Source organism: Staphylococcus sp. AtHG25 (assembly GCF_003217445.1).
Lineage (GTDB): Bacteria > Bacillota > Bacilli > Staphylococcales > Staphylococcaceae > Staphylococcus > Staphylococcus haemolyticus.
Window position 1 is genome coordinate 1 of record NZ_QJSN01000002.1, and the last position, 57,671, is coordinate 57,671.

53 protein-coding genes, 1 tRNA gene and 1 pseudogene are annotated in these 57,671 nt (G+C 32.4%); 8 read left to right on the forward strand and 47 right to left on the reverse strand.

Annotated features, from left to right (window positions below):
• Positions 1–197, forward strand: a pseudogene (locus BDW31_RS01580) (IS5/IS1182 family transposase); the annotation flags it as partial.
• Positions 198–274: 77 nt separating this feature from the next.
• Here the strand turns inward: BDW31_RS01580 and BDW31_RS01585 are convergent.
• From BDW31_RS01585 to bshC, 18 genes are all read right to left on the reverse strand, one after another.
• Positions 275–1,765, reverse strand: a complete 1,491-nt coding sequence (locus BDW31_RS01585; protein ID WP_181414817.1) for an NAD(P)H-binding protein — start codon at positions 1,763–1,765, stop codon at positions 275–277.
• A gap of 362 nt (positions 1,766–2,127) precedes the next feature.
• Positions 2,128–4,878: an isoleucine--tRNA ligase gene (gene ileS / locus BDW31_RS01590; protein ID WP_053024660.1), complete on the reverse strand. Its 2,751-nt coding sequence runs from the start codon at positions 4,876–4,878 to the stop codon at positions 2,128–2,130.
• Between the two features lie 225 nt (positions 4,879–5,103).
• Complete coding sequence (locus BDW31_RS01595) at positions 5,104–5,778, reverse strand: DivIVA domain-containing protein (RefSeq protein ID WP_053024659.1); 675 nt, start codon at positions 5,776–5,778, stop codon at positions 5,104–5,106.
• Between the two features lie 42 nt (positions 5,779–5,820).
• Entirely contained in the window at positions 5,821–6,648 is an 828-nt protein-coding gene (locus BDW31_RS01600) for a YlmH family RNA-binding protein (protein WP_110709007.1), read from the reverse strand.
• A 33-nt stretch (positions 6,649–6,681) separates the two neighbouring features.
• Positions 6,682–6,972, reverse strand: coding sequence for a YggT family protein (locus tag BDW31_RS01605; protein WP_037552372.1), 291 nt, complete (start codon positions 6,970–6,972; stop codon positions 6,682–6,684).
• A gap of 12 nt (positions 6,973–6,984) precedes the next feature.
• Positions 6,985–7,578 carry a cell division protein SepF gene (locus BDW31_RS01610; protein WP_037552373.1) on the reverse strand — a complete coding sequence of 198 codons (594 nt, stop codon included), beginning with the start codon at positions 7,576–7,578 and terminating at the stop codon, positions 6,985–6,987.
• Positions 7,579–7,589: 11 nt separating this feature from the next.
• Positions 7,590–8,258 (reverse strand): YggS family pyridoxal phosphate-dependent enzyme, encoded by a 669-nt coding sequence (locus BDW31_RS01615; protein WP_037536278.1) that lies wholly within the window; start codon positions 8,256–8,258, stop codon positions 7,590–7,592.
• A gap of 98 nt (positions 8,259–8,356) precedes the next feature.
• On the reverse strand, positions 8,357–9,148 hold the full coding sequence (pgeF, locus tag BDW31_RS01620; protein ID WP_053024658.1) for a peptidoglycan editing factor PgeF: 792 nt from the start codon (positions 9,146–9,148) through the stop codon (positions 8,357–8,359).
• A gap of 231 nt (positions 9,149–9,379) precedes the next feature.
• The gene (gene ftsZ / locus BDW31_RS01625; RefSeq protein WP_037552375.1) at positions 9,380–10,561 is read right to left on the reverse strand and encodes a cell division protein FtsZ; all 1,182 of its coding nucleotides are present in this window, start codon (positions 10,559–10,561) and stop codon (positions 9,380–9,382) included.
• A 29-nt stretch (positions 10,562–10,590) separates the two neighbouring features.
• Positions 10,591–12,024, reverse strand: a complete 1,434-nt coding sequence (ftsA, locus tag BDW31_RS01630) for a cell division protein FtsA (protein WP_053024657.1) — start codon at positions 12,022–12,024, stop codon at positions 10,591–10,593.
• Positions 12,025–12,127: 103 nt separating this feature from the next.
• A complete protein-coding gene (locus tag BDW31_RS01635; RefSeq protein ID WP_053024656.1) occupies positions 12,128–13,456 on the reverse strand; it encodes a cell division protein FtsQ/DivIB in 1,329 nt (442 codons plus the stop codon).
• A 15-nt stretch (positions 13,457–13,471) separates the two neighbouring features.
• A complete protein-coding gene (gene murD / locus BDW31_RS01640) occupies positions 13,472–14,821 on the reverse strand; it encodes a UDP-N-acetylmuramoyl-L-alanine--D-glutamate ligase (protein WP_037552379.1) in 1,350 nt (449 codons plus the stop codon).
• A 1-nt stretch (position 14,822) separates the two neighbouring features.
• Complete coding sequence (gene mraY / locus BDW31_RS01645; protein WP_011276018.1) at positions 14,823–15,788, reverse strand: phospho-N-acetylmuramoyl-pentapeptide-transferase; 966 nt, start codon at positions 15,786–15,788, stop codon at positions 14,823–14,825.
• 293 nt (positions 15,789–16,081) lie between these two features.
• Complete coding sequence (locus BDW31_RS01650; RefSeq protein WP_110709009.1) at positions 16,082–18,400, reverse strand: penicillin-binding protein; 2,319 nt, start codon at positions 18,398–18,400, stop codon at positions 16,082–16,084.
• Positions 18,381–18,782 carry a cell division protein FtsL gene (gene ftsL, locus BDW31_RS01655; protein WP_037552382.1) on the reverse strand — a complete coding sequence of 134 codons (402 nt, stop codon included), beginning with the start codon at positions 18,780–18,782 and terminating at the stop codon, positions 18,381–18,383. The genes BDW31_RS01650 and ftsL overlap by 20 nt, the downstream gene beginning before the upstream one ends.
• 13 nt (positions 18,783–18,795) lie before the next feature.
• A complete protein-coding gene (gene rsmH / locus BDW31_RS01660) occupies positions 18,796–19,731 on the reverse strand; it encodes a 16S rRNA (cytosine(1402)-N(4))-methyltransferase RsmH (RefSeq protein WP_053024654.1) in 936 nt (311 codons plus the stop codon).
• 14 nt (positions 19,732–19,745) lie between these two features.
• The gene (gene mraZ, locus BDW31_RS01665; protein ID WP_011276022.1) at positions 19,746–20,177 is read right to left on the reverse strand and encodes a division/cell wall cluster transcriptional repressor MraZ; all 432 of its coding nucleotides are present in this window, start codon (positions 20,175–20,177) and stop codon (positions 19,746–19,748) included.
• 140 nt (positions 20,178–20,317) lie between these two features.
• Positions 20,318–21,931, reverse strand: a complete 1,614-nt coding sequence (bshC, locus tag BDW31_RS01670; RefSeq protein WP_053024653.1) for a bacillithiol biosynthesis cysteine-adding enzyme BshC — start codon at positions 21,929–21,931, stop codon at positions 20,318–20,320.
• Between the two features lie 190 nt (positions 21,932–22,121).
• Between bshC and BDW31_RS01675 the strand changes: the two genes are divergently transcribed.
• Positions 22,122–22,565 carry an N-acetyltransferase gene (locus BDW31_RS01675; protein WP_037552384.1) on the forward strand — a complete coding sequence of 148 codons (444 nt, stop codon included), beginning with the start codon at positions 22,122–22,124 and terminating at the stop codon, positions 22,563–22,565.
• A gap of 83 nt (positions 22,566–22,648) precedes the next feature.
• Here BDW31_RS01675 and BDW31_RS01680 read toward each other — a convergent pair whose 3' ends face one another.
• From BDW31_RS01680 to BDW31_RS01695, 4 genes are all read right to left on the reverse strand, one after another.
• Positions 22,649–23,341, reverse strand: a complete 693-nt coding sequence (locus BDW31_RS01680) for a YjjG family noncanonical pyrimidine nucleotidase (protein WP_037552385.1) — start codon at positions 23,339–23,341, stop codon at positions 22,649–22,651.
• Between the two features lie 109 nt (positions 23,342–23,450).
• On the reverse strand, positions 23,451–23,585 hold the full coding sequence (locus BDW31_RS01685; protein WP_037552386.1) for a phenol-soluble modulin PSM-beta-1: 135 nt from the start codon (positions 23,583–23,585) through the stop codon (positions 23,451–23,453).
• Positions 23,586–23,649: 64 nt separating this feature from the next.
• Positions 23,650–23,784 (reverse strand): phenol-soluble modulin PSM-beta-2, encoded by a 135-nt coding sequence (locus BDW31_RS01690; RefSeq protein ID WP_011276027.1) that lies wholly within the window; start codon positions 23,782–23,784, stop codon positions 23,650–23,652.
• A gap of 59 nt (positions 23,785–23,843) precedes the next feature.
• Complete coding sequence (locus BDW31_RS01695; RefSeq protein WP_011276028.1) at positions 23,844–23,978, reverse strand: phenol-soluble modulin PSM-beta-3; 135 nt, start codon at positions 23,976–23,978, stop codon at positions 23,844–23,846.
• Positions 23,979–24,810: 832 nt separating this feature from the next.
• Between BDW31_RS01695 and BDW31_RS01700 the strand changes: the two genes are divergently transcribed.
• Positions 24,811–24,884 (forward strand) — tRNA-Arg (locus BDW31_RS01700).
• Between the two features lie 404 nt (positions 24,885–25,288).
• Here the strand turns inward: BDW31_RS01700 and BDW31_RS01705 are convergent.
• The 12 genes from BDW31_RS01705 to zapA form a co-directional block, all read right to left on the reverse strand.
• On the reverse strand, positions 25,289–25,798 hold the full coding sequence (locus BDW31_RS01705; RefSeq protein ID WP_053024652.1) for a YfcE family phosphodiesterase: 510 nt from the start codon (positions 25,796–25,798) through the stop codon (positions 25,289–25,291).
• On the reverse strand, positions 25,798–26,379 hold the full coding sequence (locus BDW31_RS01710; RefSeq protein ID WP_037549451.1) for an XTP/dITP diphosphatase: 582 nt from the start codon (positions 26,377–26,379) through the stop codon (positions 25,798–25,800). Before BDW31_RS01710 ends, BDW31_RS01705 begins: the two co-directional genes overlap by 1 nt.
• A 16-nt stretch (positions 26,380–26,395) precedes the next feature.
• Positions 26,396–27,196 (reverse strand): glutamate racemase, encoded by an 801-nt coding sequence (gene racE / locus BDW31_RS01715; RefSeq protein ID WP_037549449.1) that lies wholly within the window; start codon positions 27,194–27,196, stop codon positions 26,396–26,398.
• A 177-nt stretch (positions 27,197–27,373) separates the two neighbouring features.
• A complete protein-coding gene (gene sdhB / locus BDW31_RS01720; RefSeq protein WP_037549447.1) occupies positions 27,374–28,222 on the reverse strand; it encodes a succinate dehydrogenase iron-sulfur subunit in 849 nt (282 codons plus the stop codon).
• Complete coding sequence (gene sdhA / locus BDW31_RS01725; protein WP_037549444.1) at positions 28,222–29,988, reverse strand: succinate dehydrogenase flavoprotein subunit; 1,767 nt, start codon at positions 29,986–29,988, stop codon at positions 28,222–28,224. The genes sdhB and sdhA overlap by 1 nt, the downstream gene beginning before the upstream one ends.
• A gap of 123 nt (positions 29,989–30,111) precedes the next feature.
• Positions 30,112–30,726 carry a succinate dehydrogenase cytochrome b558 subunit gene (locus BDW31_RS01730; protein ID WP_011276091.1) on the reverse strand — a complete coding sequence of 205 codons (615 nt, stop codon included), beginning with the start codon at positions 30,724–30,726 and terminating at the stop codon, positions 30,112–30,114.
• A 380-nt stretch (positions 30,727–31,106) separates the two neighbouring features.
• Complete coding sequence (gene uvrC / locus BDW31_RS01735; RefSeq protein WP_053024650.1) at positions 31,107–32,894, reverse strand: excinuclease ABC subunit UvrC; 1,788 nt, start codon at positions 32,892–32,894, stop codon at positions 31,107–31,109.
• A gap of 97 nt (positions 32,895–32,991) precedes the next feature.
• Positions 32,992–33,306 (reverse strand): thioredoxin, encoded by a 315-nt coding sequence (gene trxA, locus BDW31_RS01740; RefSeq protein WP_011276093.1) that lies wholly within the window; start codon positions 33,304–33,306, stop codon positions 32,992–32,994.
• 195 nt (positions 33,307–33,501) lie between these two features.
• Entirely contained in the window at positions 33,502–35,853 is a 2,352-nt protein-coding gene (locus BDW31_RS01745) for an endonuclease MutS2 (RefSeq protein ID WP_053024649.1), read from the reverse strand.
• Between the two features lie 9 nt (positions 35,854–35,862).
• Positions 35,863–37,575 (reverse strand): DNA polymerase/3'-5' exonuclease PolX, encoded by a 1,713-nt coding sequence (gene polX / locus BDW31_RS01750; protein WP_053024648.1) that lies wholly within the window; start codon positions 37,573–37,575, stop codon positions 35,863–35,865.
• Positions 37,576–37,649: 74 nt separating this feature from the next.
• Positions 37,650–38,171, reverse strand: coding sequence for a CvpA family protein (locus tag BDW31_RS01755; RefSeq protein ID WP_053024647.1), 522 nt, complete (start codon positions 38,169–38,171; stop codon positions 37,650–37,652).
• Positions 38,172–38,438, reverse strand: coding sequence for a cell division protein ZapA (gene zapA, locus BDW31_RS01760; protein ID WP_011276097.1), 267 nt, complete (start codon positions 38,436–38,438; stop codon positions 38,172–38,174). It lies immediately after the preceding gene.
• A gap of 284 nt (positions 38,439–38,722) precedes the next feature.
• Between zapA and rnhC the strand changes: the two genes are divergently transcribed.
• On the forward strand, positions 38,723–39,655 hold the full coding sequence (gene rnhC / locus BDW31_RS01765; protein ID WP_037549432.1) for a ribonuclease HIII: 933 nt from the start codon (positions 38,723–38,725) through the stop codon (positions 39,653–39,655).
• A gap of 51 nt (positions 39,656–39,706) precedes the next feature.
• On the opposite strand, the gene pheT is transcribed toward rnhC, so the two are convergent.
• From pheT to BDW31_RS01795, 5 genes are all read right to left on the reverse strand, one after another.
• Entirely contained in the window at positions 39,707–42,109 is a 2,403-nt protein-coding gene (gene pheT, locus BDW31_RS01770) for a phenylalanine--tRNA ligase subunit beta (protein WP_053024646.1), read from the reverse strand.
• Positions 42,109–43,167, reverse strand: a complete 1,059-nt coding sequence (pheS, locus tag BDW31_RS01775) for a phenylalanine--tRNA ligase subunit alpha (RefSeq protein WP_037536224.1) — start codon at positions 43,165–43,167, stop codon at positions 42,109–42,111. Before pheS ends, pheT begins: the two co-directional genes overlap by 1 nt.
• Before the next feature lie 363 nt (positions 43,168–43,530).
• Positions 43,531–44,271: a TrmH family RNA methyltransferase gene (locus tag BDW31_RS01780; protein WP_037549427.1), complete on the reverse strand. Its 741-nt coding sequence runs from the start codon at positions 44,269–44,271 to the stop codon at positions 43,531–43,533.
• Between the two features lie 201 nt (positions 44,272–44,472).
• Positions 44,473–44,646: a 50S ribosomal protein L32 gene (gene rpmF / locus BDW31_RS01785; protein WP_002435373.1), complete on the reverse strand. Its 174-nt coding sequence runs from the start codon at positions 44,644–44,646 to the stop codon at positions 44,473–44,475.
• Positions 44,647–44,728: 82 nt separating this feature from the next.
• Entirely contained in the window at positions 44,729–45,283 is a 555-nt protein-coding gene (locus BDW31_RS01795) for a YceD family protein (protein WP_037549425.1), read from the reverse strand.
• 126 nt (positions 45,284–45,409) lie between these two features.
• Between BDW31_RS01795 and BDW31_RS01800 the strand changes: the two genes are divergently transcribed.
• Positions 45,410–46,552, forward strand: a complete 1,143-nt coding sequence (locus BDW31_RS01800) for a nucleotidyltransferase (RefSeq protein WP_037549422.1) — start codon at positions 45,410–45,412, stop codon at positions 46,550–46,552.
• Between the two features lie 125 nt (positions 46,553–46,677).
• Here BDW31_RS01800 and coaD read toward each other — a convergent pair whose 3' ends face one another.
• Positions 46,678–47,163 (reverse strand): pantetheine-phosphate adenylyltransferase, encoded by a 486-nt coding sequence (coaD, locus tag BDW31_RS01805; protein WP_011276104.1) that lies wholly within the window; start codon positions 47,161–47,163, stop codon positions 46,678–46,680.
• Positions 47,156–47,707 carry a 16S rRNA (guanine(966)-N(2))-methyltransferase RsmD gene (gene rsmD / locus BDW31_RS01810; RefSeq protein ID WP_037549420.1) on the reverse strand — a complete coding sequence of 184 codons (552 nt, stop codon included), beginning with the start codon at positions 47,705–47,707 and terminating at the stop codon, positions 47,156–47,158. Before rsmD ends, coaD begins: the two co-directional genes overlap by 8 nt.
• Before the next feature lie 69 nt (positions 47,708–47,776).
• Here rsmD and BDW31_RS01815 point away from each other — a divergent pair, with 69 nt between their 5' ends.
• A complete protein-coding gene (locus BDW31_RS01815) occupies positions 47,777–48,166 on the forward strand; it encodes a DUF7147 family protein (RefSeq protein WP_037536215.1) in 390 nt (129 codons plus the stop codon).
• Between the two features lie 2 nt (positions 48,167–48,168).
• On the opposite strand, the gene BDW31_RS01820 is transcribed toward BDW31_RS01815, so the two are convergent.
• The gene (locus tag BDW31_RS01820; protein ID WP_037549417.1) at positions 48,169–48,420 is read right to left on the reverse strand and encodes a DUF2129 domain-containing protein; all 252 of its coding nucleotides are present in this window, start codon (positions 48,418–48,420) and stop codon (positions 48,169–48,171) included.
• Positions 48,421–48,587: 167 nt separating this feature from the next.
• Between BDW31_RS01820 and BDW31_RS01825 the strand changes: the two genes are divergently transcribed.
• Positions 48,588–49,517, forward strand: a complete 930-nt coding sequence (locus BDW31_RS01825) for a lysophosphatidylglycerol phospholipase D (protein ID WP_110709013.1) — start codon at positions 48,588–48,590, stop codon at positions 49,515–49,517.
• A gap of 60 nt (positions 49,518–49,577) precedes the next feature.
• Here BDW31_RS01825 and BDW31_RS01830 read toward each other — a convergent pair whose 3' ends face one another.
• The 4 genes from BDW31_RS01830 to cyoE all read right to left on the reverse strand — a co-directional run bounded on the left by BDW31_RS01830 (position 49,578) and on the right by cyoE (position 52,698).
• Positions 49,578–50,015, reverse strand: coding sequence for a YlbF/YmcA family competence regulator (locus BDW31_RS01830; protein WP_037536210.1), 438 nt, complete (start codon positions 50,013–50,015; stop codon positions 49,578–49,580).
• Positions 50,016–50,041: 26 nt separating this feature from the next.
• On the reverse strand, positions 50,042–51,100 hold the full coding sequence (locus BDW31_RS01835; RefSeq protein WP_053024644.1) for a CAP-associated domain-containing protein: 1,059 nt from the start codon (positions 51,098–51,100) through the stop codon (positions 50,042–50,044).
• Positions 51,101–51,295: 195 nt separating this feature from the next.
• Positions 51,296–51,757, reverse strand: a complete 462-nt coding sequence (locus BDW31_RS01840) for a DUF420 domain-containing protein (RefSeq protein WP_011276111.1) — start codon at positions 51,755–51,757, stop codon at positions 51,296–51,298.
• Positions 51,758–51,786: 29 nt separating this feature from the next.
• Positions 51,787–52,698 carry a heme o synthase gene (gene cyoE, locus BDW31_RS01845; protein WP_110709015.1) on the reverse strand — a complete coding sequence of 304 codons (912 nt, stop codon included), beginning with the start codon at positions 52,696–52,698 and terminating at the stop codon, positions 51,787–51,789.
• 247 nt (positions 52,699–52,945) lie between these two features.
• Here cyoE and BDW31_RS01850 point away from each other — a divergent pair, with 247 nt between their 5' ends.
• The gene (locus BDW31_RS01850; protein WP_037549405.1) at positions 52,946–53,860 is read left to right on the forward strand and encodes a COX15/CtaA family protein; all 915 of its coding nucleotides are present in this window, start codon (positions 52,946–52,948) and stop codon (positions 53,858–53,860) included.
• 166 nt (positions 53,861–54,026) lie between these two features.
• Here BDW31_RS01850 and BDW31_RS01855 read toward each other — a convergent pair whose 3' ends face one another.
• Complete coding sequence (locus tag BDW31_RS01855) at positions 54,027–57,476, reverse strand: pyruvate carboxylase (RefSeq protein ID WP_053024642.1); 3,450 nt, start codon at positions 57,474–57,476, stop codon at positions 54,027–54,029.
• Positions 57,477–57,671 lie beyond the last annotated feature (195 nt).

A 57,671-nucleotide genomic window follows, 5' to 3' on the forward strand; every position in this document is an offset into this window, starting at 1 on the left:
CACTCGGATGTCTGTCCGAGGACTCAATAAAGTCAAAAGAGAACTTGGTTTTGTATTAATGGCACTTAATATAAGAAAAGTAGTAGCTCAACGAGCTGAAAATAATCAAAAAATTTATAAAAAAGACAATTTCTATATTATTTCAATAGAAATTGTCTTTTTTTCACTTATCCAAGAACTTTATGTCCCGGACTCTTCTCTCACTAATTATGAAGTTATTAATCGTGGATTATATTCAGCTTAAAATTAATACTAATTTTTCGTCATTTAGGCTTTAATCAAATGATAAATTTTTTGATCCAACATATGCACTTATAACTGCTCCTGCAGTCATCGCGATTGTACTAAACAATTGATCACTTTGTGTTGTTGCTTCTTTATCTTTATCTGCAAGATTATTCATATGATTAACAAATAATTCCATTACAGATTTATGGATATTAGCCTGTGTAAACTTATAAACAGACCAAGGTAACGTCGGTTCATATTCTTGTAGTGCAATAATAGCTTCATTTGAATCCAAGATGCGTCTAAATTCAAATCTAGCATTGCCACCATTATTAGATAATGCTAAATTACCACCTATGATTTTATAAACAATCATATCTTTTGAAGAATCTTGCATGTCACGTTCCATTTTTAAAATAAATTGATTAGTAAATGGCAAACTAATATTAAATTCATTTTTATTTATAGTTCCATTAATTAAATGTAACGTAATATTATTTATAAACTTCGCATATGTTTTTGAGACATCTTCCATTGAATAATTTTCTGGGATTCTAAAGCGTGATATTGCTCTAACATCTTTAATTTGTTCTTTACTATTAGAACTAGACGATTTTTTTGATTTGTTTTGATTTTCATTTTCTTCATCTAGCGCTTGTTGCACACTTTCTTCATACGTCATCTCTCCAATAGAAATATCAGGATGCGTGCGCTCTGGTTGCGGAATCATATCATGAACTAAACTATTCATAAGTGGGTATACCATTTGTTTAGGTATTTGTGAAATGAGTTGTACCCAATATCTACTTACCCAAATAGGTATAATTGGTAAATCAACGATTCGCAAACGCTTATTTAGCATTACTGCTGTACGTTGTATTAATTCTTTATAATTCATAATTTCAGGTCCTGTAATGTCAAAAACCTCATTATGTTGTGATGTTCGCTCTACTAGTAATGCCAGTTTATTAATTACATCATTAATTGAAACTGGTGCTATCATATTGTATGCCCAACTAGGTAATACCATACCAGGCAATCGTTCAACTAAACGTTTTAAAATAGGATAAGAACTTCCCTTAGCCCCAATAATTAATCCAGCTCTTAATGTACTTACAGGTATACCATAAGAACCTAGAATTTTTTCACATTCCAAACGACTACGTAAATAAGCAGATAGTTTATCTTCATTTGGAATTAAACCACTCATAAATACAATATGTTTAACGCCTTGTTTCTTTGCAGCTTTCGCAAAATTATCTGCTAATAAAGCATCCATATCTTCAAAGTTTGCTTGCGTTAACTTGGCGTTTGGCATCATAGAATGGACAAGGTAAATTGCAGTATCTACCCCTTCCATTACTTCTGTTATCTCATCTAAATCAAATAAATCAGCAGCTTTCCAAGTAACATTCTCTTCATTTTCTTTGTTACTAGTATTCCTTGAAATTGCTATAATATCATGATGCATTTTTAATTGATCTTTTAAATGTCCACCAATATAACCAGATGCACCTGTTAATAAGATTTTACTAATGATTTCACCCCTAATTATTAAATAGTCGAATAATCTTGATTTAATGAATATATCCATTTAAATAGCCTTTTATTAAAAAAGTGAAACATTACATATCGTCATTATTTTTACTTATAAATTATAAATGTAAATACAAAAAGGGAGTCGGACTGAATTCTTCTCAAATTCGTTGTCCAACTCCCAACTTGCTTTGCTTGTAGAATTTCTTTATGAAATTTTCTTTGTAGGGGGCCTGCCCTCAAGGATGACTAGAACTGAGAAAATTTTGATTTAAGCGTCTTGTCTATTCAGTCAGCTACAATAAATTGCAAAATAGGATTATTATATTATTTATGTCCCATGTGTTTTCAATAATATATTTATTAAACTAAAGTTTTAACTACTTCTTGGCATCGTGGACATAAGTGTTCTAATTCACCTACTGAACCTAATTCTTCAGTATAGTTCCAACATCTTTCACATTTTTCACCCACTGCATGATCAATTCTAATATCACCATGTTGATAAGCCTCTGCATTGTCTACAGAATCTGAAACTTCAACTTGTGAAACAATGAATAGTTGTTGTAAATCTTCAAATTGTTGTAAGAACTCTGCAGCTTTAAAGTTGTCGTTATTACCAATTACAACTTTAGCTTCAAGAGACTTACCAATAACTTTATTATTACGTGCAACTTCTAACGCACGGTTTACATCATCACGTAATGCCATGAATTGATTCCATTTGTCAAGCAATGCTTGATCAACTTCAACTACCTTAGGCATGTCAGCTAAATGAACACTTTCTTCTTTTACATGTGGTGTGTGTGTCCAAACTTCTTCAGCTGTGTGAACTAAAATAGGTGCTAATAATTTAGTCATATCAACTAAGATTTGGTATAGAACAGTTTGCATACTACGACGTTTATGCGCATTTTTCTCTTCAATATAAAGAATATCTTTACCGTAATCTAAGTAGAAATTACTCAATTCAACATTAATAAAGTTTTGTACTTCTTGATAAATATTTAAATAATCAAAGTTATCATAATGTTCAATTGTGCTAGCAGTAAACTCACGTAAACGATTTAGTAAATAACGATCGACTTCAAGTAATTCTGTTTCAGGAATTGCATCAGTATCAGGATTAAAATCGTTAATATTACCAAGCATAAATCTTAAAGTATTTCTAATTTTACGATATACATCAGAAGTTTGTTTTAAGATTTCATCCGAAATACGAACGTCTGCTAAATAATCAGTACTGCTTACCCATAAACGTGCAATGTCAGCACCTTTTTGTTTTACAACTTGGTCAGGAACAATAACATTACCTAGTGATTTACTCATTTTCTTACCTTCACCGTCCATTACAAAGCCGTGTGATAATAAGAATTTATAAGGCGCTTGACCTCTAGTTGCTACAGCAGTTGTAATTGAAGAATTAAACCAACCACGATATTGGTCACTACCTTCAAAGTATAGATCAGCTGGGAAACTTAATTCTGGACGATTTTCTAATACACCACGATGTGATGAACCAGAGTCAAACCAAACATCCATAATGTCCATTTCTTTTGTAAAGGTACCATTTGGACTACCAGGGTGTGTAAAGCCTTCAGGTAATAAGTCTTTTGCTTCTCTTTCAAACCAAATATTTGAACCATACTCTTCAAACAAATCAGCTACGTGATTAACTGTTTCTTTCGTCATAATGATATCACCATTCTCGGCATAGAATACAGGTAATGGAACTCCCCAAACACGTTGACGAGAAATAACCCATTCTCCACGATCACGGATCATATTGTAAATACGTGTTTTACCCCAATCCACTTTGAAATCTGTTTCTTCAATAGCATCTAAAATATCTTGTCTTACTTTATTAATAGAGGCAAACCATTGTGGTGTAGCACGGAAGATAACTGGTTTCTTAGTACGCCAATCATGAGGGTAACTATGTGTAATAAAGTTTAGTTTTAATAAAGCGTCTTTTTCAGTTAATAAATCAGTAACTGCTTTGTTAGCTTTATCATAAAACATACCTTCAAATTGTCCACCTTCTTCAGTAAACACACCTTTATCATCTAAAGGACTAATAACTGGTAAATCATATTTTTGACCAACGATATAGTCATCTTCACCATGACCAGGAGCGGTATGAACACAACCTGTACCAGCATCAGTTGTAACATGATTACCATTAATTACAAGTGAGATTCTATCTAAGAAAGGATGTTGTGCTTCAACATACTCTAACTCTTTACCTATAAATTCTTTTTCTAATTGAATGGCATCTTTATCCCATTCTAAAGCTTCTGCTACATCTTCAGATAATGCTTGTGCGATAATATATTTCTTGCCATTCACATTATATTGACCATATTTTAAATCAGGATGAACTGTAATCGCTACGTTAGATGGAATAGTCCATGGAGTAGTTGTCCAAATAATGAATTGAGCATCCTCATCTACTACACCTTTATTATCTTTCACGTCAAATGCTACATAGATAGATGCTGAACGCTTATCATGATATTCAATTTCAGCTTCAGCTAAAGATGATTCACTTGACGGTGACCAATAAACTGGTTTCTTACCTTTATAAATTAATCCTTTATCCGCCATCTCACCAAACAAACGAATTTGAGCAGCTTCATATTCAGGTTTAAGCGTGATATAAGGATCATTAAAGTCTCCTCGTACACCAAGACGTTTGAAATCTTTCTTTTGTAATTCGATTTGTTCTAACGCAAATTCCTTACATTTTTCTCTAAATTCAGCAATTGACATTTTTTTGCGATCTACGCCCTTTTTAGTCAAAGCTTGTTCAATTGGTAAGCCATGTGTATCCCAACCTGGAACGTATGGTGCGTAAAAACCTTGCATCGTTTTATAACGTACAATAATATCCTTAATAATTTTGTTTAACGCATGCCCCATATGCAAATTACCATTAGCATACGGTGGTCCATCATGTAAGATGTAAGATTGGTTACCTTTATTTTTTTCTAATGCTTTTTGGTATTGATTGTTAGCTTCCCATTGTTCTTGGATTTGTGGTTCTTTATTTGGCAATCCACCACGCATAGGAAAGTCAGTCTTTGGCATTAATAAAGTATCTTTATAGTTCATAATTGATTTCACTCCTTAAATGTAAAAAGAACTCTAAGTTCAATTAAAAAGGGACGGATTTACCGCGGTACCACCCTTGTTAACTCAACTTAGAGTTCTCTCATATATAATATTACTTTGTAAAAATCAGTGATATAAGAGATAGACTTTTATTAGGCTTTCACCAACCCTAATTCGCTGTAAAAAGTTTATTATCTCCTACTTGTCTGACTCATTTTATAACAATTATTTATTTGATGTTGATTCGCTTTGACTCACGCTTGATTGTGAAGTAACGTTCTCACTTGTACTTAGTGAATCTGTTGTACTGTTATTACTTTCGCTTGCAAGCACACTTTCAGATTGTTGAGATTGAGCGCTAAGTTGCTCTTCAGGTGTAATATCTTGGCTATTTAAATGTTGGAAATTTTCTTGTGTGACTTTTTCTGCATCGATATCATAATTTAATAAATAATCCCAATCATCATTTTTAAGTAAATCTAATTGAGCTTCAACTAGCATGCGGAAACGTGATCTGAATATTTTAGATTGACGTTTCATATCTTCAGTTTGGAATGATAAATGACGTGCTTTTTCGATAGCGTCATTAACAATTAAATCTGCTTGTGCTTGAGCTTTACTGATAACAGCTTCAGCTTCTTTATTAGCAGCCAATTTAATCTCTTCTCCAGCTTGTTGAGCTTGAACAAGGGCATCACTTACTGATTGATGAACTTGTTGATAAGACTTAATATTAGTATCTCTCTCTTCAATTACTTTTTCAAGCTGTTTTTTTTCTTCTTTTAAACGTTCAATTTCATTACTTAATTGATTTAAATAATCACTTACTTCAGCTGGTTCTAAACCATTTTTCACTTTTGTAAATTCTTTATTTTTAATTTCACTAGGTGTAAAAGGCATCCTACATCCTCCTTAAATCAACATTAAATTGACTTATATTTATTACTTAAATAGCGTTCGATAATTTATGTGTATTTTGTCTTTTTTAGTCCTACCACCTATATCAATGATTTGAGCTCTTCCAAATCCTTGAATAGATAATAAATCATTAGTTTTAACTTGAAAATCTGGTGAATCAATAATTGTGTGATTAACTTTCACGCGCTTCTTTTCAATTAATTGTTTCGCTATTGTTCGAGATTTATGAATCATTTCTTTTAAAACGACGTCTAATCTCAATGCACTTACAGTACTACCTTGAATTTTCCAATTCTCTACTGATTGTATCATATCTTTAAATGGAATAGAATTAAGTTTAACTGTAGCACCTTTTATCTTTGTTAATTCCAACATAATATACGATTCTAATTGCTTTGTCAAAACAAATTGAATACTGTCACCGACAATAATATCACCAACTTGTTCCCTCTCTATTCCTAATGACATAAGTGTTCCTAGGACATTTTGATGTTGTATATTAACAAACTTCTCTGGATAGTTGATTTGAATTAATACTTCTTCAAAGTCAGCTTCCCCAGGTTCAAAATAATTAGGAGCAATGATACCTCTTTTTCTCTCTGCGTTATCTCCACCAAAAAAAGTCACTTCCATATCTTCATAACTGCCTGTTATGACTTCAAGTATATATTGTCCTCTCGGATCGAGAAAGTTTGTCAAAATTGGCGCATACTGCTGTTCAACTTGATCACACTTATCTATTAATTGATCTATTAACCCTTGCTCTTCGTCTCTAAAATGCTGATAAATATCGATTATCTTACACCTCTCTGATTCTAAATTAAATGATAAAAGAGGTTGAAACAACCTCATGTATTGTCTCAGCCTCTTAAAAGCCATATATTATTACATTAAATGAACTATTACCATATTAAAGATACTTCTTAACCCAGCTTGGAATAATACAAGTACAAACAAAGCTACAAGTGAAGAAATATCAATCATTCCTATTGGTGGAATAATCTTTCTAAATGGTTCTAAAAATGGTTCATATAATTTACCTAGTATTTCACCGAACTTAGATTCTCTAATATTAGGTACCCAAGATGTAAAGAAATAAATAATCATTCCAAAGTAATATATTTGAACTAGAAAAATTATAAAATCAAAAATGGTAGCTAGTAAACCTACATCCATATAACGTTCTCCTTATTCGTAGTGTTGCGATTCCATTTGTTCAATATGATCTGTAATACTTCCCGCAACTTCTACATTATCAGGTGTACAAAGGAATATGTCAGTACCTACACGTTGAATATCTCCACCAATTGCATAAACTGTTCCACTTAAAAAATCAATAATGCGTTTAGCTGAAATTTTATCAATACGTTGTAAATTCACTAAAGTAGCACGGCGGTTTTTTAATTCATCCGCGATATCTTGTGTATCTGAAAATACTCGTGGTTCGAATAAGCACATTTTTGAACTTTCATAACCACTATAACTTTGCGACGTTTGATTCATTGTAACAACATTTTTGCCGTTTGACTTTGATTGCGGTTGATTCATACGCACATTCCTTTCTTCTGAGTTATAATTTCTTGTTGATTTCTTTTGTGGTACTGTTTTCAATTTACTTTGATTACTATATAAACGTTCTGATTGTTGCGGTTGATTCTGTTGAACATTGTTTGTTTCATTTTCTTCATTCTGAACTACACGACGTTGTCGCTCTTCAGGGCTTTCAACTTCTTCTTCATCATCCATTAGAAAAAAATTATTAAATAAATCTTTAATAGCCACGGGGCTCACTCCTATTCTCCTACAAGTTTAGTCCCAATTCTTATAAATGAAGCACCTTCTTCTACAGCAATTGCATAATCATTACTCATTCCCATAGATAAATAGTCACACGGTGCATAATCTAAATTAAGGTTTTTGATTTCATCTCGTTTTACTCGTAATTGTTTAAATAACTGTCGAATATATGTAGTGTCTTCTGTATAAGGTGCCATTGTCATTAATCCGACAATTTTTATTTTATCATATTGTTCAATTTGTTCTATAAAGTGATTAACTTCATTCAAAGCAATACCATGTTTAGATTCTTCTCCTGAGACATTGACTTGTATGAAGCAGGCAATCTCATGATCCGCTCTTTTATTAATTTCCTTAGCTAAACTAAGTCTATCTAGTGCATGTAGGTAATCAATTTCGTTTATGACTTCTTTTACTTTTCTAGATTGTAAAGAACCTATAAAGTGCATAGTAACATCGTTAGGCAAAGCAGATTTCTTCTCTAAAAAGCCTTCTAATCTATTTTCACCAAAATGTCTAAGTCCAGCATCATAAGCTTCTTTAGCACGGTCTATTGTAACATATTTTGTTACTGCAATCACGTTTGGCAAGGTAGACGCTTCACTATTTTTAAAGTGTGATTGTATTTCACTTTCAATATTTCTTAAATTTTGTTTTACATCCATTTTCTACTCAACCTCTTCACCATTTGTTAAGTTTAGTTATCACTAATAAACACATATGTATTTAAATATTTATTATTTATATAACTAATCTAATGAGATTATTTTTGGCCTATAAAAGCCAACATTCTACCTGTTTGACCTTTTTCAACTCGATATGAAAAGAAAAGTGATAAATCCTCTGATGTAGCATAATCAGTTATATATATATTGTCGAATGGTACACCATAATGATTAAGTAATAGAGCATTAGCACGTTTTAAATCAATACCATGTCGATTCTCTCCACGAGTTTCAATATAATCTTTTACATTAATCGGTAATGTTTCAAACTTTGCTTTAATATCATCATTAATTTCATATGTAGTTGATGTAGATGGTCCAATTACAATCTTTAGATCATTATAATCAAAATCAATTTGCTTTAACATTTCACTAACAATTTGACCATATGTACCTCGCCAGCCAGCATGTGCTAATCCTACATAGTGATGTTTTTCACTATAGAAATAAACTGGTACACAATCAGCGTAGCACATCGTTAATAACGTATCAGGTTCATATGTATAAATCCCATCAATACCATACATATCATCTGTTAATGTATCGATGTTAGTTCCACGATGACTTTGCGAAATTTCCATTACTCGATTTTCATGAGTTTGAATTGGAAACACCCATTGTGCTCTTTCAAACCCAATCGCGTCCGCCAACATTTCTTGGTGTTTAGTAATATTTTCAGGATTATCATCCACATATCTTGCCATATTGAATGATGATTCCGGATATAGACTATAGCCACCTTCTCTTGTAGTGAATCCTAATTTGACATACTTCAAGTCTTGAGATTCATATTTCAAGTGATGGGGATACTTTACAAATTTCTCTGACACGAGATCAAACCACCTTAATTAAAAGTTTTATTTTTGTCGATTTCTAAAAAGCTTACTCTAAAATTGAATATAGATATATTATATAACAATCTTCACTTTACTTGAAAGTAAATAAAAAGGGAGCGAACATGAATCCACAAGTGAATTCGCCGTTCTACTCCCAATTAGGAATGATTAAGACGATAAATACACTTAACCATACAACGAAATATAGACAAAACTTATTTTAAATTAACGTCTAGTTCTTCTAGAACGTCTTTCTTCTCTATTTCTGATAAAGCTAGGAATATCGTCATCTTTAGTAGTATGATTTCTTTCTGATACACTTTCAGAAGAACGAGAGCTTGATGAGCTTTGAGAGAATGATTCTTCTCTAGGCGTACTTGCTTGTGTTGAAGTGCTTGAAGTTACACTTGTTCCGAAACCAGTACTTGAAGCTTTACGTCCTTGTGAAGTTGGTTTATCTTCAAAACCAGTAGCAATTACAGTTACTACAATTTCATCTTGTAGTTCAGGATTGATAACTGTACCAAAGATCATATTTACATCTTCATCTGCAGCATCTTGCACGATGTCAGCCGCTTCTTGAGCTTCAAATAATGATAGTGATTCCCCACCAGTGATGTTCATTAACACACCTTGAGCGCCAACGATTGAAGTTTCAAGTAATGGTGATGAAATTGCTTTTTTAGCTGCTTCAACTGCTCTGTTCTCTCCAGAAGAGACACCAATACCCATTAAAGCAGAACCTTGGTTAGACATAATTGTTTTAACGTCAGCAAAGTCTAAGTTTACTTCACCTGATACAGCGATTAAGTCAGAGATACCTTGAACACCTTGACGTAATACATTATCTGCTTCTTTAAATGCTTCCATCATTGGAGTTGATTTATCAACGATATCTAATAAGCGATCGTTAGGGATAACAATTAATGTATCAACTGCTGCTTTCATAGATTCAACACCAGCTGCCGCTTGAGTTGAACGTTTACGTCCTTCAAAACCGAATGGACGTGTTACTACACCAACAGTTAATGCTCCCATTTCTTTAGCAATCTTAGCTACTACTGGTGCAGCACCTGTACCAGTACCGCCACCCATACCAGCAGTTACAAATACCATATCTGCACCTTGGATTGCATCTTCAATTTGTTCACGTGACTCTTCAGCTGCTTTTTTACCAATTTCTGGATTTGCACCAGCACCAAGTCCGCGTGTTAATTTCTCACCAATTTGGATTTTAGATTCTGCTTTAGATAAGTTTAAAGCTTGTCCGTCTGTATTAATTGCAATAAATTCTACATTGTTCATGCCATGGTCGATCATACGGTTAACAGCGTTGTTACCACCGCCACCTACACCTATGACTTTTAATGTCGCTAAATGATTAAATCCTTGTTCAAATTCTAACATTTATATTTCCTCCTAGTCTTTTTGGCCCATCATTCAAATAGAGATTTCATAAGTTTTTTAAATTTGCCCTCTTCTTTTTGAGGTTGCTCTTGATCATCATAATGTTCTGTCGTATCGTGATGACTTTCATTGCTATCATACTTATCGTAGTCGTCTACTTTATCAGTTCTTTCATGTGGTTCGTTGTAGTCTTCTTCATAAGTATCTTCATTTTTATTTGACTTACGTTTAAACCAGTCAAATCCACCTGGTTTAGAAGTATGTTCTCTCTCGTTATCTTCAATAACTTCTTCTTCAAACTCATCATTATCTTGATAACTCATTGTAACATAATCGAGCAACTCATCAAAAGTGATGCTACTAGATATAGTAGAAATAGCTGATGTGAATTCTGGCTTTCTGATACCCATTTGTGACGGTGTATGAACTCTAATCTTTTCATTTACCATCGTATTAAGTAATTCTTTAACTCCTAATAAGTTTGAAGAACCGCCAGTTACAATGAAACCACCGTTCACTCTAGTTAACCCTAACTCAACTAATACATCAAACACCTCATCAAAGATATCTTGCATTGTTCTCTCAATTACAGCACTTAAATCTTTTTGAGTATATTCAACTAATTCATCACTGTCTACTTGATCTACACTAAATACATCTTGATCTGATGCAGAATTAGCATAAGCATGACCATATTGATGTTTAATCTTTTCAGCCGTTTCATATGTAGTATTTAGTTCTTCAGCAATATCATCAGTAATATCGCGACCTGCTAATTCAATTGAATCAGCGTCTACTAATTCTCCACGCTCATAAAAGGCAATTTGAGTTAAATCTTCACCAATATCTATTACACATGCTCCTAATTCTTTTTCAGTAGCTGTAAGAATTGAACCATAATTATAAGCATCTGAATAAACATCTAAAACATCTACGCCACATGATTCTACACATTTAATCATGTTGATTAAGATAGATTTATGAATTGCAATAACTCCTGCTTCAACTCTTAATGAGTGTCTAGCAATCAATTCTTTAGGGTCTGATACTTCATTATCCCCATCCACAATAAAACGAATAGGGAATACATCAATTACATCAGTATCCGCTACATCATTTTTTTGACGAATACCTTCTAACACTTCTTCAATGTGTGTGCCGTTTATTTCAGTATCTTCATAAAAATCAATTTCATTTACTTCATCATATACTTCAGTACCTATGATAGGTAATTTTAAGAAAACTTCTTTAATGTCTACACCTGATGCGATAGAAGCTTTTTTAATTGTATCTTTAACTGCTTGTTTAGCAATGTCGAAATCATCAATTAATCCGTTCTTGATACCGCTAGTGTAGGTTTGTCCTGTACCTATCACATTTATTCCATTGTGAAATTTTTCGCCTACTATTGTTTTTACACTTGATGAACCAATATCTATGCTTACATAGTAATGTTCCTCCATAGATAGGCACCTCCTGACAAATTACTATTAAAATACACTATGTTTAGTTTACAATACGTCGTAAGGCTTGTGAACTATAAACACATATTAATATCGAAATTTTTTAATTATTTGAATCTGATTGTTCGTTAATTTTATTTAAAGCGCTTTGTAACTCATCTTTTGCATCAGTTTCTTGTTGTGATTTTTGACGAACATTTTGATCAGATTTTGAATCTCCACTACTGTTTTCATTATACGGTATAAATGATGCACCTACAGATAAATCTATATAACCTTGGGTTTTCAAGTTACCAGAGTCGTCTTTTGATAAAGATTGTGACATTTGAGGATAATATTTAATTTTATTAGCAATCGTTTTAATGTTACCAACTATTTGCATATCATCTTGCATATATAAAAGAATTCGATTTTGAGTATTTTGCTTAGGTGCGTACTTAATCTCTGAAATCATATCTCTAATGTCTGGAGACATCTTAGATAAAGATTTAATCATGTTGCTTTTTTCTTCACCTTTAAATCCTTCTAAAATAGGTCCACTTCCAGCAATATTACCATCAAAGTTTTTCAATTCTTGATTTCCTTCTATAATTGGCACATATTTATCCTTTTCTTTAACAACACCTACAACTTGATTTTCAGTTATTTGCACTTTTAACGTATTCGGTAATTGCTTTTTAATTTTTACGTCTTTTATTAAATCATTCTTCTTCAGATTTTGAACACCTTTACGTTTACTATAGGTATACATTCTTGAATTATCTTTCACATCCAAAGCTTTTTCAACTTGACTGTTACTCACATTGTTATTTCCACTAATTTTAATATTAGAAATTCTACTTAGTGGTGTAAACATGTAGAGTAAAAATAAAATTATTAATAATACTAAAAATGTAATGATAACGTACTGAATTCTTTTTTGACGCTTCCTTCGCTGAATTCTTAATTGTTCTTTTCTCTCTTGTGGTGATAAATGATCAAATTGTGTACTCTTGGCATGTTTTTTTCTTTTACGATTGTCATTGAACTCTTTAACTCTATCTTTAATAGATAGCTTATATATGTTTTCACTAGAATTAGTGGAGAGTCTGTGACTATCATTCGTTTTAGTACTTTCAACGCTTTGAGCATTTTCACCAGATGTTTCGTTAGATTGTTCAATTGCTTCATTTTGTTCCAATTGTTCGGATTCATTTGATTGATTATTAAAGTTATCTTCATCTATTGATTGATTTTGATCTTGTTGTTTAGAGGTCTCATTAGGCTTATTAATTTTATACAATTGAGCGTCATCTGTGGAAACTTTATTCTTATCCTTATGATTAGCATCATGATTTGAAAGGTGTTCTTCATTGTTTAATTCTCGATTTCTTTTTTCAATAAGACTTTGAATCGAGCTCACTTTATTATCTTTACGTCGTTTATCTTTCACTTGATTTCACAACCTTTAATAAGATGGTAAGTGGGCACGGAAACTTTCTATAAATCTTTCTCCACGTTCTTCAAATGTTTTATATTGATCCCAACTTGCACATGCAGGTGATAGTAAGACAACGTCATTCGGTTCGACTACATCTTGTACCTTTTTAACAGCGTCTTCAATATCTGTAGCTTTCACCACTAACTTACCTTGACTATTGCCAAGCTTAGCAAATTTTTCTTGAGTTTGACCAAAAACAACCATGACACGTACATTCTTCATATAAGGTATTAATTCATCGAAATCATTACCACGATCTAAACCACCACATAACCAAACGGTTGGTTGTTTGAATGAATTTAATGCAAATTGTGTAGCAAGTGTGTTTGTAGCTTTAGAATCATTGTAATACTTGTTAGTGCGATTTGTACCTATATATTGTAATCTGTGATCTATACCAGAAAATGTCGTTAAACTATCTATAATTGCTTTTATTGGAACACCAGCTAAGATTGAAGCTAACACTGCAGCTAGAATATTTTCTAGATTATGTTCTCCAGGTAATACTAAATCATCTATATTAATGATTCTTATTCCTTTGTAAACAATAAACCCATCTTTAATATAAATACCGTCTACTTCCTGTTGAGTAGAGAAATACAATGTTTTAGCTTTCAAATTTTCAGACTCAATTAGATGTCTTTGATGATAATTACATATTAGGTAATCATTTTCTGTTTGATTTTTGTAAATCTGTTTCTTTGCGTTTTGATAGTTTTCAAGCGTTTCGTGATAATCTAGATGAGCAGAATATATATTTGTGATAATCGCAATATGCGGACGATATTGCTCTACACCTAATAATTGGAATGAAGATAATTCAGTTATTAGATATTCATTAGGTGATGTTTCTTGTGCTACTTTAGATGCTACATAGCCTATATTGCCAGATAGTCTACCAGTCAATCTACTTTTCTTAAACATATCGCCAATTAAAGAAGTCGTAGTTGTTTTACCATTAGTTCCAGTTACAGCTATAATCGGTGCTTCTGATATTAAATAACTTAATTCTACTTCAGTTAATATTTTTAAATGTCGCTGATATGCTTCTTGAATTATAGAGACTGTATAAGGTATACCAGGATTTTTTACTATAATTGGCTCATTATCTAATAGTGATAAAGGATGTCCACCATCAACTATTTTAACTCCTAGCGCCTCTAAATCCTTGGCATGAGGATCTTGTGACAAGTCTTTACCATCATTTACAGTCACATTGGCACCTAATTTGATTAATAACTTAGCTGCTTCATATCCGCTTTTGGCTAGTCCTACTACAAGAACATCTTTATTTTCTAATCCTGTATAATTGAGCATGCTAATGCACTCCTATCCATAATCCGATTAATCCTGAAATTAAACCTGCTGTCCAGAACACTGTCACTACTTTCCATTCTCCCCAACCACTTAATTCAAAGTGATGATGAATCGGGCTCATCTTAAAGATACGTTTTTTTGTAAGTTTATATGAAGCAACTTGTAACATAACTGAAGCAGTTTCAATTACAAATACTAGCCCAATTAGTAACAATGATAATTCTTGATTTAGCATAATTGAAATCGTTGCGAAAATTCCACCTAAAGCTAAACTACCAGTGTCTCCCATAAATACCTTTGCGGGATTGAGGTTATACGGTAGAAATCCTAATAATGCAAAAATCATTATAATACAAAATGCTCCAATTGCTGGTGAATCTAAAACAAAGCTCATAATGGCATACATTGTAAAACCAATGATTGATAATCCTGTTGCTAAACCATCTAAACCATCTGTTAAATTCACAGCATTTGAGAACCCAACTTGCCAAAAAACAATAAAAATCACATATGCAAAAGATAATGGAATACTAATATTTGTAAAAGGTATGTTTAGATTAGTTGAAAATTCTACAAGATGGAAAACATCACTTAGTAAAAAGAATACTACTGCAATTGCAATTTGTGCTAAAAATTTCTGCTTACTTGTTAAACCTTGGTTGTTTTTCTTAACTACGATGATGTAATCATCAATAAAACCTATTAAACCAAAACCAATTGTCACAAATAATAATAAAATGATTGGATTTGAATTATCTACAAAGAAAATTGCAATAATTGAGGTAATGATAATGCTAATTAGAAAAGTCAAACCACCCATTGTCGGTGTGCCTGTTTTTTTCATATGGCTTTGTGGACCTTCTTCACGAATGCTTTGTCCAAATTTCATTCGCTTAAGCGTTGGAATTAAAATAGGTACTAAGATAAAAGTAATTAATAGTGCGATAACCGCAAGTATAAAAAGCATAATTGTCTCCTTTATATATTTAATTTTTTGTTTTGTCTTCTGAGTTTATTAATTGATAATATCTCGTTCATTTTATCAATATTTTAAAGTAAATTCATTTAAAATTTGTATGAGATTGTATGACGCCCTTTGAATTAACACGAGCTGAGAAGGGAATGATATAACCACCCCCCTCACTTATATTTGCTACTAAAGTTCTATTTTGTAACCTATGCTCAATATGCTTGTCACAACTTTTAGACGTTCATTCAATTCTCATAACTTATCATCTACTTTTTCAATTCAAATTATAATTACTCGTTGGAATCTTGACTATTGTTTGTCTGTTGTTCTTGTTCAGAAGAGCTTGAAGTATCATTCTTATTGCTTTTTTCCTTATCCTCTGAAGAAGAACTAGCTTTATCTTTATTAGTAGAGTCATTTGATGCTGTCTCATTGTCATTTGTATTCGTCGATGTATCGTCAGGATCTTCTGGAGATAATTCAATTTCAACCTTACTATTGTCTTTTAATGTGGTTCCATTGTTAACCGATTGTTTTGTTACATAGCCACTACCTTTAGTTGTAACGTTAATGCCAGTTAATTCTTGAAAGGCAAGTACATCATCTTTTGTCCAACCTTTCATATTTGGCATTGTAATATCACCATCAGTTAACAAGAGCACCTTACTATTAGGCAATAATTTTTTATTGGCTTTAATTGATTGAGATTTGACGTTATCTCCATTACCAATAACGGTTGCTTGTAAATCTTCAGATTTCAAACTTTCTTTTGCTTTATCAGTAGATTGTCCAGTTACATTTGGTACTTTTGAATATTGTGCAGATTTAGTTTCATCTTTTTTAGAACCTACATTTAAATATTTAAGTGTATTTTCCATAATTGGTTTGAAAGCCTTACTTACACCCATTTCATAAGCTTCTTGATCATTCTTTTGAGCTAAGCTCATACCGGCATAAACAATAACTTTGGGATTTTTCTTAGGCGCATCACCAATGAAACTTACAAAGTATGGGTTTTCACCCTTAACATATCCGCCGCTCTTTTCATCCGCCACTTGGGCAGTACCTGTCTTACCTTCAATATCATAACCATCTACTCTATAATTCATCGCATGACTCTTCTTACTATTAACTACTTTATCTAATTCTGTTTCCACTTTACTAGCGGTAGAAGCAGTAATTGGTTTGCCAGCAATTTCTTTTTTGCCTTGATAGAATGTCTTTTTGGAAATTGGATTTTTAATACTATTCACAAACCATGGTTTAAGCATATTTCCTTTATTAAAGAAAGCAGATTGTGCCTGAATCATTTGTACCGGCGTAACAGTTGTAGATTGCCCGAATGCTGACGTTTTTTGTTGTAATTCATTCGACCAAGCAATATTACCTTCTGCTTCACCATCAAATAGACCACCAGTTGGTTTGCTAAAACCAAATCTTTCGTACCATGATTTCATTTTGTCAGCACCTACTAAGTCTTGTAAGTGCATCATCAGCGTATTTGAAGAATAAGTAAAGCCTAATGAAATTGGAATTTCGCCCCAACCAGTTTTATTCCAGTCGGAAATTCTAGAACCCATGATATCACGATGTCCAGACTCATATTTTTTCTTAGGATCAAACTTACCTTCCTGTATAGCTGCCGCTAAACCAAATGATTTAAAAGTAGAACCTGGTTCATACGTATTTTGATATAAATCATTCGCCCATTTTTTTCCGAAATCTTCACCTGTCTCAGGATTAAACGTAGGACGTTGACTGAATGCTAAGATTTCACCTGTTTTAGCATCCATGACAACAGCAAATAAATCTTTTGGTTGATATCTCTTAACCATATCATCCAATGCTTCCTCAACGAATATTTGAACATTTGAATCAATTGTTAAATGAACATCATCACCACGTTTAGGTGATTTTTCATTTTTAGTATTTGGAGCAATATATCCCCAAATATCTTGTATATAAGATAATGCACCTTTAGTTCCACTTAAATAATTATCAAAGATTTTTTCAACACCAAGTGCACCTTTTAATTCGCCTGTATCTGGATTTTTTTGTGCCATTCCTATTAAGTGAGACGCAAAATTACCATTTGGATAAAAGCGTTCAGTTTCTGGATATAATGTAATACCTGGTAAGTCCATTTTTTCCAGTTTCTGTTTATCTTGATAAGTTAAATTAGTTCCTTTTTGACCAAATTCCACTTGGAATGCTTTTTTCTGATTAAGTCGTTTTTCAATTTCTTCCGGTTTCATGTCTATAATTTTAGAAAGTTCTTTAGCTGTCTTCTTTTTATCCTCTACATAGCGAGGTTTATCTCCATTTTTACCTGCGCTCTTATCGACTACCGCTACAACTTTATATCTTTCGACATCTTCGGCAAGAATTTTACCGTTTCTATCATAAATCTTGCCTCGTTCAGCTTGTTCATTGTTTTGAACTAAATATTTTTCATTCGCTCGCATTACTAAATCTTGTCCATCAGAATGTCCTGTGATCATAATATATGAATATCTTAAAACCAATATAAAAAAGAGCAGTCCGAATATACCAACAAGGAGGACTGCTCCTAATTTATTTTTTCTAATTTTAATTTTTCGCTTCGCCATTTGTACGCACTACCTTTACATTGTTGTTATTTAGGCTCATACCTTGTGCTTTAGCCTTATCGTAAATGCGTTGGTAAGAAGAACTTTTTTTAATTTCAGATTGAATTGCGCTATTTTCACTTGATTGTTGTTCAATTTTGGAGTCTAAATCTGCAATCTTTCCATTCGTATCATACGCATCCATTTTTAAAGATAGCATATAAATAGCAATAACTGCAATTGCAGTAACAAGTGTTATGTATAAGTATTTCTCAAATCTTGTGAGTTGAACTACAACCTTCTTAGTAACTGTTCTTGTTTGTGGTTCCGATTGAGGTTGTTGTTTCGGTATACTATTGTGCTGGACGTCTTCATATGGTTCATATATTTCTTCTACAGCCATCGTCAATTACTCCTTATTTTAAAATTTCTGCAACACGTAATTTAGCACTGCGCGCTCTGTTATTTTCATCCAAATCTGTATCCGTTGCCGTAATTGGTTTGCGATTTACTCTCTTGAGTTTAGGTGTGTAAGCTTCAGGAATAATTGGTAACCCTCTAGGCACATCAGGACCCTTTTCATACTCTTGAAACATTTGTTTGCATAATCTGTCTTCTAAAGAATGGAAAGTGATTACTGAAATTCTGCCTCCAACTTTTACAAGCTCGATTGCCTGCTCAATTGAATCTTCGAATGCAGATAATTCGTCATTAACGGCAATACGTATAGCTTGAAATACACGCTTTGCAGGATGACCACCTTTTCTTCGAGCTTTAGCAGGAATGCCTTCTTTAATGATGTCAACTAGCTCTAATGTAGTTTCGATAGGCTGATGTTCACGTTGTGCTTCAATTCGTCTCGCTATTTGTTTAGAAAATTTCTCTTCACCATAACGATAAAAAATCTTAACAAGTGCTTCATATGGCCATTGATTGACTACTTCGTATGCGCTAAGTTGCTGCGTTTGATCCATTCTCATATCAAGTTTAGCATCATGATGATAACTAAATCCTCGCTCTGGAACATCCAACTGTGGACTAGAAACGCCTAAGTCATAATAAATTCCGTCTACCTTTTCAATGTTTAAGTTTTTTAAAATGTCAGTTAATTCTCTAAAGTTACTATGTACGAACGTGACTTTATGTAGATGATCTTTCAATACCTCTTTAGCATTATCTAATGCTGTAGTGTCTTGATCAATCGCAATTAATCTACCATCATCGTTTAATTGATTTAATAAATAGAGTGCATGACCCGCGCCACCAAGCGTACAGTCTACGTAAATACCATCTTCTTTGATGTCTAAATAATCAATTGTTTCGTTAAGCATGACGCTAATATGATGAAACACGACTTATTCCTCCATTAAAAATCAAAATCTATTAAATCTTCAGCAATATCTTCGAAACTCTCTTCAGATTCATCATAAAAATCATTCCAAGTTTCTCTATCCCAAATTTCAATTCGATTTGAAACACCTATTACTGTACATTCTTTAGTTAAACTAGCGTACTTCCTCAAATTTTGAGGAATGTTAATACGCCCTTGCTTATCCAATTCCACTTCGATGGCACCTGAGAAGAACATACGCATAAACTTACGTGCGTCTTTCTTTGTCATAGGTAAGGTTTTCATTTTTTCTTCTATTTGTTGCCACTCTTCAAGTGTGTAACCGAACAAACATTTATCAAGGCCTCGCGTGATAATAAAACGTTCGTTTAAGTCATATCTAAACTTAGATGGAATTATCATACGTCCTTTAGCATCAAGTTGATGTTCGTATTCTCCCATGAACATTATTATCACCTCACCTTATTTATAATTTACCACATATCCCCACTATCCTCCACTAATTCTGTAAAATATCTTAAAATTCTTTTTTTATACAAAAAAACCTATTTTATCATTTCGATAAAATAGGTCTAAAGCTTGATTTATTAAGGTTTAATGATGATTTGATCAAATGTGTATTCAAGTGGTGGGAAAGTGGAGGGACTAAACACATCAATCCCAAAATCATTCATAATTTGTAGTGGATTCCAGATTCTTTCTTGTAATCCGTGGTGAGGATGTAATGATAAATCTAATTCTCTAAATTGTCTCATACTAATATCATTCTCACGTTCAATATTTAACAAATAGCGTTTCAGTAAATAATCAAATTGTTTATTATGAATTTCTTCATTTTTATTTACTAAATTGAAATTATCTTGATTTTCCTTAACTTCATTTAATAATTGTTGATACACATTTTCATGTTTTGCTTTCAATTCTTCTACTTGTTGTATAAACGTATCGGAAGCTTTTTCACGTACAAATTCATTTTTGTCATCATCGATACCATCTTGAATAACTTTTTCAGCATTAAGGCTGTATTGTTTAAGTAGTTTTTGTGTTCTTTCCATCATATATGTCATCTTCATACGTGGAAGAACTATTGGCATTTCTACATTAAGTAATTTGAATACATTATTTAGTTCTGCCCAATATTTAATTTCACTTGGACCACCTATGAATGCTACTGTATTAAATAGCCATTCTTCCATAACTGGTCTCGTAACGACGTTGTTTGAGAAACGCTCCGGCTCTGTCTCTATTAATTCAATTAATTCCTCTTCAGAGTAGGTAATATCAGATTTACTTAATTTAAAATGATTATCTTCTTTTGATATTAATTGACGCATACCATCCTCATGAAGGAACAAATGTACATTAGTATCTGTCTGTATCATTTGTGTTAATCCCGATGCAATGGTTTGCTCTTGTGTTTGTCTGAATACTTGATTAATTTTAGAATGATTATTTACTATTTCTTTGAGTAATGGCTTTTCAAGTTGTCTAAGCTTATCGTTCTGTGCATCGATGAGTAGCACACCGTGTTCTTTAAAGACCGTATGCAATAAAGCCTTAAATATATCAGTCCAAGTATCAAACTCATTAATAATATCCACGCATAATCTATATAAAGGTTTAGAATGTTTAGTTTCTTTTAATTCTTCGAAGAAAAGATTTAATGCATTAAGCATAGCTTCCTTATCAGGAGTATATCTTGAAATATTTGTTTCTGGAGGCGTCATTGTATGGTACTTCACTTTCTTTAATTGCGCCTCTTTCACATTATAAACATACGTATGATTCACTTCATCAAAATCATGATCCTCCCCAGCAATCCAAAACACAGGAACAACCGTTTCACCGTATTCTTTAGTTAGTTGACTACTTAACGTTACTATCGAAAGAATTTTATGGAAAGTGTATAAAGGTCCCCCAAACAATCCTGATTGTTGACCTCCAATAACTACTTTAGCTCCTTGTTCAAGCGCCTCAATATGCTCTAGCTGAGAAGTAGTTAATTTCAAATCCGCCATATAGTCTTTAATGATTTGTGCTAATTGTTTTTCTCTACCATTATTAGCACGTTTCATTCTAGTCGTGAAACTAACTGTCTCAACTGGGTTATATTGATAAAATTCTAATAAACTTTTATCACTTTCTTTTAATTTTGAAATAAATGAATCTTTTTCTTTAAAATGAGTTACTCGACAGTCCATATCTATACTCCTTCAACATAACTATTACTCATATAGTATAAAGATTATAGCATTATATGACAATTTAACGGCTTAAAAATTTATAATTTTTGAAGTGAAATTTACCCTTTCGTCCTGAAAATACAATTGAATGAAATTTACATATTATTTAAGTTATAATATAACAAAAGAAATAAGGGGGATAACGCAAATGAGTGAAGTAAAACATCTTGAAATTAATTATAAAACAGACGAATTGTTTGAGGCTTTTAGAGAATTCGGTAACAAAGATTTATACATGGTTGAAGAACTACAAGGCCAAATGATCGATGCCAGTTCTGAATCACCATTCTATGGCATCTTTCACGGTGAAAACCTTGTTGCCCGAATGGCTTTACTAAAAAAGGGTGACGTTGAGGAAATTTACTTTCCAGAATTCGATGATTATTTACTACTTTGGAAATTAGAAGTTTTAGATAACTATAAAAATAAAGGTTACGGTCAGTCACTCATTGATTATGCAAAATCTTATCATATGCCTATCAAAGCCATTGCACGTCAAAATTCTAAAGATTTTTTAATGAATCAAGATTTTGAGGATGTACACGCTAAAAATCCTGAAGGTCATGATGTACTCGTATGGTCTCCTAAATAATTAATTAGAATATGGAAAAGCTATGGAGTGATAAAAGTTCAATCAGAACCTTTACCACTCCAACTTTTTTGCATAAAATGTTTTTACTCATTTTCAATTAAATCAACTAATTCACTCAATGATTTAATTTCATAATCTGGATTTATATCAGAATTATTCTTTTTATTTCTTACATTAAACCAGCATGTAGCTATTCCCGCATTTTTTCCACCTAATACATCTGAAGTTAATGAATCACCAACAATAATGGTAGATTTTCGTTTGTCCTCACCAATTTTTTCAAACACATAATCAAAAAACTCAATCATTGGCTTTTGATAACCCGTTTCCTCTGATATAAATACACCATCAAATGTGTCTTTAAATTGTAATTGTGCGATACGTCTTTTTTGAGTATCTGTAACACCATTAGTAACAATATAAAGCTCATTGTTTTGAGCTAATCGATCTATCGTTTCTAGAGTGGAATCAAAATGCTTAATGGGTGCTTTAGCTAATTCATCCCTAAAAGTAACATCTGCTTGTTTACCATCCACTTCAATACCATAATGATTAAAATATTCAATGAATCTGTTTGAAAGAACTTCTTCTTTAGTTAGTTTATTCTTTTGAAAAGCCTCCCAATGTGCCTGATTAATTTGTTTAAAAAATTGAAAGTCTTCTGCTGTTGGGTAATGATGATAATGTTTGGCCATATTGTGAAAAGCTTTATCTTCAGCATCATAAAAATCAACTAATGTATCATCGAAGTCTAATAATATTGTATTATATTTCATATTTTCATCCTTAACGTTTATTTTCTAAAATCTATTTTAACAGAAATATATTTATAAATTAAAAAAGACCAGAGCGCTTGCCCTGGTCCATGATAATTAAAATTTCAAATTAGAAGCCGAAAATTTTACCTAAAACACTGATTCCGTTTTCTACGATACCTACGATGCTTGTACCCATTTTACCCCAGTCTTTATCTTGTCCTGCTTGTACTGCTGTTGCAATTGCTTCTGCTAATTTTTGCATATTTATCTCTCCATTTCTCTATAATTTTTTAGGATTTAAACTAAGTTTTAAAATAAACGTTAAATTAGAAACCAAAGATTTTACTTAATTCAGTTACACCGTTTGAAACGATATCTAAGATACTTGTACCTAATTTAGTCCAGTCTTGGTTTTGACCTGCTTCAATTGCACTTTTTACTGCGTTTGCGATTTTTTCCATGATTACTATCTCCTTTAAAATGTTTATTTATATTTTCAATAAATGTTATATGTGGAAACTTAGAATCCGAATAATTTACCTAAAATGCCAACACCATTTTCTACGATACCTACAATGCTTGTACCTAATTTAGCCCAATCTTGGTTTTGGCCTGCTTGAACTGCATCTGAAATTGCTTGTACTAATTTTGACATTTAAATCGCTCCATTTCTTTTTATTTAAAGTATTTAAATCTTAATGTATAAAATTCAATAGATACATTAAGCTATTTCTTAAAACCAAAAACGATTAATTGGTAAGTTTTTGTTTACCTATCGTTTTGTTACTTATACTATATAGTGATTTATGCTATTTGCGTTCTATCTTTCTTAACTTATAAATTAGACATCAAAACTGTAGACCTTTGATTATATAAAACACACTTAGGCATTCAAATATGTTGTGCAAAATCTGACAATTCTGCAAACGTTTACAAGACCTTTACATTAGCTTTATATTTCTTTAAAATTCATCTTGTTTTATAAACGCTTTAACCTACTAAGAGACCATTGCAAGTCAAGGATTCTAATTACAACCATTTATCTAAACAGACAAGTGAATATACTCTAGTCCTTTTCAACTATTTAATTAATCGTAATGTTAGTCATTGTAACTTTATTAATTTCTGTATTTCACTATTTATCATGATACTTTTATTTTGTAATTGGATTGAGTATATGAATAATAGATGAGAATAATTTCAACACTTAGGATCTATTTATTACTTTATTCATTCATAGATGTTTATAGTTTGTTCATAGTTGCTTATAATGCTTCCTATTGGTTCTATACATTTGATTACTTCTGCGTCCATATGGCTTGAAGATATTAATTCAATTGCTCGACTTTATGTCTTATTGCACTTGCACATAGTCGATATGAGTTACAAATACACATAATTAGTGAAAAATATAAACTTTTTTTATATTAAAGCTATTGCTAAATAATGTTTCTTTAGCTATAATTATTCTTGTGTTAAAAATTCATGTCCTGGTAGCTCAGCTGGATAGAGCAATGGCCTTCTAAGCCATCGGTCGGGGGTTCGAATCCCTCCCAGGACGTCATTAACTAAAAATTACATATATTTTTATGTTGAGAACGCTGTTATGACGGCGTTCTTTTTATTTTGTCTTGTAACTAAGCTAAACTGCATCAAAAATAGAAAAACCCGCCATGTTATGACGAGTTTCTAAGAAAATATTATTATGTTGTTAGTTTAAAAATTTTGACACATATTTGACACGTGATCAATAACTTTTTTACCTAAAAAATTTAGATTTTAATTGTAAGTATTAAATTAATTATTGAAATGACCAAAGTGACTATTGCAAAATAAAACGTTAAAGACGTTAGTTTTTCACTTCACAATTTAAAAACTCCATTCAATATTAATATTCTATTAACCAATATTATATGTATTGGCATAAAAACTTAGGAGTTAATTAAATGCTTAAGTGTCTATATATCAAACTTCAAATTCAATCGTTTCTATAATATGATTATCTCGATTTCTATAGTTTAGAATAGCACTACCATTCATTTCATCAATAATGAGTTCGGCAAACGTTTCTTCAATACTACTGCGAGATTGTGATATACTGCCTGGATTTATGACATGTACACCATCTAAATGCTCATATTTTGCAACATGAGTATGACCATAAAATGCAAATTGACTTCCCTGAGATTTAGCTTTTTGTGCTAAATGCATACGAGTTTGATTTACCGAATACAAATGTCCATGAGTATATAAAGCCTTTATACCTTTAATTTCCACTTCTTCTTCATTAGGAAATTCAGGATAAAAGTCACAATTTCCTTTTACTCTTCTATATAGGCTTAGTTCAGTATCATTATATTCAAATTCTGAATCCCCTAAATGTAATAAAACATCAGCATCCTTATGCGCTTCATATAAGTAATATAAAATACCAGATTCTGTATGATTGTCACTGACGATAAGCCACTTTGTCATTACTTTTCACTCTCCAAATAAGCATTCAATTTTTTAATTGCATTACCTCTATGACTGATTTCACTCTTTTCTGTTGCTGTAAGTTGAGCCATAGTTTTACCTTTTTCAGGCACATAGAAAATAGGATCATAACCAAAACCATGCTCGCCCTGTCTTTCAGTAGTAATCACTCCAGAAACAGTACCTTTGAAAGTTTGAGTAGTTTCATTAGGTGCACTCATACTAATGATGCAAACAAATTGTGCATCTCGATTTTCGATACTATCTAAATTATTTAATAATTTATCAATATTAGCATCATCACTCTTATCTGATCCTGCATATCTAGCTGAATAAACGCCAGGTTCGCCATTTAGAGCAAATACCTCTAATCCACTATCATCTGCTATCACACGTTTATTCAATACTTTTGCAGCTTCTTCAGACTTTAATCGTGCATTCTCTTCAAAAGTTGTTCCCGTTTCCTCTACATCAAAGTCTTTTATTAGTTCTGATATACCTATCACATTGTCATTGGGAAAAATTGATTTAAAATCATTAATTTTACCTTTATTATTTGTAGCAATTACGATGTCTGCCATTCATATTCCTCCTTGATTATTCATCTACACTGATGCGTTCAACTTCAACATCTAATTTTAACCATTGTAGAATGATATTTTTAATATGTACTGTATCTCCGGTAGCAAAGAATCTATGCTCTGGATGTTGTGTATAGCTCGCATGTTCATTACTAAAAGTTAATAAAGCACTAACTTCACGTGCTGTTTCTAATCCAGAGGAAATAACTTTTTTCTCTCCTCCAAAATAATCATTTATAGGCTTATATAACAATGGATAGTGTGTGCATCCTAAAATTATCGTATCTGCATCAGTATTTCTCCACTGCTTTAACGTTTGATGAATGACAATACTTGTAATTGTAGGGTCATCGTAGCGCATTTGTTCAACTAGTGGAACAAACCCAGGGCAAGCTACACCATAAACATGAACGTTTGGGTTAATGCGCTTAATATGATGTCTATACGCCTCAGATTTAATTGTTCCTTCAGTCCCTAAAATTAAAACATTTTGATTTTTAGTAGTCATAATGGCTGTTCTTGACCCTGGTTCAATAACTCCAATAACTGGAATAGGCAGCAATTGTTGCAAATGTTCTAATGCTACAGCGGTAGCTGTATTACAAGCTATTACAAGCATTTTAATATCAAATTGCATTAATTTATTAGCAAGTTGAGTAGTAAATTGTTTAACTTCATCACCAGGCCTTGGACCATAAGGACATCTTGCAATATCCCCTAGATAGTAAATTGTTTCGTTGGGTAATTGACGCATGATTTCTTTAGCAACTGTCAAACCACCAACACCTGAATCTATAACACCAATTGGTTTGTTCATCTTCATTCATCCTTATAACACATAATACATTTATTTTATCATATACATGCTAAGAGTTTGACTAATCCGATTAAGCATTCATATACATACCTTAAAAAGTTTTATATAGAAAAAAGTAGTTAATCAATTCAATTAAGAATCATTAACTACTTTTCAAATTATAATTAAATGTATATATTAATCTACTTTGTGGTCTGAACCGAAGAATGATTTAAACATATGGAATGTTGTTTCTCTGTTCATAGCTGCGATAGAAGTTGTCAAAGGAATACCTTTCGGACAAGCATTTACACAGTTTTGAGAATTACCACATTCTTGCAAACCGCCAGCACTCATTAAAGCGTCTAATCGTTCGTCTTTAGTCATTGCACCAGTTGGATGTAAGTCGAATAAACGAACTTGAGAAATTGCCTGAGCACCAACGAATTTATTATTTTGCGTAACATTAGGACAAACTTCTAAACAAACACCACACGTCATACATTTAGATAACTCATAAGCTGTTTGACGTTTTTTCTCAGGCATACGTGGTCCTGGTCCTAAATCATACGTACCATCAATAGGAATCCAAGCTTTCATACGTTTCAAGTTATCAAACATTCTAGTACGATCCACTTGTAAGTCACGAATAACAGGGAAAGTACTCATTGGTTCAAGACGTATAGGTTGTTCTAATTGATCAACAATTGCTGAGCATGATTGTCTAGCACGTCCATTGATGACCATTGAACAAGCACCACAAACTTCTTCTAAACAGTTCATATCCCATGTAACAGGTGTTGTTTTTTCACCTTTATTATTTACTGGATTACGTCTGATTTCCATTAAACATGCGATTACGTTCATATTTTCTTTATAAGGAATTTCAAACGTTTCTTCATACGGTTTAGAATCTTGATTATCTTGTCGTTTGATAATCAACTTGATTGATTTTTGTTTTGATTCTTTTTGCTCTTTTTCATTTGTATTATTATCGTTTTGGCGAAGTTCTTCGGGAGTGTCTTTCACTGATTGATTGTCAGCCATTATTTTTTACCTCCTTTAGACTTACTTGTATAGTCACGTTTACGTGGTGGAATTAAACTTACATCAACTGGTTCATAAGTGAATTTAGGCGCTTCTTCTCTACCTTGATATTCAGCTAATGTTGTTTTTAACCATTCATCATCATTACGGTCAGGGAATTCTGGTTTGTAATGTGCGCCACGAGATTCGTTACGATTGTAAGCCCCAATTGTAATTACACGTGCTAAAACTAACATGTTCCACAATTGACGAGTGAAGAATACAGCTTGGTTACTCCAAGTTTGTGTATCTTCCATATCAATATTTTCATAACGTTTCATTAATTCGACGATTTTTTTATCTGTTTCTAATAATTTATCGTTTTCACGAACAACTGTTACGTTCGCTGTCATAATTTCACCAAGTTCACGGTGAAGTTTATATGCATTTTCAGTTCCACGCATATTTAATAATTTATCAAAGCGTTCTTGCTCTTCATCGACACGTTTTTGATAAATGCTGTCATCTAATTCAGTATATGTTGTTTCTACATTCTCAACATATTTTATTGCATTAGGACCAGCTACAGTACCACCGTAGATTGCAGATAATAATGAGTTGGCACCTAAGCGGTTACCACCATGTTGAGAGAAATCACATTCCCCAGCAGCAAATAATCCTTTAATATTAGTCATTTGATCATAGTCTACGTATAAGCCACCCATTGAATAGTGAACGGCCGGGAAAATTTTCATTGGAACTTTACGTGGGTCATCTCCCGTAAATTTCTCATAAATTTCAATAATACCACCAAGTTTAACATCTAATTCATGTGGATCTTTATGAGATAAATCAAGGTAAACCATGTTTTCCCCGTTTATACCTAATTTCTGATTGATACAAACATCAAAGATTTCACGCGTTGCAATATCACGAGGTACTAAGTTACCATAATCAGGATATTTCTCTTCTAAGAAGTACCAAGGTTTACCGTCTTTGTATGTCCAAATACGACCACCTTCACCACGTGCTGATTCACTCATTAGGCGTAATTTGTCATCACCAGGAATAGCTGTTGGGTGAATTTGAATAAATTCACCATTTGCATATTTAGCACCTTGTTGGTATGCAATTGATGCCGCTGAACCTGTATTAATCATTGAGTTTGTTGTTTTACCGAAGATGATACCAGGTCCACCAGTTGCCATAATAACGGCATCTGAACCAAATGATTTAATTTCAGAAGTTGTCATATTTTGAGCTACGATGCCTCTAGCAGCATTGTCATCATCTTTGACAATTCCTAGGAATTCCCAACCTTCATACTTAGTTACTAATCCATCTACTTCAAATGAACGTACTTGTTCATCAAGCGCGTACAATAATTGTTGACCAGTAGTTGCACCTGCAAAAGCAGTTCTGTGATAAAGCGTACCACCGAAACGTCTAAAGTCTAATAGCCCTTCTTTTGTTCTACTAAACATAACGCCCATACGGTCCAATAAATGAATGATTGATGGAGCAGCTTCAGCCATAGCTTTAACAGGTGGTTGGTTTGCTAAGAAGTCCCCACCATAAACTGTATCATCAAAGTGAATCCAAGGAGAATCCCCTTCACCTTTGGTATTTACCGCACCATTAATACCACCTTGGGCACAAACAGAGTGCGAACGTTTAACAGGTACAATTGAGAATAAATCTACATGCGCACCTTGTTCTGCAGCTTTAATTGTTGACATCAGACCGGCAAGTCCTCCACCGACAACAATAATTTTTTTCTCTGCCATAGAAAAGTCACTCCCCTAAAATATATCGATATCTTAACGTAATTGCATAAGCTCATTTGATAAGTATTTGATATAAATACTTATCTAAAATTCAACGTATTATATATGATTACAAATTGTGTTTTATACAAATGCGAAAATTGCAGATACTCCAATGTATCCTAAAACTAAGAATACGATTAAAGAAATCCAAGTGAATACACGTTGTGATTGTTTAGATTGTAAGAATCCCCATGTTACAAAGAATGACCATAAACCATTTGAGAAATGGAAAATAACACATAATACACAAACGATATATACGATAACCCAAATTGGATTTTCAAGTGTTTTGTGCATCAATTCAAAATCAACTGCTTTACCAAAGAAGTATTTTTGAATTGTAGTTTGCCATAAATGCATGAAGATAAATACGAATGTCACAATACCTGAAAATCTTTGTAATGCAAACATCCAGTTTCTAAATAAAGAATAATGACCGATATTTTCTTTAGCTGTAAATGCAATGTGAATACCATACAAACCGTGATATAAAATTGGAATATAAATTAATAAAAATTCAACTGCTAATAAAAATGGAATTGATTCCATAAAGCCAGCCGCCTTATTAAAAGCCTCTGCCCCTTGTGTTGCTTGATGGTTCACAATTAAATGAACAACTAAAAATGCGCCAATTGGAATAATACCTAGTAACGAGTGAACACGTCTAAGGTAGAATTCATTTTTAGACTTTGCCAAAAGGAGTCCCCCCTGTAAAACTATTGATTTAAATAGTTTATTTATAAGAAAGTCTTTTCAATCAAGAAACATCATAATGATTTACTATTTTATTTAGTACTTGTCCATTGTTAAATTATTGTGACAATAATCAATAAATATCGGTTCTATTAAGAACTATGTAAACAAGTAGGACTTAAAAAAGTAAATAAATCATATTTGTTTTAATGAGGAATGCTAGTATTACATTAATCATTAATAAAAACACTTTAATGATAATGTTTCTCAATTAGAAAACGCTTCCATACTTTCTTAAAAAAATAAACTTTTTGTTAACTGTATTGTAACATTTTTTATATGTTTTTGGGCTATGAGAATAATTCTCATAGCCCTTTTTTTAATTAATCATTTGATAATGCTTGCTTCAAGTTTAGTGCAACCTTTTCAGGAAGTCCCGCTTTCTTCAAATCCGCTACACTCGCTTCCTTCATTTTCTTAATTGATCCAAATGTTCTTAACAAACTTGTCTTGCGTTTACTTCCAATTCCATCAACAGTGTCCAATACTGATTGTAATCCTGTTTTTTGACGTGTTTGACGATGGAATGTAATTGCGAAACGGTGTACTTCATCTTGAATTCGATGTAATAAATAGAATGCTTGACTATTCTTCTTCAATGGTACAACTTCTGCATTTGTTCCATAAAGTAACTCTGACGTTTGGTGTTTATCATTTTTTCTTAATCCAGCGACCGGAATATCCAGTCCTAGTTCATTCTCTAGAACATCTAATACACCTGACATATGTCCTTTCCCACCATCAACTATAATCAAATCAGGTAACGGTAATCCTTCATTTAGAACACGTGTGTATCTACGACGAACAACTTCTCTCATTGATTTGTAGTCATCAGGTCCATCAACTGTTTTAATTTTATATTTTCTATAACCTTTTTTATCTGCTTTTCCATCAACAAAGGTTACCATAGCAGACACAGGGTCTACACCTTGTATGTTTGAGTTATCAAATGCTTCAATACGAATAGGTGTTTGTATACCCATTCGTTCACCGAGCTCCTCTATTGCCTTTATTGTACGTGATTCATCTCTAGCAATTAGCTCGAATTTATTTTCAAGAGCGACTTCAGCATTATGGTTTGCTAAATCTACCATTTCTTTTTTTGCGCCACGAGCTGGCTGTACAATTTTAGTATCTACTACAGATTGAATCATATCTTTATCTAAATTTTTAGGAACATGTACTTCTTTAGGTAATATATGCTGATTTAAACTATAGAATTGACCTATAAATGTATAAAATTCTTCTTCTTCAGATTGCTGTTGTAAAGGAATCATTGTAGCATCTCTTTGTATCAAATTACCTTGACGAATAAAGAAGACTTGAATGCACATCCATCCTTTAGAAACACTATAACCAAACACATCTCGAATCGTATTATCAGATGACATAATTTTTTGTTTTTTAGTTAAATTATGAATATGTTGTATTAAATCACGATATTCTTTTGCACGTTCAAAATCTAATTTTTCACTAGCATCCATCATACGATCTTCTAAATTTTTAAGTATAGTTTTATCTTCACCATTTAAAAAATCACTTATTTCACGAGTCATTTGTGCATAAACTTGTTGATCAACATCATATACACATGGTCCCATACATTGTCCAATGTGATAATAAAGACATAATTTATCAGGCATTTTATCACATTTTCTAAAAGGATAAATACGGTCTAATAACTTTTTTGTCTCTTGAGCTGAATAAGCATTAGGGTATGGTCCAAAATATTTTCCAGTACCTTTTTTAACTGTACGCGTAACAATTAACTTTGGATGCTTTTCTTTAGTAATTTTTATAAATGGATAACTTTTATCATCTTTTAATAGAATATTGTAGCGAGGCTGATATTGTTTAATTAAATTTAATTCTAAAAGCAAGGATTCAGTTTCACTTGAAGTTACTATAAATTCAAAATTTCGAATTTCTCCTACCAACCGAGTAGTTTTTGCATCATGTGCACCTGTGAAGTATGAACGTAATCTATTTCTTAAGCGCTTGGCTTTGCCGACATAAATCACTAGATCATTACGATCTTTCATTAAGTAACAACCCGGTTCAAATGGAACTACACTTAATTTATTTTTAATTTTCTCTTTGTAGTCTGACAACATTTATCCTCCTTCCCATAAAATTAACTACACATAAAAAAGACGGAGCTATTACATTCTATGTAATGCCCCAGTCTCATATACGTTCAAATTATTCTTAAAGATGTTTATCTAATACTTCAGCTAAGTTTTCTTTAGGTTGGAAACCTACTACTTTATCAACTGGTTCACCGTCTTTAAATACGATTAAAGTTGGGATACTCATTACTTCAAATTTAGCTGCTGTTGATGGATTTTCATCAACATCTAATTTTAAAATATCAGCTTTTCCATCATAATCTCCAGCTAATTCTTCTAAAACTGGTGCGATCATTTTACAAGGTCCACACCAAGTTGCCCAGAAATCAACTAATTTAACGCCTGATTGAATATTTTCATCAAAGTTTGAATCCGTTACTTTTACGATTGCCATAAATGCCAATCCTCCTTAAATTTTGAATGATGAGCAAATTATAACAGACTTTAGTAGTACTTGCATTGGAGTTGCTCACTTATTAACTGTCTGTCAATAATTATCGAATCTCACTCATTTCCTTTTATTTTCACTGGCTTAATTGTACGTTATTTTCTAAAAAAATCAACAACACTGCTTACACTTTATTATGCCTTATTTAAGTTCAGCTACTGTCACACCAAAACCACCTTCACTTGGCATACCACCACGATATGATTTAACACTTTTATGTTTTTTCAAGTGATTCTGTACGGCTTTTTGGAGTGCACCAGTACCTTTACCATGAATAATATAAACTTGCTCATAATTACTCAAGACAGCTTGGTCAATATATTGATCTAATTCGCCAACCGCTTCCTCATAACGATAACCACGTAAATCTAATTCAGTATTAATTGTTTGACGATTTTGTCGAGTTACCATCTTAGTTGGTTTCTCTTTTTTCTTTTTAGTTTTTTCAAGGTCTTCAATAGGTAATTTCATTTTAATAATACCCATTTGAACAACTGCTTCTTCTTCATTTACAAGTTCTAATACTTCGCCCTTTTGACCATATGATAATACTTTGACCTCGTCACCTTCATGTATTTCATCATATTTTTGTTTTTGTACATCTTGTTTTATTGATCTCTCTTCATATTGATCATCTAATTGTTTCTTTTTATCAATAAGTTCGTGTTCTTTGACATCTGCACCTTTTTGATCACGTAATGTTCTTAACTCTTTTAAGATTGAATCCGCTTCTTTAGTAGCAGATTTAACACGTTGATTTGCTTTTTCTTTAGCTTCATCCATCAATCTTTTCTCATAATTTTTATACTGCTCGTATTGTTGCTCTAGATCGTCATGTGTTATTTTGGCTTCTTTTAAAAGTCTATCTAATTCTATTCGTTGTTCATCAACACGTTTTGAATTCTTTTCAAGAGATTCAATCATTGAATTAATTTCTTGTTCATCTGTCCCAATCATGGTCTTAGCTTTATTAATAATACCTAAGCTAAGTCCTAATTTGCGGGAGATATCAAATGCATTAGAACGACCAGGTACACCCATCAACAATTTATACGTGGGACTTAACGTATTAACATCAAATTCAACACTAGCGTTCATGACACCTTTACGATTATAGCTATATGCTTTCAATTCTGGATAATGTGTTGTAGCCATTACTAATGAACCTATTTCACGAACGTGATCTAAGATACTCATCGCCAATGCTGCACCTTCACTTGGATCAGTACCTGCACCTAATTCATCAAATAAAACTAAACTATTTTTATCTGTCTCTTGCAAAATTTCCACAATATTCTTCATATGCGAAGAAAAAGTGGATAGTGATTGTTCAATTGATTGCTCATCACCTATATCACAATAAACATTTTCAAAGACACTTAACTGACTACCATCTAATGTCGGAATTAGCAATCCTGATTGTGCCATAATAATAATTAATCCAAGTGTCTTTAATGTAACTGTTTTACCACCCGTATTTGGACCTGTAATTATGACAGTTTCAATATCATCAACAAATTCAATTGTATTAGCTACAACCGTATCTTTATTTAATAGTGGATGATATGCATTAGGTAAATAAACGGTTCTATCTTTGTAAAACGTAGGTTTCGTTCCTTTAATTGAGCGTGCATATCGTGCTTTAGCTGTTAAAAAGTCAATTTGTCCCATGACTGATTCAGCAATTAAGCAACCATCTGCTTCGGCAGCAACCATACCTGTTAATTCTGTTAGAATTCGCTCACGTTCTACTGCTTCATCATTTCGTAAACGACTGATTTGATTATTCATTTCTACAATCGATGATGGTTCTATATAAAGCGTTTGTCCAGAGGCAGATTGATCATGAACAATCCCTTTGAAATCTTGGCGATATTCAGCTTTAACCGGTATAACATTACGATCATTGCGTACCGTTATAATAGCATCAGATAATTTCTTCTGATTGGATTGGCTTTTAACGATACGGTCTAAATTTTGTCGTATGCGTTGGTTTGTACTTGAAATTTTACTTCGTATACCTTGCAATTCATAACTTGCGCTATCATATAAATCGTGTGTATCACATTTTTCATTTATCTCTTGGAAAAGATCCGATAAAATTGGTAATTGGTTCATTTTATCATTCAAAATTGGATACTTAACAACTTGTTCATCTTCTTCTAATAATTGATTATAAAATGTCTTAAATTGATTTTGAACTTGAATTAAACGTTTAACTAAATTTAGCTCTGTAACATTTAATACGCCACCTATATTTGCACGATGAATCAATGGTGAAATTTTGGCTAAACCACTTAAACTTGGCAAACGATATTTATTATAAATTTGTGAAATTTCATCTGTCTCATTCATTTGAAATTCTACTGTTTCAAAGTCAGTGGCTGGAGACATCTTAGACACTTTTTCACGCCCTAAGTCACTTATTGTTTCCGAAGCTACAAATGACTTGATTTTATCAAATTCTAAGACGTCTAATGTTTTTTGTCTCATACAATCCCTCTATTTCTTCAACTTTTTATTATTTCCAACAAAATCCTTAAATGCTTGACGAGACATTGTGTTAATTACTCGATCTTTATTTACAAACCCTTTTTGAGCAGTGGCTACACCATATTTCATAAAGTCTAAATGATCAATATGATGAGAATCTGTATTAATTGTTAATTTTACATTAGGATATTTTTTAACTGTTTCAGCATTTAAGTCTAATCGCTTAGGATTTGCGTTAATTTCCATTATTGTATTTGTTTCTTCTGCTAACTTCATTAATCGATCGATATTCGGTTTGTACCCTTCTCTTCGACCGATAATACGTCCTGTTGGATGAGCGATGTGTCGTACATATGGATTTCGACATGCATTTTCCAAACGTTTCATAATCTCTTCTTCTGATTGATTAAAGCTTTGGTGAATCGCAGCTATAACATAGTCAAGTTGTGATAACACATCATCATCATAATCTAACGAGCCATCAGGAAGAATATCCATCTCTGTGCCTGAAAAGATATCTATTTCTGCATATTCTTCATTTAGCTTCTTAATTTCTTCATTTTGACGTAATAAACGTTCAACTTGTAACCCATTTGCGACTTTAAGGCTTTGTGAATGGTCAGTAATCACCATGAATTGATAGCCTTTTTTTATATTTGCTTCAATCATATCTCTAATAGAAAAAGCACCATCACTATATGTGGTATGCATATGAATATCTCCGTTAATATCATCCAAAGTAATAATTTCACTTAAATCTTTATCAAATTCGCTACCGTCTTCACGTAAAGCGGGTGCAATCCATTCACTACCGAAATGTTGATAAATCTCTTCCTCACTCTGTAACTGTAGTAAAGTGCCATCTTGCTGTTCAATTCCATATTCACTTATTTTTTCATTTTGTGCTTTAGCCATTTGTCTTATACGAATGTTATGATCTTTAGAACCTGTAAAATGTTGTAATGTGTGATAGAACGCAACTGGCTCAATAAGGCGAAAATCTACGCCAATAGTCTCATCATCGTACGTCAACTCTAATGAAACTTTCGTTTGGCCAACAGCAACATCTTTAACTTTATTAGGTATATTTAAAAGTTGTTGTTGTACTTCATCTGGATGCTCCGTACTAATAATATAATCCAAATCTTTACTCATTTCTTTATAACGACGGAAGCTTCCTGCTTCTGAGTATCTCTCAATACTATCAATTGTTTCTAAATAATCGATTATGATACGATTTAAACCTCGCATAGTGTCTATTGGATAGCTATCTTTTTTTGCTCCTAAAGCTTTAACTGCTTCAAGTATATTTTGTTCAGTTTTTTTAGCAAAACCACTTAGTTCGCTCACTTTTCCACTTTCACAAGCCAATTGTAAACTTTCTTTATCTGTAATATTAAGTTCTTTATATAATTTAGCTATTTTTTTACTACCTAATCCTTGAATCTTCATTAATGGAATCAAGCCTTCTGGAACAAGTTGTTGTAATTCTTTTAAATAACTTGATTCACCTGTTTTACGATATTCATCAATGACTTCCCCTACACCTTTACCAATACCTTTTAATTCAGTAACATCTTTAATATCATCAAGTGGTCGTTCATCAATTTCTAAGCTTTGAGCTGCTTTTCTATACGCAGATACTTTAAACGTATTTTCCGCATTTAATTCCATATATATAGCAATTTTTTCTAATAATTGAATTACATCTTTTTTTGTCATTCTAATCACTCCATAAAAAGAAGACCAGGACATTTAACAAAGAAGCCTTGTCCTGACCTTATATCAGTTTTGTTTTATAAATTTAAAATATAAGACGAGAAAAATGGTGTATGAAACAAGATAAGTTTGCCTATGTACGCATGTTGTAAATTGTGTTGTAACCACTCAATTGGATACAATGCTAGCACATAGATTGATAACTGTATTGCAACAACTGCCATCACTACACTTATTAAACTACCAAATAGTCTACTGATTTGGTTAATCATTCTATACGTCACTATATTATCAAAAGTAATTATTATAAGATATAAAATCAACTTACAAAGTGAGGCAATTAGTAAAAATGCAATAATTGTATCAAAGCGTTGCTGCAAATCATTAAAATGAAATGTATACTTCATATCATATGCAATTGTCTTTGGAAAAGGTATAAATACAATTAACTGCGAACTAATTCGATGATAAAATTGATGTGCTATAACTAATGAGACCATCGTTGAAAATAAATGTAAACTATTCAACCATACAGCTCTTCTATACCCTATAACAAGACCATACACAATAATAATAGCTATCGTAATATCAATAATCATCTATTCTTCTCGTTGTTTTAATTGTTGAATTTCTTGTAATAGTTTGCGGTTTTCTTCTTCTAATTTGACCTTTTCATGCATAATATTAACCGCTGTTAGGATTGATTTTCTTGTAGTATCTAATCCTGTTGATTTACGTCCCATTTCTTTTAACTTTTCATCAACTAAATGTGCTACGTAACGAATATGCTCGGGGCTGTCTTCACCAATGATAGTATAATTCTGATCGTTAATCGTGACATTGATTCGATTTCTAAATTCTCCCATAGCAATAACTCCTGACATTATTTATTCTTTAAGCCTATCAATGGTTACATGTAAATAACCACCTCATCTTGTACTTCAATTTAGTATGCACTTTACGCAATTTATGTAGTAGAATATCACAACTTATTATACATTAGGATATGTTGTTTGGTAAGTAGCTAACGCGTAATCATTTTAATTAATTAATGTAAATTTGAACTATATAACTATTCTGATGAACATCCTCAATATGTTATGCTTAACTATGTTTTATTATATTTTGAAAAGTGAGGATTAACTAGCCTATGGCAAACGTCGTTCATAAATTATCAGAATCTGAAATCCAACATCTCTTACAACAAATTACATTTGAAACATCTCAATTACCTCCAGGAATGAAAGCAAGAACTAAATACAAACAATCTGTGATAAATATTTATAATTCAGGCAAAGTTATGTTTCAAGGAAAAAATGCGGAAGCTGTTGCCCAACAATTACTTCCAGATCATAACACTACTTCCAAGAATTCATCATCTTCTAACCAATCTTCAGGTGAAACATTAGCTTATAATCATTATAATTGTATAGGAAGTGATGAAGCAGGAAGTGGTGACTACTTCGGCCCTCTAACTGTTTGTGCTGCTTATGTTTCTAGGGAGAATGTTAAAATTTTAAAAACACTTGGTGTGGATGATTCAAAAAAATTAAATGATCAAAAAATAATCGAACTTGCTGAACAATTGATTACATTTATTCCTCATTCACTTTTAACGCTCGATAATCCAAAATATAACGATAGACAGGCTATTGGTTGGTCCCAAGTTAAAATGAAAGCTGTACTACATAATGAAGCTATCAAAAATGTCACCCAAAAAATTAATTGCAATGAGTTAAATTATATCGTTATTGATCAATTTGCAGTACGTGGTGTTTATCAACGCTATGCTTTAAGTTCACTACCTTACCCAGAAAAAACTAAATTTGAAACGAAAGGTGAATCTAAATCATTAGCAATCGCAGCTGCTAGTATTATTTCAAGATACGCCTTTGTTAAACATATGGATCATATATCACATAAAATGAAACAAGATATCCCTAAAGGTGCTAGCAATAAAGTAGATTTGATAGCTGCTCAAATTATTGATAAACATGGAATAGAAACGTTAGATATGATCTCAAAAAAACATTTTAAAAATCGAGAAAAAGCCCAAAATTTAGTGACTAAAAAATATAAATAAATTTATAAAGAGACGAATTCCATTAATACAGAATTCGTCTCTTTTACTTCATTATCTAATTGTAGCACCTTGAGCTTGTAATGCTTCCAAAATCTTATCATGAATTTTAGATACGCGTTCATCAGTTAAAGTGTCTTCTGTGTCTAAATAATTTAATCGGATTGCTACTGATTTTTTGCCTTTTTCTAAATGTTCACCTTCATAAACATCAAATACTAATGTACTTTGTAAGATGTCTTCACCATTATTATGAATAATTTGTTTCAATTCAGAAGAAGGTACATCATGATTAACTTCTAATGCAATATCTCTTGTCACACCAGGGAATTTAGGAATCTGTTCATAATTAATATATCCAACCGCTACTTGCATCATTGCATCATAATTTAATTCAAACACATACGTGCGTTTTAAATCATTATCTGCTGCAACTTGTGGGTGTAATTCACCAATGAAACCAATGTCTTGTCCTTCTAAAGATACAATCGCTGTACGTCCTGGATGTAAACCTTCAATTTTTCCAGCTTTATAACTAAATTCTAAATTTAATTTTTCCGCAACTCGGTCTACAACACCTTTAGCGATAAAGAAGTCAATTTCTTCCTTTTTACCTTGCCAAGCATTAACAACATACTCTCCAGTTAAAATACCACTTAAATATTCAACTTCATCTGGAAGTTCGCCTTCACCATTGCCAAAGAATACACGACCAACTTCATATAATCTAACATCTTTATTTTTACGAGCTACATTATATGCAGTTGCTTCAATTAAATGTGGTAATAAGCTCTGACGTAAAGTAGCATGTGCTTCACTCATAGGCATTAATAAACTGATTGTTGAACGTTCTTGAAGTGCGAAGTCCTTAGCATGATCTTTAGAAACTAATGAATATGTGATTGCTTGGTTCAATCCAGCACCTTCAAGCGTTTCCTTAACGGTACGTGTTTTATGTTGACGATCCGTTAATTCTCCACTTGTTACTTCGCCAAATACTGGTAATGATGAAGGGATTTCATCGTAACCATAAATACGTGCGACTTCTTCAATTAAGTCTTCTTTAATAGTAATATCTTTACGACGTGAAGGCACATTGACCGTTAATGTTTCGCCTTTTAATGTTGTTTCGAAACCTAATTGTTTAAAGATAGCTTGAATTTCGTCATTAGACAAATTAAAACCAATTGTTTTATTTACCTTTTCAGCTGTAATATCGATTGGTGTCACAAATGATCTTAAATCTCCTGAAGACACTCTATCTTGTAGTACTTCACCAGAAGCTAACTCTTGTAATAAGTAACATGCTCTGTCAACCGCTTCGTCAACAAATTCTGTTGCGATACCTTTTTCAAAACGACTAGAGGCTTCACTACGTAAGTTTAAACGACGTGAAGTGTGACGAATTGATACTGGGTCGAATATTGCACCTTCTATTACTACGTTAGTAGTTTGTTCAGTTACTTCTGAAAAGTCGCCACCCATTACGCCAGCTAATGCAATAGGTTCTTTACCATTAGAAATAACGATATCAGTATCTACTAGCTTGCGCTCATTATTGTCTAATGTAGTCATTGTCTCTTCATCTTTCGCTTGTCGTACAACAATGTCTTTAGAGCCGATATGATCTTGATCAAACATGTGTAACGGTTGACCATATTCTAATAAAACATAGTTTGAAATATCTACAACATTATTAATTGGTCGTATACCTGCTTTTATTAAACGTGCTTGCATCCAAATTGGAGATGGTTCTATACTTACGTTTTTAACAACACGCGCACTATAATAAGGGACTTTTTCAGGATTATTGATTGTTACTGATAATTCATTTGTTGCAGATTCTGAAATTTCATTACTTTTAGTAGTTGGTTTCGTCATTTCAGTTTGATACAACGCAGCTACTTCATAAGCTGTACCTACCATACTTAATGCATCGGCACGGTTAGGTGTTAAATCAAATTCCATCACTTGATCATTTAAATATAGTGCTGTTAATGCATCCGTTCCTGGCTCAACTTCTGTCGGAAAGACAAAAATACCATTTTCATATGCTTTAGGTACCACATTACTTGAAATACCAATTTCTTGTAATGAACAAATCATACCTTCTGAACGCTCACCACGTAATTTAGCACGTTTAATTTTAATGCCTCCTGGTAAGCGACCACCAACTTTCGCAACAATGACGTGTTGACCAGCATCTACATTGGGTGCACCGCAAACGATTTGAACAGGTTCTTCCTCACCAATGTCTACTTGGCAAATATTTAATTTATCTGCATCAGGATGCTTTTCTTTTGATTGAATATAGCCGACCACTAGATTTTTAACATCTTTTGTATAATCTATCATGTCATCTACTTCAATACCTGTACGGGTAATACGTTCTGCTAAATCTTCAACCTTAACCCCTGCATCTACGTAATCTTTTAACCATTCATTAGAAATCAACATTATGCTTCACCTCTATCTTCAACAGCTTTAAATTGTTCAAGGAATCGAACATCATTTGTATAGAAATGACGAATATCTTCAATACCATATTTCAACATCGCGATACGGTCAGGACCCATACCAAATGCGAAACCAGAATACTCATTTGAATCGAATCCAGCCATTTCAAGTACATTCGGGTGTACCATACCCGCACCTAAAATTTCAATCCATCCTGTATGTTTACATACGTTACAACCTTTACCTTTACATTTGAAACATGATACGTCCACTTCTACAGAAGGTTCAGTGAACGGGAAGTAACTAGGACGTAATCGAATTTCACGGTCTGCACCGAATAATTTTTTCGCCACTAATTCTAATGTTCCTTTTAAATCACTCATTTTAATGTTTTTATCAACAACTAGTCCTTCAATTTGTGTGAACTGGTGACTATGTGTCGCATCATCTGAATCACGGCGATAAACTTTACCAGGACAAATAATTTTAACTGGTCCTTGTCCATTGCGTTTTTCCATTGTGCGTGCTTGTACTGGAGATGTGTGTGTACGCATTAAGATTTCATCAGTAATATAAAAACTATCTTGCATATCACGTGCCGGATGAGATTTAGGTAAATTTAAAGCTTCAAAATTATAATAATCTTGTTCTACTTCATAGCCATCAACAATTTCGTAACCTAGACCTAAGAATAAATCTTCAATTTCTTCAACTGTTCGTGTTAAAGGATGTTTAGAACCTATACTAATTTGTCGACTTGGCAATGTTACATCGATTGTTTCTTCTGCTAATTGTTGATTTAATTTTTCGTTTTTTAACAATTCTTGCTTCTCATCTAATTCTTTTTGAATTGTTTGACGTAGTTCATTTACTTTTTGACCATATGCTGGCTTTTCTTCATTAGGTAAATCTTTCATATTTTTCATTAATCCACTTACTGAGCCTTTTTTACCTAAGTATTTAACTTTAACATCTTGTAATTCGCGTTCATTTTGAGCTTCATTAATATCAACAAGTGCTTGTTGTTTTAATTCTGCCATTGAATCGTTTTGAGTCATTGACTTACACCTCTCACATTATATTCACTATTTATTGTTAACATTTTTTCATAAAAAAAGACTTCCATCCCAAAACTGGGACGAAAGTCTTTCCGTGGTACCACCCAAATTTATGCATATGCATACACTTGTAATCGTTGGTAACGAAGACGTACTCCGACTTAAATTTCTTTAAGTAACCAAAAAGATGAAAGAAACTAATACATGTTGGAGTAAATTGCAGTCACGTTTACTCTCCCTGTACAACACTTTATATCAGTTAAGGTCTTTTTATCGGTTATATTTTTAATTTTTATAACTTAAGTTATTAATTTACATTGATTATTGTGTACATCTAAGTATAGCCGATTTTATTTCTCAGGGTCAACCTTTCAAATGATAAAGTAAAATACTTCCAGCAATAGCTACATTTAAGCTTTCCGCCTTGCCGTAAATTGGTATTGTTAAATTTTGTGATGTTTCATTTAATAATGCTTTGTTCACACCTTCACCTTCATTACCTAGTAATAAGGCAAATATATCTTGAGATGCTACCTCCTTATATGGTTGCGCATTCTCAAGCGCAGTACCATAAACTGGTCCATTAAAATCAGCGATAAATGTTTTCAAATCTGCGGTAATAACCGGAATATGAAATACACTACCTTGACTTGCTCGTAAAACCTTGTCTTGATATGGATCGGCTGTACCTTTTTCCATTACAATCAAATCTATTCCCGCTGCATCAGAAGTACGAATTAATGTGCCTAGATTACCCGGATCTTGAATGCGATCGATTAATAATACTTGTTTTGCTTGCGTAACATCATATTTAGGCTTTTCAATTACAGCAAAAAAACCTTGAGGTGTTATCGTACCTGATAATGATTCTGCAACTTTCATATTAATTTCAAATGTCTCTTCAGCATAATCCTTAAGCGCTTCATCTGTTCTATTTGGTTCAATTACAAATAGTTGCTTAATGACAATGTCGCTTTGGTAAGCTTCTTCGATTAAATGAATACCTTCAATCAATGCTTGTCCAGTTTTATCACGATCTCGCTTTTTCTTTAATTTATTTGCATTTTTTATCTTACTGTTTTGTGCTGACGTAATTTGTTCCATATAGTTCTCCATTTTATAGTAGCTATTATTGATGGTGTTTACTAATTTATATTAACATAACTAAATCGATCATAATGGAAACTTAAACATTATATGTATAACCATTTTTATCGCCGATTATTATAAAATTTGATTATTGATAAAAAAAGAAGCATCGAACAAAATTAAATTGTCCATGCTTCACTAAAATCATTAAGTCGATTATTTAGAAACGACTTCTTCACCGTTGTAAGAACCACAGTTTTTACATACGCGGTGAGATAATTTGTATTCTCCACAACTTGGGCATTCAGTCATACCAGGTACTGAAATTTTGAAGTGAGTACGACGTTTGTTTTTTCTAGTTTTAGACGTTCTTCTTTTTGGTACTGCCATGATATATCCTCCTTAATATTAAACACATATCTTAAGTGTTAGGTCATTAAATCATTATACAATAATTTAAAACAACCTGCTATTACTCTTTATCGTATAATTGTTGTAATTTTTGAAGCCTAGGGTCAACTTGTTGCGTTTGGGAATCATCATTGTCTTTTTCTTTTTCAAGTTCGATCATTTGATCTTCGTCAATAACTTCCCAACCATTACCTTCTGTAAGCATCTGATCGCTATTCTCAGAGAAAGCTCTCATCGGTTTCTCAATGATTACCAATTCTTCAGCAATGTCTCGAATATTAATCATACCATCAGTAGCTAGATGATAGTGTTCATCCTCTTCTACTTCTTCATCGGTATAACTATCATAACCTTCCAAATCAAATATTTCAGATGTTCTTACATCTAAAGGAACTTCTACAGGTACAAGCGTACGTGCACAAGGCATTGTATATGTTCCAGTTAAATGAATATCTGCAATAACTTCATTGGCTTTAACGGTTAATTCACCTTCAACATTGATTTCTGATAAATCAATCAAGCCTAAAGGTTCTATTAAATGCTCAAAATTTGCCGTTTGATTGAATTCAAATGGCTTACCTTGATATTTTCTTAATTGCGTTATTGACCATTTCATACGGCTTCACCTCTAACAAACACAAAATTTATTTTAACTTTACAAGTATAAGTTGTCAAGATTTTTTCTTAACATACTTTCATCTGTTACAATACTAATAATGAATATCGAAAGGATGAATTGCAAATGAAAAGTGTTGGACTAATCACAGAATATAATCCATTTCATAATGGCCACTTATATCACGCTCAACAATCTAAGTTACAGTCCGACGCGGAGATAAGTATTGCAATTATGAGTGGCAATTTCGTCATGCGTGGCGAGCCAGCAATTTATAATAAATTCTTGAGAACAAAGATGGCTTTGTCAGGCGTTGATTTAGTTGTTGAACTTCCAGCGATTGCTAGTCTGTCATCGAGTGATTATTTTGCAACTTTTGCAATTAAAGTAGCTCACTATTTAGATATTGATACTATTGCATTTGGCAGTGAAATCAATGACATTTCACGTCTTGAAAACGTAGCATCTAATATTAACTCGCTTGAACAATCGTCATATTTTCAAGACTTAATTAAACAAGGGAACAGTTACGCCAAAATTGTACATGACCTAATTGATGATCAACAAGTGTTACGCTCTCCTAACAATATATTAGGTGTAGCATACATAAAAGCCATTAGCAATATAGCTCCAACTATACAAAGAATCGCTATTCAACGTCAATCTACCGCACATCACGATCAAGAGATTAAACATGACAGTTTCGCAAGTGGCTCAGCTATTAGACACGCTTTATTAAATAAAGAAAACACCTGGAAAGATGTCGTACCAACAGATATAAAGCATTTATATGAAACGCCACACCTTTTGAAGAAGCAAACGTTTAATTTTATTAAATATAATATTTTAAGTCGTTCCTCTGAAGAATTATCACACATTTATACCATGTCTGAGGGCTTTGAACATCGTCTCAAATCAAACATTCAAAATGCGCAAGATTTCGACACGTTTATGTCTTTAATTAAAACTAAACGTTTCACACACACGCATATACAGCGCGTTCTGATGCAAATATTACTAAACATTAACAAAAGTGATTTTGATGATGAAATTCGGGGAGTGCGAATTCTAGGCATGAATCAAAGAGGGCAACAGTATTTAAAGTACTTAAAAAAACAATTCCCTAATCGCTTTTTTGTTACAAATATTAACAAGGAAACTGCCTCTTTATTTAAAAATGAAATTAAAACAACTCATATTTATAATTTAATATCTGGTCAAAGGGCTAATGATTTTAATACACCTGTAATAATTAATAAAAAGAACTAGGACTGAGAAATGCTTAATTTAAAGCTCTTTCTCAGTCCTAGTCGGCTAATGCGGAATAAATGTAGACCTATACAAATTAAATCTGCCTCGTACAGTTTTGAGTGGAATTATTTTAACCTCATCTATTACTTTTTAAATTTTTCTTTTAATGCTTTCTCAACATTTGGAGGTACAAAATCTGATATATCAGCTTTATATTGCGCCACTTCTTTTACGACGCTCGAACTAATAAAAGAATAGTTTGTACTAGTCATCATATACATCGTTTCTACATTACTATTTAGTTTTTTATTCATTGATGTTAGTCTCAATTCATACTCAAAATCACTGACTGCTCTCAAGCCTCTAATGATTGTTTGAGCACCAATTTTGTCACAAAAATCTACTAACAAACCGTTATAATTATGTACTTCAACATTTGATAAATGTTTTACAGATTCTTCAATTAATGCCATTCGCTCGTCAATATTAAACGTCCCAGTTTTATTACTATTCTTTAACACACAAATATGTAATTCATCAAAGCGCCCTGCACTTCTCTCGATAATATCGATGTGTCCATATGTAATAGGATCAAAACTACCAGGAATGACCGCCTTCGTTTTAGCCATTTTGTTCTCCTTTTTCTAGTAACAAAGTATCAGTAAGACCATAGTGATATTGTTTAATCACTTTAAATCCATTTGTGTTGATTTGCTCATGATTGCTAAACTCACAAATGATGATACCATTTTCTTTCAATAAATTAAACTCTGCAATTTGCTCTAAAACTTTATCAATCAAACCTTTATTATATGGAGGGTCAAGAAAAATATAGTCAAATTGAATCTCTCTCTTATTTAAAGCTTTCAATGCACGATCAGCATTATTTTTATAAACTTCAGATTGATCACGTAGGTCTAATTGATTTAAATTAGCTTGTATCACTTTAACAGCTTTAAAATTTTGATCTACAAATATGACTTTTTCCATACCACGAGATAATGCTTCAATACCTAATGCGCCACTTCCAGCGAATAAGTCTAAACCTAAACCATGTACTTCTTGTAAGCTATTAAATATACCTTCTTTCACTTTATCCATAGTTGGACGTGTATTACGACCTTCTAAACTTTCTAAGGCTTTACTTTTATGTTTTCCAGCAATAACTCTCATCTTGACTTACACTTCCATTTCTCTAGGTTATTTATTATAATTTGTTGTAAAAAGGAGAAGGATTATATTATGAAACAGTCATTTATCGTATTGGGAGAAGGATTAACAGACCTATTTGAATTTAATACCTTAATAGAATACAACCATCTCCGGATAAATAAAATTGTATACTTTCATACACCACAATCTTCAAAACAACTTTCATCAGTTGCAATGATTATGAATCCAACTTCAGGTAATCATTTCCAAGCTATGTACATCATGCTTGATGCGCTTAAATATCCATATCCTGACAGTAATAAAAAATTTGAACTCATTAATAATCAAGCAAATCAATATAATGTACCTATATTCGGTATAGATGTACAACCACCAGAAGCGTTCCACACGTTAGACCAATACTTTAAGTATTTGATAAGTGTATTACGACTACAAAATTGGATTCCACCCATGCAATAAAATTATAGAATTTCATGTTTTTCTTTTTCATAAGTTTTTTTCAAATATTTATAAGGTGATCCGTCTATATCCACAACGTATTTTAGTTTCATTAATTTATGGACAATTGCATTTGCGTCATTTTCATTAACATACAATACAACATATTTACGTTGCTTATTCGTATAAATAATATGTCCATACTTTCTAATTTGACGCTCATGCTTAATATGTTTTAAATAAACGATTAAACTCACTCTTGGAATTAATTCCATACTATACACACTCCATTTATTATGCATAATAACTATACCACGACTATTTATATTATAAAATCCTTTAATCCCATGAACTGTATCCCTGTGCATCAAATAGCTATTTACTTTTTCGTTGGTGTGAAGTTTGGTACGCTTAATTCAATAATAACAAGGAGGCAATATAAATGACGATCAAAAAACGATGGGTTCTTAATTTGAGCTTAGCGAGCGTTAGTTTTTTGGGTAGCTTATTTTTTATAAATAAAGGTAATAAGGTATATAAAACTAAAGAAATCCCTAAATTCTTTAATGGTAAGGCACCATACATTTTTGCACATAGAGGCGGCATGGCAGTCAGACCTGAGCAAACACAATTGGCATTCGATAATGCCGTCGCTTACAACTTAGATGGTTTTGAAACTGATGTTCGACTTACTAAAGATGAAAAACTAATTGTCTTTCACGATGCTACTGTAGATCGTACTACAAATGGTTCGGGCAAGGTTAGTGATCATAGAATTTCAGAATTAAAGCGTTTAGATGCTGGTTATCACTTTAAAGATATTAATTGCCAATTTCCATATCGTGGTCATGATGAAGCAAAAATATTAACTTTTGATGAGCTTTTAAAAATGTATCCTAATATGTATATTAATGTTGATTTAAAAGATGCACCAGATAGTTATGAAGGAACAGTTGCGCCAACAAAAATGTATGAAGATATTATTAATAATCAGGCACAAAATCGCGTACTTGTAACTAGCTTTTACAAAGAACAAAATGATCGCTTTAGAGAAATAAGTAAAGGACAAGTTGCTATTGGAGCAAGTCAAAAAGAAGTTGCAGAAGGATTTATCAAATTTAATTTAGGATTAGGAAATAAGTATCAACCCGTTGCTGATACATTTCAAATGCCTACCCAATTTAAAGGTATTCCATTGACTTCTAAACGTTTTATTCAATGGTTAAACTTATTAAATATAGTGCCTGGATTTTACGGAATTAATAGCACTGACCTAATGACCGATTTATATCATAAAGGTGTTCATACATTAGTAACAGATCGCCCAGATTTAGGTAAACAATTCAAATTAAGTCTAAACATTGTGAAATAAACGCGTTATAAAGTAAAAGGAGAAAGAAATCAAATGCAATATGATTTCTTTCTCCTTATTTTATGACAAACTACAATTACAAGTACCACCTGTCGCACATCCATCATGACCTGTTTTAAAGAATGGATTTCCCGCTTCAATTTTGACATTTTCCGAAACTGAAAATGCTATTTTACTTACTACTTCATCAATTAAATTTTGTAGAGCTACCTCTTTAGATTTGTAATCCATGACGACTGGTAACATTTCATAAGCTCTTTTACGTCTTCTTGTTTCTAACATAACCTTTTGATAATCAGGATGATATTTCCCAAAACGCATAACTTCATCATAAGCAACTTTAGATTTCAAAAAAGCCTGATACATAAGATGTGCTTCATCATCATTGTTTAGCATCTCTTGTGCTGCGCGAAAATCATGATAAAGTTCAGATTGAACAATCATATCCGATAGTCCTTCTATATCATCAAGAATTGACATTGTTTCTTCTGTATACAATGTATGGTTCCCCTTCCATTAATAGATTATTTTTCTAGAAAAATAAGTGAATAATAATCTTTCATAACTTCTCCACCCATTTCCTCATATTTAGTATTCAACATTCTAGAACGGTGCATATCAGAATTCATCCAACTGTGAATTAGTGTCGGTACATCATCAAAATCATATCCGACATTTTGGCTTGTAGAAATGAATGAAATGTTTTCGTTGCTTAATTGGCTTTTCAAAGCATCCTCAGTAAATTCAACATCATTAGAACCTGTTGCCTCATATAAGTTTACTGATGCAATGTGAGCTATATCTGAATTGACTTTTAGTGGTTTAATATTTTTTAACTTTCTCATCTCATTCGTTATTTCATATAGCGTCATTAATTGATTAGGATTTTGTTCATAAGGAAGATTATCTTTCTTAGCTTTATCAAAATCTTCTTCATTATAGTCGTCATCAGATTCATTAGCTAAAGGATATGGCTTAAGAAATGCTAATGCCTCTTTATCAAGAAAGCGAATCCCCATAATTTGATTCGATTGCTGATCCACATAAACCTGTGCATAAACATTTCCATATTTAATTAATGTTTGTGTTTTTATATCTTCATCAGATAATTCGAAATTATAACTTTGACCATTCACTTTAATTGAAGGATCTGGGTTAATACTTGTATTTTCAAAAATATGTGATGCACTCTCATTAATTTTTAAAGGGGCAACATTAGCTTTACTTCCCGTTACATAAACTGATTTTATTTTATTCTCTTTAGTTGAAACAATGTAATATTGTTCATCTTTTTTAAATACGTAATTCATATAGTGCCCTTTAAATGGATATGTACGACTTGCTTGACCAAATTTATCAGTTAAATCATCTATATCTTTACTAATCCAAGTACCTACACCCTCTTTTGGTGATGGATTTTCACTGGTGTTATGTGTCTTAGGCGCTTGTTCTGAATGATTAGTTGAAACAGTTTTATTTGGATTTTCTAATACATCAAATTTAAGTCTAGGTGAGTAAAATAAATATATAAGAAATAATATTAAAAATATTACACCTAAAACTTTAATTATTAATTTTGCCATCTTTCACCCACCTGTTTTGAATTATATCTATTGTACAAAATAACTATTTTACTAATCAAGACATCCTACTTAGCAAGACTACTTTTACCAAGTCATCCTTTTACAAATAAATTGATATTGATGTTACAAAAAAGACTAAGACAATAATGTCTTAGTCTAAATCAATTTGTATTTAAGTTGTTACACTAAATTCGATTATAATCCTAATGTTGCTTTAATTAGTGAAGTCGTTTCTCCACCTGGGTAAAATACATATAAAAGTAAGTAAACTGCTACACCAGTGATAGCTGTAAAGAACCATATAACTGATGCAATTGGACCTGCTTTTCTATGCCATTTAAATTTATCTTTATATGCTGTAATAATTTGAATTAGCCCTAGAACGCCACCAATTGTAGCTAAATTAATGTGGAAAATCAAGAAAATTTTATAATACGTTCTAACTGAGTCTGGTCCCCCGAAATCTGTATTACCTATAAATATAGTTCTTGATGCATAGATAATAAAGAAAGTTAATGCAAAGATTGCTGCCCATAACATTGTTTTCTTGTGCTTATCTATATCTCTATGCCAGATTTGCCACCATCCAATGGCAACAAAGATAGCACTAATCACAATACAACTTGTACTAATCGTCGGTAGAATTGGTAAATTCATATATTTCATCCTTATTTAATTTGTGTATTTTAAATCATTTTTATCAATGAGATAACAACAACTAAAACGAAAAATACTACTAAATAATTTAGGGAGTAAATAAACATTTTTGTTGCCCATTTAGTTTGATCTGTCTCTTTCTTAAAAGAAGTTAAACCAACATAAAGCCAACCTAAATTAAGCAATGTCGCTAATACTACAAATGTTGTCCCTAGACTTGATAAAAGAAATGGTAGTGGAAGTAAAAAGACTAACCATATAAACATACTTATTCTAGTACGTTTAAATCCTTTAACAGATGGTAACATAGGTATATTTGCTAATGAATATTCATCACTTCGTTTAATTGCTAGAGCATAGAAATGAATTGGTTGCCAACAAAAAACAACTAAAAATAATGCAATTGCAATAAGACTTATATTTCCATCAATAGCAACCCAACCAATTAATGGTGGTACTGCACCAGGAAAACTCCCTACTACTGTGTTCCAAGTTGTATGTCTTTTAGACCAAATTGAATAATAAGACACATAACCCACAATGCCGATGAGTCCTAGTACACCTGATGGTACATTTAATAAGAATAAACAAGCTTCTCCTACTAACATCATACCAAAACTTAAAATTAATAAATTTTTATCTGAAATTCTATCATTAACTGTCGGTCTATTTTGCTTACTTGGCATTATTCTGTCAATATCTTGATCATAATAATTATTTAATGCACAAGCGCCACCCATAATTAATGTTGATCCAATCAACATTAATAGAATTTGAGGTATTGACGATAGGAAGGAATGATTGCTCATCACAACAGCTAACCAAGCACTTGCAAATGCAGGAATTAAGTTACCTTGAACTAGACCCATCTTAATAATTTGTTGTAACTCTTTAAACGATACACGGTTCGATGGTTGTGTCAAAGTTTGCTCTTTGCTCATGATCCCCCTCCTTAAAATTTTCATATAATACTATGATATAGCAATTACTAAAAATTGACTAGTTTATATCAAATTTAATTGTGACACTTTAACGACATTCTACTTAACTAATTTTTTGTTAGTTCTTATTGTTGTATAATTATTTTAATAATAAAATTGTAATAAAAATAGACATTAATTAAGAGCATTCAGTACTAATTTATCTACACTGTCAAAATACTCTTGATTAATGATGGGGTGTATAACATTGTTTAACAAACGAAACCTTAAGTGGTTATCTGTATTAGCAACTATCATAATGGCATTTGTACAACTTGGTGGTGCATTAGTTACTAAGACTGGCTCGGAAGATGGATGTGGATCTTCTTGGCCTTTATGTCACGGTGCATTACTTCCTCAAAATTTACCTATCGATACAATTATCGAATTAAGTCATCGTGCCGTTTCTGGTTTATCATTAATCGTTGTACTGTGGTTAGCTATTACAGCATGGAAACATATTGGCTATATTAGAGAGGTAAAGCCATTAGCAATAATTAGTATTGCATTTTTACTAGTTCAAGCATTGATTGGTGCAGCAGCTGTCATTTGGCAACAAAATTCATACGTATTAGCACTGCACTTTGGCATATCTTTAATCAGTTTCTCTTCAGTGTTTGTTTTAATGCTTATCATTTTTGAAGTCGATAAAAAATATGAAGCTGATGAACTATATATCAGAAAGCCATTAAGAAGATTAACATGGATGATGACAGGTATTGTGTATTTAACAATATATACTGGTGCTTTAGTTAGACATGCAAAAGCAAGTTTAGCATATGGTGGCTGGCCTTTACCTTTCCATGACATCATTCCACATACAGAGCAAGATTGGGTACAATTTGCGCATCGTGGTATGGCATTTATAACGTTCTTCTGGATAATGATAACGTTTATTCATGCAGTTAAAAATTACTCTGAGAATAGAACAATTCGATATGGGTATACGACTGCATTTATTCTTATCATCTTACAAGTAATTACTGGTGCACTATCTGTAATGACTAACGTAAATTTATTCATTGCACTTTTACACGCTTTATTTATCACAATATTATTCGGTATGATAGCTTACTTTATTATGTTAATGCTACGTACCATTAGAAGTGAAAAAATTAAATAACCTATTAATATAAAAGGAGATGTGAATGGTTCATTCACATCTCCTTTTTATTTTAAAATTTTATTAACGATGACGTTTATAAATATTTATTACTCTATAGACTCAATCTATTCAAACTTCAATATGATATTTATTAATTAGCTCATTTTTAAAATATATTTTGATTTTAATCTGCTTTTTCAATTTCAATAAGTAAATCACCTGTTGCAATCGCATCGCCGTTTACAACCGTTACTTGTTTTATAGTTCCATTGAATGGTGCTTGAATCGTTGTCTCCATCTTCATCGCTTCTGTAATTAATAAAGGTTGGTTTACTTTTACTTCTTCACCAACTGTAACTTTAACTTCAGTTACCGAACCAGGCATTTGAGCACCAATATGACTAGGATTTGATTTGTCAGCTTTAGGTTTCAAGTTCGTATTTGTTTTAATATTTTCATCTTTTATAGAAATACGACGTGCTTGACCATTCATAACATAATAAATTGTTCGATAACCATTTTCATCCGGCTCACTAATTGTTTCAAGTTTAATAATTAATCGTTTACCAGTATCAATCTCTATTTCGACTGTTTCACCATTACGCATACCGAAGAAGAACGTTGGCGTATCTAATAATGATAAGTCACCATATTGTTGTTTTGTTTGCATAAACTGATCAAATACTTTTGGATATAATACATAACTGATTACATCTTGTTCAGTCACTTCACCATAATCTTTTGCTTCAAGTTCTTGTCTAATTTCATCAAAATTCACAGGATCTAAATACTCACCTGGACGTTCTGTTAGTGGTTGTTGACCTTTGAGGATGACATCTTGCAATTCCTTATTAAAGCCATTGACTGGCTGACCTATATCACCTTTAAAATAAGATACAACCGATTCAGGGAAGTCTAACTTATGGCCTTCTTTGATGACTGATTGCTCATCCAAGTCATTTTGCACCATATAAAGGGCCATATCACCTACAACTTTAGATGATGGTGTTACTTTTACGATATCGCCAAATAAGAAATTAACACGACGATACATATCTTTGACCTCGTGGAAACGTTCACCTAAACCTAAACTTTTTGCTTGTTGTCCTAAATTTGAATATTGTCCACCAGGCATTTCATGTTCATAAATTTCGGTATTAGGAGACTTAATGTCACTTTCAAAGTCACTGTAGTATGGACGCACAGTACTCCAATAGTGACTGAGTTCTTCTAATCCTTCAATATCTGCTCTTAGATTTCGATTAAAACCATTTAATCCATAATACAACGAATTGGCGCTAGGTTGACTTGTTAAACCACTCATTGATGCAACAGCTGTATCAATGATATCTACACCTGCATCTATCGCTTCTTTATAGATAAGTAGACCATTTCCACTTGTATCGTGTGTGTGTAAATGTATCGGTAAATTTATCGCAGATTTTAATTCTCCTATAAGTTCATATGCTGCTTTAGGTTTTAACAATCCTGCCATGTCTTTAATTGCTAAGATATGGAACCCTTCACGTTCAAGTTCTTTTGCTAATTTCACATAGTATTCAAGTGTAAATACATTTGAACGTTCAGGATTTAATATATCACCAGTATAACAGATTGCACCTTCAGAAATCTTACCTGCATTTTGAACCGCTTCATTTGCAACTTTCATTTGATCTACCCAGTTAAGTGAGTCGAAAATTCTAAAGACATCTACGCCTGCATTCGCACTTTCTTTTACGAATTTTTCAATCACATTATCAGCATAATTTTTATAGCCAACTGCATTTGAAGCACGTAATAACATTTGGAATAAAATATTGGGAATTGCTTTACGTAATCTTTCTAGTCGTTCCCATGGATTTTCTTTTAAAAAGTTGTAAGCGACATCAAATGTTGCGCCCCCCCACATTTCTAAAGAGAAACTATCTTTAAACACTTCAGCAGTTTTAGAAGCAATATTCATCATATCCTTAGTACGAACGCGAGTTGCTAAGAGTGATTGGTGTGCATCACGAAAAGTAGTATCAGTGACCAATACGTCGTTTTGCTCTCGTACCCAATTAGCTACTGCTTTAGGTCCTTTACTATCTAGCAGCTGTTTCGTTCCGTTCAACGTATTAATTTTACTATGTGGCACTTGTGGTATAGCTGTCGATTCATAATCAGGTTTGAGTCTTTTTTCTACATTAGGGAAACCGTTAAGCGTTACATTACCGATATATTCTAACGTTTTAGTACCACGATCTAGAGTCGGTGCAATATTAAATAATTCGGGTGTTTCTTCTATAAATTTAGTCGTATAATCCCCACTGCGGAATTGATCATTGCGCATCACGTTAATTAGAAACGGAATGTTAGTTTTCACACCACGTATACGCATTTCACGAAGAGAGCGTTCCATCTTTTCTTCAGCTTGTTTAAATGTAACCGCATGTGTTGATAACTTAACCAATAGTGAATCATAATAAGGAGAGATTTCTGCACCTTGGAAACCGTCACCAGCATCTAAACGTACCCCAAAACCACCACTAGATCGATAAGCGATAATAGTACCTGAATCTGGCATAAAGTCATTAGATGGATCTTCTGTTGTTATACGACATTGAATTGCGTAACCTAATGTTTGAATTTCTTCTTGTTGTGGCATAGAAATGCGTTCATCAAATAAGTTAGCACCATCAGCAACTAAAATTTGAGTTTTAACAATATCTATACCAGTAATCATTTCAGTTATTGTATGTTCTACTTGAACTCGAGGATTAACTTCAATAAAGAAGAACTCATCCCCTGATACTAAGAATTCTACCGTCCCTGCGTTAACATATTTGATATTATTCATTAATTGTAATGCTGCATCACAAATTCGTTCTCGTAATTCTTTTGATAAGCCAACTGAAGGAGCTACTTCCACTACCTTTTGATGACGACGTTGCACCGAACAATCACGTTCATATAAGTGAACAATATTACCATATTCATCCCCAATAATTTGTACTTCAATATGTTTGGGATTATCTATGTATCTTTCAATATATACTTCACTATTACCAAATGACTTTTCGGCTTCAGATTTAGCTCGATGGAATGCGTCTTCTAATTCTCCTTCTTCATGTACGATACGCATCCCTTTACCGCCACCACCACTCGTAGCTTTAATCATTAAAGGAAAGCCAGCTTCTTGAGCAAATGCTTTTGCTGCTTCAAAGTTTTCAATCGGTCCATCTGTACCGGGAATAACAGGCAAATTAGCATTTATTGCAGTTGTTCTAGCTTTGACTTTATCTCCAAACATATCTAAATGTTCTATATGCGGACCAATAAATTTAATTCCTTCTTCATCACAACGTTGTGCAAATTGTTTATTTTCACTTAAAAAACCATAACCAGGATGAATGGCATCTACACCAGCTCGTTTAGCCACATCTATAATACGTTCAATGTTTAGATAACTTTCGGCTGGTCCCAAATCCTTTCCTACTAAATAAGATTCGTCTGCTTTATATCTATGCAAAGCGTTTTTATCTTCATTTGAGTATATTGCCACTGTTTTAATATTTAATTCTGTTGCTGCCCTAAAAATTCTAATTGCAATTTCGCCACGATTAGCTACTAATAATTTTTTTATATTTTTCAAAAAAGGCACTCCCCTTTTAAAGTTTGAATATTCTAACTAATTAGATAATAAAATTTTATACTAACTCTAAAAATAAAGCTATATTTATTTATTAAATAGTTGTTGTAAAATTTGTAAAGTAAATATAATGAAAATGATTTCCGTATTAATAAACTATTAAAAAATAAATATTTCTATGATAATCACTAAAAATTA

What these genes read in the sequence shown, in the direction of transcription:
- ileS (WP_053024660.1), bottom strand. Translation starts at nt 4,878, where the DNA reads ATGAACTATAAAGATACTTTATTAATGCCAAAGACTGACTTTCCTATG.
- BDW31_RS01595 (WP_053024659.1), bottom strand. Translation starts at nt 5,778, where the DNA reads ATGCCTTTTACACCTAGTGAAATTAAAAATAAAGAATTTACAAAAGTG.
- BDW31_RS01600 (WP_110709007.1), bottom strand. Translation starts at nt 6,648, where the DNA reads ATGAGGTTGTTTCAACCTCTTTTATCATTTAATTTAGAATCAGAGAGG.
- BDW31_RS01605 (WP_037552372.1), bottom strand. Translation starts at nt 6,972, where the DNA reads ATGGATGTAGGTTTACTAGCTACCATTTTTGATTTTATAATTTTTCTA.
- BDW31_RS01615 (WP_037536278.1), bottom strand. Translation starts at nt 8,258, where the DNA reads ATGGATGTAAAACAAAATTTAAGAAATATTGAAAGTGAAATACAATCA.
- ftsZ (WP_037552375.1), bottom strand. Translation starts at nt 10,561, where the DNA reads ATGTTAGAATTTGAACAAGGATTTAATCATTTAGCGACATTAAAAGTC.
- ftsA (WP_053024657.1), bottom strand. Translation starts at nt 12,024, where the DNA reads ATGGAGGAACATTACTATGTAAGCATAGATATTGGTTCATCAAGTGTA.
- murD (WP_037552379.1), bottom strand. Translation starts at nt 14,821, where the DNA reads ATGCTCAATTATACAGGATTAGAAAATAAAGATGTTCTTGTAGTAGGA.
- mraY (WP_011276018.1), bottom strand. Translation starts at nt 15,788, where the DNA reads ATGCTTTTTATACTTGCGGTTATCGCACTATTAATTACTTTTATCTTA.
- BDW31_RS01650 (WP_110709009.1), bottom strand. Translation starts at nt 18,400, where the DNA reads ATGGCGAAGCGAAAAATTAAAATTAGAAAAAATAAATTAGGAGCAGTC.
- ftsL (WP_037552382.1), bottom strand. Translation starts at nt 18,782, where the DNA reads ATGGCTGTAGAAGAAATATATGAACCATATGAAGACGTCCAGCACAAT.
- mraZ (WP_011276022.1), bottom strand. Translation starts at nt 20,177, where the DNA reads ATGTTCATGGGAGAATACGAACATCAACTTGATGCTAAAGGACGTATG.
- bshC (WP_053024653.1), bottom strand. Translation starts at nt 21,931, where the DNA reads ATGGACTGTCGAGTAACTCATTTTAAAGAAAAAGATTCATTTATTTCA.
- BDW31_RS01675 (WP_037552384.1), top strand. Translation starts at nt 22,122, where the DNA reads ATGAGTGAAGTAAAACATCTTGAAATTAATTATAAAACAGACGAATTG.
- BDW31_RS01680 (WP_037552385.1), bottom strand. Translation starts at nt 23,341, where the DNA reads ATGAAATATAATACAATATTATTAGACTTCGATGATACATTAGTTGAT.
- BDW31_RS01685 (WP_037552386.1), bottom strand. Translation starts at nt 23,585, where the DNA reads ATGCAAAAATTAGCAGAAGCAATTGCAACAGCAGTACAAGCAGGACAA.
- BDW31_RS01690 (WP_011276027.1), bottom strand. Translation starts at nt 23,784, where the DNA reads ATGGAAAAAATCGCAAACGCAGTAAAAAGTGCAATTGAAGCAGGTCAA.
- BDW31_RS01695 (WP_011276028.1), bottom strand. Translation starts at nt 23,978, where the DNA reads ATGTCAAAATTAGTACAAGCAATTTCAGATGCAGTTCAAGCAGGCCAA.
- BDW31_RS01705 (WP_053024652.1), bottom strand. Translation starts at nt 25,798, where the DNA reads ATGACAAAGTGGCTTATCGTCAGTGACAATCATACAGAATCTGGTATT.
- BDW31_RS01710 (WP_037549451.1), bottom strand. Translation starts at nt 26,379, where the DNA reads ATGGCAGACATCGTAATTGCTACAAATAATAAAGGTAAAATTAATGAT.
- racE (WP_037549449.1), bottom strand. Translation starts at nt 27,196, where the DNA reads ATGAACAAACCAATTGGTGTTATAGATTCAGGTGTTGGTGGTTTGACA.
- sdhB (WP_037549447.1), bottom strand. Translation starts at nt 28,222, where the DNA reads ATGGCTGACAATCAATCAGTGAAAGACACTCCCGAAGAACTTCGCCAA.
- sdhA (WP_037549444.1), bottom strand. Translation starts at nt 29,988, where the DNA reads ATGGCAGAGAAAAAAATTATTGTTGTCGGTGGAGGACTTGCCGGTCTG.
- trxA (WP_011276093.1), bottom strand. Translation starts at nt 33,306, where the DNA reads ATGGCAATCGTAAAAGTAACGGATTCAAACTTTGATGAAAATATTCAA.
- BDW31_RS01745 (WP_053024649.1), bottom strand. Translation starts at nt 35,853, where the DNA reads ATGAGACAAAAAACATTAGACGTCTTAGAATTTGATAAAATCAAGTCA.
- polX (WP_053024648.1), bottom strand. Translation starts at nt 37,575, where the DNA reads ATGACAAAAAAAGATGTAATTCAATTATTAGAAAAAATTGCTATATAT.
- BDW31_RS01755 (WP_053024647.1), bottom strand. Translation starts at nt 38,171, where the DNA reads ATGATTATTGATATTACGATAGCTATTATTATTGTGTATGGTCTTGTT.
- zapA (WP_011276097.1), bottom strand. Translation starts at nt 38,438, where the DNA reads ATGGGAGAATTTAGAAATCGAATCAATGTCACGATTAACGATCAGAAT.
- rnhC (WP_037549432.1), top strand. Translation starts at nt 38,723, where the DNA reads ATGGCAAACGTCGTTCATAAATTATCAGAATCTGAAATCCAACATCTC.
- pheT (WP_053024646.1), bottom strand. Translation starts at nt 42,109, where the DNA reads ATGTTGATTTCTAATGAATGGTTAAAAGATTACGTAGATGCAGGGGTT.
- pheS (WP_037536224.1), bottom strand. Translation starts at nt 43,167, where the DNA reads ATGACTCAAAACGATTCAATGGCAGAATTAAAACAACAAGCACTTGTT.
- BDW31_RS01780 (WP_037549427.1), bottom strand. Translation starts at nt 44,271, where the DNA reads ATGGAACAAATTACGTCAGCACAAAACAGTAAGATAAAAAATGCAAAT.
- rpmF (WP_002435373.1), bottom strand. Translation starts at nt 44,646, where the DNA reads ATGGCAGTACCAAAAAGAAGAACGTCTAAAACTAGAAAAAACAAACGT.
- BDW31_RS01795 (WP_037549425.1), bottom strand. Translation starts at nt 45,283, where the DNA reads ATGAAATGGTCAATAACGCAATTAAGAAAATATCAAGGTAAGCCATTT.
- BDW31_RS01800 (WP_037549422.1), top strand. Translation starts at nt 45,410, where the DNA reads ATGAAAAGTGTTGGACTAATCACAGAATATAATCCATTTCATAATGGC.
- coaD (WP_011276104.1), bottom strand. Translation starts at nt 47,163, where the DNA reads ATGGCTAAAACGAAGGCGGTCATTCCTGGTAGTTTTGATCCTATTACA.
- rsmD (WP_037549420.1), bottom strand. Translation starts at nt 47,707, where the DNA reads ATGAGAGTTATTGCTGGAAAACATAAAAGTAAAGCCTTAGAAAGTTTA.
- BDW31_RS01815 (WP_037536215.1), top strand. Translation starts at nt 47,777, where the DNA reads ATGAAACAGTCATTTATCGTATTGGGAGAAGGATTAACAGACCTATTT.
- BDW31_RS01820 (WP_037549417.1), bottom strand. Translation starts at nt 48,420, where the DNA reads ATGGAATTAATTCCAAGAGTGAGTTTAATCGTTTATTTAAAACATATT.
- BDW31_RS01825 (WP_110709013.1), top strand. Translation starts at nt 48,588, where the DNA reads ATGACGATCAAAAAACGATGGGTTCTTAATTTGAGCTTAGCGAGCGTT.
- BDW31_RS01835 (WP_053024644.1), bottom strand. Translation starts at nt 51,100, where the DNA reads ATGGCAAAATTAATAATTAAAGTTTTAGGTGTAATATTTTTAATATTA.
- BDW31_RS01840 (WP_011276111.1), bottom strand. Translation starts at nt 51,757, where the DNA reads ATGAATTTACCAATTCTACCGACGATTAGTACAAGTTGTATTGTGATT.
- cyoE (WP_110709015.1), bottom strand. Translation starts at nt 52,698, where the DNA reads ATGAGCAAAGAGCAAACTTTGACACAACCATCGAACCGTGTATCGTTT.